53 protein-coding genes, 1 tRNA gene and 1 pseudogene (1 of these 55 cut by a window edge) are annotated in these 55744 nt (G+C 68.4%); 24 read left to right on the top strand and 31 right to left on the bottom strand.

The genetic code is table 11. The annotated features are described in order from the left end of the window. From B5X90_RS09200 to B5X90_RS09190, 3 genes are all read left to right on the top strand, one after another. Positions 1-788 carry the 3' end of a PTS fructose transporter subunit IIABC gene (locus B5X90_RS09200; protein WP_079552204.1) on the top strand. The gene continues 1291 nt to the left of window position 1, outside the view, so the window shows 788 of its 2079 coding nt (coding positions 1292-2079); the start codon falls outside the window, past its left edge; its stop codon occupies positions 786-788. A 68-nt stretch (positions 789-856) separates the two neighbouring features. After that, on the top strand, positions 857-1138 hold the full coding sequence (locus B5X90_RS09195; protein ID WP_018774864.1) for an HPr family phosphocarrier protein: 282 nt from the start codon (positions 857-859) through the stop codon (positions 1136-1138). A 304-nt stretch (positions 1139-1442) separates the two neighbouring features. Continuing rightward, positions 1443-1730, top strand: coding sequence for a DUF7218 family protein (locus B5X90_RS09190; RefSeq protein WP_079552202.1), 288 nt, complete (start codon positions 1443-1445; stop codon positions 1728-1730). Between the two features lie 34 nt (positions 1731-1764). Here the strand turns inward: B5X90_RS09190 and B5X90_RS09185 are convergent, their stop codons facing one another. Continuing rightward, positions 1765-2778 (bottom strand): non-homologous end joining protein Ku, encoded by a 1014-nt coding sequence (locus B5X90_RS09185; protein ID WP_079552200.1) that lies wholly within the window; start codon positions 2776-2778, stop codon positions 1765-1767. A gap of 109 nt (positions 2779-2887) precedes the next feature. On the opposite strand from B5X90_RS09185, the gene B5X90_RS09180 reads away from it, so the two are divergent. Then, positions 2888-5458: an ATP-dependent DNA ligase gene (locus B5X90_RS09180; RefSeq protein ID WP_372702883.1), complete on the top strand. Its 2571-nt coding sequence runs from the start codon at positions 2888-2890 to the stop codon at positions 5456-5458. A gap of 25 nt (positions 5459-5483) precedes the next feature. On the opposite strand, the gene B5X90_RS09175 is transcribed toward B5X90_RS09180, so the two are convergent. Then, positions 5484-5741 carry a hypothetical protein gene (locus B5X90_RS09175; RefSeq protein ID WP_079552196.1) on the bottom strand — a complete coding sequence of 86 codons (258 nt, stop codon included), beginning with the start codon at positions 5739-5741 and terminating at the stop codon, positions 5484-5486. 370 nt (positions 5742-6111) lie between these two features. Between B5X90_RS09175 and B5X90_RS09170 the strand changes: the two genes are divergently transcribed. Together B5X90_RS09170 and B5X90_RS09165 are read left to right on the top strand one after the other, a co-directional pair. Next, the gene (locus tag B5X90_RS09170; protein WP_079552194.1) at positions 6112-7713 is read left to right on the top strand and encodes an MFS transporter; all 1602 of its coding nucleotides are present in this window, start codon (positions 6112-6114) and stop codon (positions 7711-7713) included. Between the two features lie 207 nt (positions 7714-7920). Then, positions 7921-8973, top strand: coding sequence for an FUSC family protein (locus tag B5X90_RS09165; RefSeq protein WP_079552191.1), 1053 nt, complete (start codon positions 7921-7923; stop codon positions 8971-8973). A 12-nt stretch (positions 8974-8985) separates the two neighbouring features. Here B5X90_RS09165 and B5X90_RS09160 read toward each other — a convergent pair whose 3' ends face one another. From B5X90_RS09160 to B5X90_RS09125, 8 genes are all read right to left on the bottom strand, one after another. After that, positions 8986-9768 carry an SDR family NAD(P)-dependent oxidoreductase gene (locus B5X90_RS09160; protein WP_079552189.1) on the bottom strand — a complete coding sequence of 261 codons (783 nt, stop codon included), beginning with the start codon at positions 9766-9768 and terminating at the stop codon, positions 8986-8988. 25 nt (positions 9769-9793) lie between these two features. After that, positions 9794-10558, bottom strand: a complete 765-nt coding sequence (locus B5X90_RS09155; protein WP_079552187.1) for a hypothetical protein — start codon at positions 10556-10558, stop codon at positions 9794-9796. Between the two features lie 123 nt (positions 10559-10681). Continuing rightward, positions 10682-11026: a GNAT family N-acetyltransferase gene (locus tag B5X90_RS09150; protein ID WP_028276599.1), complete on the bottom strand. Its 345-nt coding sequence runs from the start codon at positions 11024-11026 to the stop codon at positions 10682-10684. Next, on the bottom strand, positions 11023-12363 hold the full coding sequence (locus tag B5X90_RS09145) for an acyltransferase family protein (RefSeq protein ID WP_079552184.1): 1341 nt from the start codon (positions 12361-12363) through the stop codon (positions 11023-11025). The genes B5X90_RS09150 and B5X90_RS09145 overlap by 4 nt, the downstream gene beginning before the upstream one ends. Positions 12364-12473: 110 nt before the next feature. Continuing rightward, complete coding sequence (locus B5X90_RS09140) at positions 12474-13358, bottom strand: class II fructose-bisphosphate aldolase (protein ID WP_079552182.1); 885 nt, start codon at positions 13356-13358, stop codon at positions 12474-12476. Next, positions 13358-14824, bottom strand: coding sequence for a GntP family transporter (locus B5X90_RS09135; protein ID WP_079552180.1), 1467 nt, complete (start codon positions 14822-14824; stop codon positions 13358-13360). The genes B5X90_RS09140 and B5X90_RS09135 overlap by 1 nt, the downstream gene beginning before the upstream one ends. Positions 14825-14953: 129 nt before the next feature. Then, positions 14954-15856, bottom strand: coding sequence for an NAD(P)-dependent oxidoreductase (locus tag B5X90_RS09130; protein ID WP_079552478.1), 903 nt, complete (start codon positions 15854-15856; stop codon positions 14954-14956). A 91-nt stretch (positions 15857-15947) separates the two neighbouring features. Then, complete coding sequence (locus B5X90_RS09125) at positions 15948-17435, bottom strand: four-carbon acid sugar kinase family protein (RefSeq protein ID WP_079552178.1); 1488 nt, start codon at positions 17433-17435, stop codon at positions 15948-15950. A gap of 190 nt (positions 17436-17625) precedes the next feature. On the opposite strand from B5X90_RS09125, the gene B5X90_RS09120 reads away from it, so the two are divergent. Continuing rightward, positions 17626-18336: a FadR/GntR family transcriptional regulator gene (locus B5X90_RS09120; protein WP_079552176.1), complete on the top strand. Its 711-nt coding sequence runs from the start codon at positions 17626-17628 to the stop codon at positions 18334-18336. Positions 18337-18367: 31 nt separating this feature from the next. On the opposite strand, the gene B5X90_RS09115 is transcribed toward B5X90_RS09120, so the two are convergent. Further along, a complete protein-coding gene (locus tag B5X90_RS09115) occupies positions 18368-18625 on the bottom strand; it encodes a metal-sensitive transcriptional regulator (protein ID WP_018774886.1) in 258 nt (85 codons plus the stop codon). A 134-nt stretch (positions 18626-18759) separates the two neighbouring features. On the opposite strand from B5X90_RS09115, the gene B5X90_RS09110 reads away from it, so the two are divergent. The 5 genes from B5X90_RS09110 (at position 18760) to B5X90_RS09090 (ending at position 22066) form a co-directional block, all read left to right on the top strand. Then, the gene (locus B5X90_RS09110) at positions 18760-19722 is read left to right on the top strand and encodes an SGNH/GDSL hydrolase family protein (protein ID WP_256860140.1); all 963 of its coding nucleotides are present in this window, start codon (positions 18760-18762) and stop codon (positions 19720-19722) included. 52 nt (positions 19723-19774) lie between these two features. After that, positions 19775-19984: a dodecin gene (locus tag B5X90_RS09105; protein ID WP_011690139.1), complete on the top strand. Its 210-nt coding sequence runs from the start codon at positions 19775-19777 to the stop codon at positions 19982-19984. Positions 19985-20080: 96 nt separating this feature from the next. Beyond that, on the top strand, positions 20081-21052 hold the full coding sequence (locus tag B5X90_RS09100) for an aldo/keto reductase (protein WP_079552174.1): 972 nt from the start codon (positions 20081-20083) through the stop codon (positions 21050-21052). A gap of 149 nt (positions 21053-21201) precedes the next feature. After that, positions 21202-21465 carry a GlsB/YeaQ/YmgE family stress response membrane protein gene (locus B5X90_RS09095; RefSeq protein ID WP_018774889.1) on the top strand — a complete coding sequence of 88 codons (264 nt, stop codon included), beginning with the start codon at positions 21202-21204 and terminating at the stop codon, positions 21463-21465. 169 nt (positions 21466-21634) lie between these two features. Then, positions 21635-22066, top strand: a complete 432-nt coding sequence (locus B5X90_RS09090) for a hypothetical protein (protein WP_079552172.1) — start codon at positions 21635-21637, stop codon at positions 22064-22066. Between the two features lie 37 nt (positions 22067-22103). Here the strand turns inward: B5X90_RS09090 and B5X90_RS09085 are convergent, their stop codons facing one another. Further along, a complete protein-coding gene (locus tag B5X90_RS09085) occupies positions 22104-22934 on the bottom strand; it encodes a putative protein N(5)-glutamine methyltransferase (protein WP_079552169.1) in 831 nt (276 codons plus the stop codon). Between the two features lie 284 nt (positions 22935-23218). Here B5X90_RS09085 and B5X90_RS09080 point away from each other — a divergent pair, with 284 nt between their 5' ends. Further along, on the top strand, positions 23219-24313 hold the full coding sequence (locus B5X90_RS09080; protein ID WP_079552167.1) for a lactonase family protein: 1095 nt from the start codon (positions 23219-23221) through the stop codon (positions 24311-24313). A gap of 67 nt (positions 24314-24380) precedes the next feature. Here B5X90_RS09080 and B5X90_RS09075 read toward each other — a convergent pair whose 3' ends face one another. The 3 genes from B5X90_RS09075 to B5X90_RS09065 form a co-directional block, all read right to left on the bottom strand. Next, positions 24381-24728 (bottom strand): hypothetical protein, encoded by a 348-nt coding sequence (locus B5X90_RS09075; protein ID WP_143264696.1) that lies wholly within the window; start codon positions 24726-24728, stop codon positions 24381-24383. 64 nt (positions 24729-24792) lie between these two features. Beyond that, positions 24793-25287, bottom strand: coding sequence for a MarR family winged helix-turn-helix transcriptional regulator (locus tag B5X90_RS09070; RefSeq protein ID WP_079552163.1), 495 nt, complete (start codon positions 25285-25287; stop codon positions 24793-24795). 183 nt (positions 25288-25470) lie between these two features. Then, positions 25471-25543 (bottom strand) — tRNA-Lys (locus B5X90_RS09065). Positions 25544-25745: 202 nt separating this feature from the next. Here B5X90_RS09065 and B5X90_RS09060 point away from each other — a divergent pair. The 3 genes from B5X90_RS09060 to B5X90_RS09050 all read left to right on the top strand — a co-directional run bounded on the left by B5X90_RS09060 (position 25746) and on the right by B5X90_RS09050 (position 28418). Beyond that, the gene (locus B5X90_RS09060; protein WP_018774895.1) at positions 25746-26399 is read left to right on the top strand and encodes a hypothetical protein; all 654 of its coding nucleotides are present in this window, start codon (positions 25746-25748) and stop codon (positions 26397-26399) included. Positions 26400-26782: 383 nt separating this feature from the next. Beyond that, complete coding sequence (locus tag B5X90_RS09055) at positions 26783-27400, top strand: DUF47 domain-containing protein (RefSeq protein WP_028276610.1); 618 nt, start codon at positions 26783-26785, stop codon at positions 27398-27400. A 1-nt stretch (position 27401) separates the two neighbouring features. After that, the gene (locus tag B5X90_RS09050; RefSeq protein WP_079552161.1) at positions 27402-28418 is read left to right on the top strand and encodes an inorganic phosphate transporter; all 1017 of its coding nucleotides are present in this window, start codon (positions 27402-27404) and stop codon (positions 28416-28418) included. 76 nt (positions 28419-28494) lie between these two features. Here B5X90_RS09050 and pstB read toward each other — a convergent pair whose 3' ends face one another. From pstB to pstS, 4 genes are all read right to left on the bottom strand, one after another. Next, on the bottom strand, positions 28495-29274 hold the full coding sequence (gene pstB, locus B5X90_RS09045; protein WP_079552158.1) for a phosphate ABC transporter ATP-binding protein PstB: 780 nt from the start codon (positions 29272-29274) through the stop codon (positions 28495-28497). Between the two features lie 45 nt (positions 29275-29319). After that, positions 29320-30429, bottom strand: coding sequence for a phosphate ABC transporter permease PstA (pstA, locus tag B5X90_RS09040; protein ID WP_079552156.1), 1110 nt, complete (start codon positions 30427-30429; stop codon positions 29320-29322). After that, positions 30430-31362 (bottom strand): phosphate ABC transporter permease subunit PstC, encoded by a 933-nt coding sequence (pstC, locus tag B5X90_RS09035; protein ID WP_079552473.1) that lies wholly within the window; start codon positions 31360-31362, stop codon positions 30430-30432. Positions 31363-31573: 211 nt separating this feature from the next. Then, on the bottom strand, positions 31574-32695 hold the full coding sequence (gene pstS / locus B5X90_RS09030; RefSeq protein WP_079552154.1) for a phosphate ABC transporter substrate-binding protein PstS: 1122 nt from the start codon (positions 32693-32695) through the stop codon (positions 31574-31576). Between the two features lie 260 nt (positions 32696-32955). Here pstS and B5X90_RS09025 point away from each other — a divergent pair, with 260 nt between their 5' ends. The 4 genes from B5X90_RS09025 to B5X90_RS09010 all read left to right on the top strand — a co-directional run bounded on the left by B5X90_RS09025 (position 32956) and on the right by B5X90_RS09010 (position 38488). Further along, complete coding sequence (locus B5X90_RS09025) at positions 32956-34083, top strand: FUSC family protein (protein ID WP_079552151.1); 1128 nt, start codon at positions 32956-32958, stop codon at positions 34081-34083. A gap of 80 nt (positions 34084-34163) precedes the next feature. After that, positions 34164-35537, top strand: a complete 1374-nt coding sequence (radA, locus tag B5X90_RS09020; protein ID WP_079552149.1) for a DNA repair protein RadA — start codon at positions 34164-34166, stop codon at positions 35535-35537. Positions 35538-35694: 157 nt separating this feature from the next. Further along, positions 35695-37836, top strand: coding sequence for a heavy metal translocating P-type ATPase (locus tag B5X90_RS09015; protein WP_079552147.1), 2142 nt, complete (start codon positions 35695-35697; stop codon positions 37834-37836). A gap of 16 nt (positions 37837-37852) precedes the next feature. Then, positions 37853-38488: a class I SAM-dependent methyltransferase gene (locus tag B5X90_RS09010; RefSeq protein WP_079552144.1), complete on the top strand. Its 636-nt coding sequence runs from the start codon at positions 37853-37855 to the stop codon at positions 38486-38488. Between the two features lie 89 nt (positions 38489-38577). On the opposite strand, the gene B5X90_RS09005 is transcribed toward B5X90_RS09010, so the two are convergent. Together B5X90_RS09005 and B5X90_RS09000 are read right to left on the bottom strand one after the other, a co-directional pair. Beyond that, positions 38578-39789: a fatty acid desaturase family protein gene (locus B5X90_RS09005; RefSeq protein ID WP_079552141.1), complete on the bottom strand. Its 1212-nt coding sequence runs from the start codon at positions 39787-39789 to the stop codon at positions 38578-38580. Positions 39790-39802: 13 nt separating this feature from the next. Then, entirely contained in the window at positions 39803-40882 is a 1080-nt protein-coding gene (locus tag B5X90_RS09000; RefSeq protein ID WP_028276907.1) for a ferredoxin reductase, read from the bottom strand. Positions 40883-40979: 97 nt separating this feature from the next. On the opposite strand from B5X90_RS09000, the gene B5X90_RS08995 reads away from it, so the two are divergent. Next, positions 40980-42188: a PucR family transcriptional regulator gene (locus tag B5X90_RS08995; RefSeq protein WP_079552139.1), complete on the top strand. Its 1209-nt coding sequence runs from the start codon at positions 40980-40982 to the stop codon at positions 42186-42188. Positions 42189-42213: 25 nt separating this feature from the next. On the opposite strand, the gene B5X90_RS08990 is transcribed toward B5X90_RS08995, so the two are convergent. Further along, complete coding sequence (locus B5X90_RS08990; protein WP_079552137.1) at positions 42214-43572, bottom strand: protein kinase domain-containing protein; 1359 nt, start codon at positions 43570-43572, stop codon at positions 42214-42216. A gap of 173 nt (positions 43573-43745) precedes the next feature. Beyond that, positions 43746-45359, bottom strand: a complete 1614-nt coding sequence (locus B5X90_RS08985; RefSeq protein ID WP_079552135.1) for a peptide chain release factor 3 — start codon at positions 45357-45359, stop codon at positions 43746-43748. A gap of 376 nt (positions 45360-45735) precedes the next feature. On the opposite strand from B5X90_RS08985, the gene disA reads away from it, so the two are divergent. Next, a complete protein-coding gene (gene disA, locus B5X90_RS08980) occupies positions 45736-46812 on the top strand; it encodes a DNA integrity scanning diadenylate cyclase DisA (protein ID WP_018774911.1) in 1077 nt (358 codons plus the stop codon). 202 nt (positions 46813-47014) lie between these two features. Here disA and B5X90_RS08975 read toward each other — a convergent pair whose 3' ends face one another. Continuing rightward, the gene (locus B5X90_RS08975) at positions 47015-47731 is read right to left on the bottom strand and encodes a hypothetical protein (protein ID WP_079552132.1); all 717 of its coding nucleotides are present in this window, start codon (positions 47729-47731) and stop codon (positions 47015-47017) included. A 293-nt stretch (positions 47732-48024) separates the two neighbouring features. Here B5X90_RS08975 and B5X90_RS08970 point away from each other — a divergent pair, with 293 nt between their 5' ends. Next, positions 48025-48843, top strand: a complete 819-nt coding sequence (locus B5X90_RS08970; RefSeq protein ID WP_306292824.1) for an A/G-specific adenine glycosylase — start codon at positions 48025-48027, stop codon at positions 48841-48843. Between the two features lie 16 nt (positions 48844-48859). After that, on the top strand, positions 48860-49357 hold the full coding sequence (locus B5X90_RS08965; RefSeq protein WP_079552128.1) for a hypothetical protein: 498 nt from the start codon (positions 48860-48862) through the stop codon (positions 49355-49357). A gap of 3 nt (positions 49358-49360) precedes the next feature. On the opposite strand, the gene dhaM is transcribed toward B5X90_RS08965, so the two are convergent. From dhaM to B5X90_RS08930, 7 genes and pseudogenes are all read right to left on the bottom strand, one after another. Beyond that, positions 49361-50032: a dihydroxyacetone kinase phosphoryl donor subunit DhaM gene (gene dhaM, locus B5X90_RS08960; protein ID WP_079552125.1), complete on the bottom strand. Its 672-nt coding sequence runs from the start codon at positions 50030-50032 to the stop codon at positions 49361-49363. Next, positions 50029-50661 (bottom strand): dihydroxyacetone kinase subunit DhaL, encoded by a 633-nt coding sequence (dhaL, locus tag B5X90_RS08955; RefSeq protein WP_079552123.1) that lies wholly within the window; start codon positions 50659-50661, stop codon positions 50029-50031. Before dhaL ends, dhaM begins: the two co-directional genes overlap by 4 nt. A 2-nt stretch (positions 50662-50663) precedes the next feature. Further along, positions 50664-51665, bottom strand: a complete 1002-nt coding sequence (gene dhaK, locus B5X90_RS08950; RefSeq protein WP_018774917.1) for a dihydroxyacetone kinase subunit DhaK — start codon at positions 51663-51665, stop codon at positions 50664-50666. A gap of 157 nt (positions 51666-51822) precedes the next feature. Beyond that, on the bottom strand, positions 51823-52104 hold the full coding sequence (locus B5X90_RS08945; protein ID WP_143264695.1) for a hypothetical protein: 282 nt from the start codon (positions 52102-52104) through the stop codon (positions 51823-51825). Between the two features lie 198 nt (positions 52105-52302). Then, complete coding sequence (locus B5X90_RS08940; RefSeq protein ID WP_179129094.1) at positions 52303-52836, bottom strand: amino-acid N-acetyltransferase; 534 nt, start codon at positions 52834-52836, stop codon at positions 52303-52305. Positions 52837-52897: 61 nt separating this feature from the next. Then, on the bottom strand, positions 52898-55021 hold the full coding sequence (locus tag B5X90_RS08935; RefSeq protein WP_179129093.1) for a S9 family peptidase: 2124 nt from the start codon (positions 55019-55021) through the stop codon (positions 52898-52900). Between the two features lie 243 nt (positions 55022-55264). Then, positions 55265-55744: pseudogene (locus tag B5X90_RS08930) on the bottom strand (ATP-dependent Clp protease ATP-binding subunit); the annotation flags it as partial.

Genomic DNA, 55744 nt, shown 5'->3' with positions numbered 1-55744 from the left:
TGGGTGCAGGCTTCATCGGCGGCATCGTTGGCGGCCTGATCGCCGGTTACGTGGCACATTCGATCAGCAAGCTCAAGGTGGCCCGCTGGCTGCGCGGCCTGATGCCGGTGGTGGTTATCCCGCTCGTGGCGTCGCTCGCGGCGTCGGGCCTGTTGTTCGTGTTCCTGGGCGCCTACATCGCCCGGGTCACTGTCGGACTCAACGAATTCCTGTCCGGCCTCACCGGCGCCAGCGCCATCGCCCTCGGTATCATCCTGGGCCTGATGATGTGCTTCGACCTCGGCGGTCCCGTCAACAAGGTTGCTTACTCCTTCGCAGTCGCCGGCCTGGGCACGGCCTCCATCACCAACCAGGCCCCGTGGCAGATCATGGCGGCTGTCATGGCCGCCGGCATGGTCCCGCCGCTGGCCATGGCACTGGCCGCGACCGTGCTGAACAAGAGGCTCTTCAGCCTTGCGGAACAGGAAAACGGCAAGGCCGCCTGGCTGCTGGGAGCCTCCTTCATCACTGAAGGCGCCATCCCCTTCGCGGCCGCGGACCCGCTCCGCGTCATCCCCGCCAGCATGCTCGGCGGCGCCGTAACGGGAGCCATCTCAATGGCGGCGGGCGTGGGCTCGAAGGCCCCCCACGGCGGAATCTTCGTCTTCTTCGCGATCGATTCGTTCCTGTGGTTCTGCATCGCCATTGCGGCCGGTACCGTTGTCGGCGCCTTCGCCGTGATTGGGCTCAAGCGCTGGGCAGTCAAGAAGCCGGTTGATACGGTGGAAACTGTTCCCGTAGCCGCCTGAACCAGGACGCTTTTTCCAAGCAAATACTCACAGCTGACCAACACCCAAGCTGACTTCAAGGAGCAGAAATGACCGAACGTAACGCCACCATTGCCAGCCGGGTCGGGCTGCATGCCCGTCCGGCCGCCATTTTCGCCGAGGCTGCAGGCGAGTTTGACAACCTCGAGATCACGATTGCCCGGCTGGGCGAACCCGAGGACGAGGCGATGGACGCCGCCAGCATCCTGTCGCTGATGAGCCTCGGCGCATCGCACGGCGAAGTTGTGGTGTTGCGTGCCGAAGGTGAGGGCGCCGACGCCGCCCTTGACCGCCTCGTGCAGATCCTCGAGACGGATCACGACGCCGAATAGCCTCATCTTCCGGCCCCGCACCGGAACACCGGCAGCTTCAGTTGGCCCGGCCGCCCCCGATCAGGGGCCGGCCGGGCCTTCGCGTTGCCGGGCCAGCCCTGTCGCCAGCGCTGTGGCTGCGCCGGCTCGAACTGGCTTGCACTGGCTGGATTGGCGGGGGCTGGCCGCGCGGGAAAAGGTGGCTTTGTCAGTGACCTTAGTAAATGCTTGTCACGGCCCCGCGGCGCGGCTAGTTTGGAATCCCCGGCGGCACCGGCCGCGGGTCGCTGCCTGGTTCCCGGCCGAAGGAGATGATCGCGCAGCCATGCCAACGAAGAAAGGCGAGCCCCAAGGCTCAGAGAGCCCCAGCATCAAGGACCCCGAGCTCTACGAGAAGTTGCTCGAGGACGGCGCCTCCAAGCAAAAAGCCGCCAGGATCTCCAATGCCGCCGCCAAGCGGGGCCGTTCCTCGGTAGGCCGCAAGGGCGGCAAGGCCGGCGACTACGAGGACTGGACCGTGCCGGAATTGAAGGCACGCGCCAAGGAGATCGGCCTCAAAGGCTACTCGGCCAAGAAGAAGAGCGAGCTCATCTCCGCCCTGCGGAACTCCTGATAACGTGCACGACGGCGCCAGCCGGCATCCGGGCTCAGGCACCCCTTCGCGCCGTTTTCGACGCCGTCGCTTTGGGCGCCGCTTCAGCCTTGGAAGCCGCCGCAGTCTTGGAACCAGTCCGGGGTGCCGTCGTCTTGGTGGCTGTGGATTTAGCGCCTGTGGATTTAGTGGCTGTGGACTTGGCTGCCGCCGTCTTGGCGGGGGTCCTCGGGGCGGTCTTGGCAGCAGAACCGGAGCCCCCGGCAGGAGTCTCCGCAGGCCCACCACCGCGCTTCTTCTCGATGCTGCGCTTGAGCGCTTCCATCAGGTCGATAACTTCGCCCTCGCCGGCCTCGGCGGGGGCGCCGAAGGTCTCCTCCGTGTCCAGCGACTCCCCCTTGTCCAGCTTCGCCTCAATCAGCTGGCGCAACTGCTCCTGGTAATCGTCCGTGAACTGGTCCGGCTCAAAGTCGGAGGCCATCGAGTCAACCAGGGCCGCGGACATCTCGCGTTCCTGCGCCGAGATCCGGATGGAGGTCTCGAGTGCGGGGAAGCTGGCCTCGCGGACCTCGTCGGCCCACAGCAGCGACTGCAGCACCAGGACCTCGTCGCGAATCCTCAGCGCGCCAAGCCGGGTCTTGTCCCGGAGCGCGAACTGCACAATTGCCACCCGGTCCGTGTCCTCGAGGGCGCGCCGCAGCAGCACATAGGCCTTGGGCGACTTGGAGTCGGGTTCAAGGTAGTAGCTCTTTTCAAACATCATCGGATCGAGCTGGTCGACCGGAACGAACTGGACCACTTCGATTTCGTGGCTGTTTTCCGCCGGGATGGACTTGAGCTCGTCGCGCGTCAGGACCACCGTGCGGCCGTCGTCCTCGTAGGCCTTGTCGATGTCCTCGTAGTCGATGATCTTGCTGCAGACCTCGCAACGGCGCTGGTAGCGGATCCGGCCGCCGTCGGCGTTGTGGACCTGGTGGAGGCTGATGTCGTGGTCCTCGGTGGCGCTGTAGACCTTGACCGGCACATTGACCAGCCCGAACGCTATTGCGCCTTTCCAGATGGCTCTCATGGATCAAGTGAACATCACAGTTGCGCGGAGGTGAAGGGTTTTGCCCAACGGTAAGGAACGCGTCCGCGTGGACGGACGCGAACTGGTGCTCACCAACCTGGAAAAAATCATGTACCCGGAGACGGGCACCACCAAGGCCGACGTCCTGGCCTATTACGCCGCCGTCGCGCCGGTGCTGATCCCCGCCGCCCGCAACCGGCCGGCCACCCGCAAGCGCTGGGTCCACGGCGTCGGGACCCCAGATGCCCCGGGAGAGATGTTCTTCCAGAAGAACCTGGACCATTCAACGCCCGGCTGGGTGCCCCGTGCCGCCATCACGCACAAGGACCGGACCATCCAATACCCCCTGGTCAATGATCCCGCCACGCTCACCTGGCTGGCCCAGATCGCCGCCCTGGAGATCCACGTCCCGCAGTGGCGGGTTGACTCCCACGGCAACGCGATGCCGCCCGACCGGCTGGTGCTGGACCTGGACCCCGGCGAGGGCGCGGGACTGGCGGAGTGCGTGGAGGTGGCCAGTCTGGCCCGCACGATCCTGCAGGACGTCGGTCTCGACCCCGTACCGGTGACGAGCGGCAGCAAGGGCATCCACCTCTACGCGGCCCTGGACGGGTCCCAGAGCTCGGACCAGATTTCCGACTTCGCCCGCGAACTGGCCCGCTCGCTCGAAGCAGACCACCCGGATCTCGCCGTCAGCGACATGAAGAAGACCCTGCGCACGGGCAAGGTGCTGGTGGACTGGAGCCAGAACAACGCCGCCAAGACCACGATCGTGCCGTACTCGCTGCGCGGCCGGCTCCGGCCGACGGTGGCCGCCCCGCGCACATGGCGGGAACTCAGCTCCGCGTCGCTGCACCAGCTGGACTTCCAGGAGGTGATGAAACGCGTCGCAGCCGGCAAGGATCCGTTCGCCCCGGTTTCCGGCGGCCGGCACGGCGCCGGAGCCCCGACAGCACACGCGCCGGACCACCCGGCGGACCACCAGCCCAGCGGACGGGCCGAAATCTCTCCCGAGCAGGCTGGCGACGGCGGCGACACCGATCCGCGGCTGGAAAAGTACCGCACCAAACGGGACAGGGCGGCCACTCCCGAGCCCTTCACCGCGGACCGGCACAACGCCGCGGACGACGGCGGGACACTCCGGGAGAAGTTCGTCATCCAGGAGCACCACGCCAGCCGGCTCCACTACGACTTCCGGCTGGAACGCGACGGCGTGCTGGTGTCCTGGGCACTGCCCAAGGGCGTCCCGACCAGCAAAACCAAGAACCACCTCGCGGTCCAGACCGAGGACCACCCGCTGGACTACGCCGACTTCGAAGGCGACATCCCCAAGGGCCAGTACGGGGCCGGGACGGTCAGCATCTGGGACCACGGACACTACGAATGCGAAAAATGGATCGCGGGCAAGGAGGTCATTGCCACACTGACCGGCGCGGAGGGCGGCGGCCTCGGCGGACCGCGCAGGTTTGCCCTGATCCACACCGGCCGGGCCGATGACCAGTGGCTGATCCACCTGATGGACCCGGCGGGACTGCAAGGCCGTCCCGGCCCGCGGCGCCCGGCCGGCACAGCGGATAATACAGCGGACAACACGGAGAAAGCTGCCGACGAAGCAGCGGACGACGGCGGCGAGGACGGCTCAGCGGACGGCCGCGGCCACCGCGCGGACGGCGCGGAAACCGGCACGGCCGCCGGCCCCGGACGTGCCCCCGACGCCTCCGGGTTCAGCCCGATGCTGGCCACATCCGGGACCTTGGCGGACCTTCCGGACCTGGACTGGCAGATCGAGCTCAAGTGGGACGGGGTGCGGGCCCTGGTGATCGGCGACGCAAAGGCGGTCCGGCTCATCAGCCGCAACGGCATCGACATGTCAGCGAGTTATCCCGAACTGACGGACCGGTCCTGCTGGCCGGAGCAGGGCTTCGTCGCCGACGGCGAGATCATCGCCGTCGGCCGCTCCGGCCGGCCCGACTTCGGGCTGCTGCAGGGCCGCATGAAACTGAGCAGGGCCGCCGACGTCGCCCGGGCGCAGGAGTCGACGCCCGTGCGGCTGATGCTGTTCGATCTGCTCTTCGACGCCGGCGAGGACCTGCGTCGCCAGCCGCTGAGTGAGCGGCGCCGCCGGCTGGAGCGGTTCTTCCGCCCTTCCGCCGCCCCTGTCGAGCTTTCCGGCGTGATCGACGGCGACGTCGCGCACATCCTGGAAAGCGCCGCCGAGCTCGGGCTCGAGGGGGTCATGGCCAAGCGCACGGACGGGCGCTACGTCGGCCAGCGCAGCCGGTCCTGGCTCAAGCTCAAGGTTGAACGGACCCAGGAAGTGGTGGTGGGCGGCTGGCGGCCCGGGAAAGGGGGGCGCCGGGAATCCGTGGGCTCGCTGCTGCTGGGGATTCCGGACGGCTCGAAACTACGCTATGTGGGCCGGGTGGGCAGCGGCTTCAGCGACCGGGAACTCAAGGAACTCAGGCAACAACTCGACGCCCTGCCACGGAAGACCTCCCCGTTCCTGGAGGTGCCGGACGCTGACGCAGCAGACGCCAACTGGGTGAGCGCAAAACTCGTCGGCGAGGTCACCTTCGGGGAATGGACCGGCAGCGGGAAGCTCCGGCACCCGGTGTGGCGCGGCTGGCGCCTGGATAAGGCGCCAGCCGACGTCGTGGCCGACCCTGCCGCGGGCCCCTAGCCGTGTGGGGCCAGCGGTGATGGGGCTAGTCGTGGTGGGGCAGCTGCGGACGGCTTTGCCGGTGCATGGCGCCGGCGGTCACCTGCTGGCCCTGCCGCCCGCGGGCGGTGTCGCGGTCCTTGGGGTGCCGCTGCTTGCCGCTGCCGTCCGGCCATTGCTGCCCTTGGCCTTGCCCGGGGGGCGCGTGGTGCAGGGCCTCGGGTCCGGGGGCTTCATCCATGGACTGCGCCAGATGGCTCGCGACCTCGGGCTCGATTCCTTCTCCGAACTGATGATCCGCCATTGATCTTCCTTTCCGCTGTAATTAACCGCTGTGAAATGAAGTGTCCATCAATCGTAGGACTGCCCCGGGGAGATGTCTGTAGCGCCCGCAGGAGGACTTTCCGTCGGCCGGAATCCCGCCTGGTACCCCCACAATCGAGGGCTGGCGCGGAAAATTTTGGGCGCGGCGCCGCGGGGATGGCCGGTTCCCAGTATCCGCGCGGCGAAAGCGGGCAAAAGAAAATGGTGAATTGCCCCCAATTTGCACCCGAAATGGGCGATCATACGGCACACAACTCGGAAACTCCAGAGAGTTCCCGTAAAATTGAAAGCCTGCCCAGAGCGGGGCAGCTACAAGTCGCAAGCAAATGATCTCCCTAGGAGCTTCCCAAATGCCCACAGACCGAAGCACGACCGACTCTTCAGCGGGCGTCATCGACGCCAGCAGAACCAACCAAGGCGCACCCAAGGGTGTGAAGAAACCGAAGCTACGTCGCCGTCGACTCCGCGAGTCCGACGTCAACGTTGTCGACCAGCCGATGCTCAAGAAGGCACTCGGCGGCACCATCGTGGGTAACACCATGGAGTGGTACGACGTCGGCGTGTTCGGCTACCTGATCACCACCATGGGACCGGTGTTCCTGCCGGAGGCGGACAAGTCCGTCCAGACCTTGTTCCTGCTCGGAACCTTCGCCGCCACCTTCATCGCCCGCCCCCTCGGCGGAGTCGTATTCGGCTGGCTTGGCGACAAGATCGGCCGCCAGAAGGTCCTCGCCGCGACCCTGATGATCATGGCCGCCAGCACCTTCGCCGTCGGTCTCCTGCCCGGCTACGCACAGATCGGCATCTGGGCTGCGGTCCTGCTGGTCCTGTTCAAAGTTATCCAGGGCTTCTCCACCGGCGGTGAATACGCCGGCGCCACGACCTTTGTGAGCGAGTACGCCCCTGACAAGCGCCGCGGATTCTTCGCCAGCTTCCTGGACATGGGCAGCTACCTCGGTTTCGCCCTTGGCGCGGCCCTCGTTTCGGTGCTGCAGCTGACCCTCGGCCAGGACACCATGGAGCAGTGGGGCTGGCGCATCCCGTTCCTCGTCGCCGGCCCGCTCGGCCTGATCGCCGTGTACTTCCGGAGCAAGATCGAGGAATCCCCGCAGTTCCAGGCAACCCTGGATGCCCAGGAGAACCTCGCCAAGGACGCAACCGCCTCCGACGCCGCAGCCTCCAAGGGCCCGGTGGGCATCGTGAAGGCGTACTGGCGCTCCCTCATCGTCGCTATGGTCCTGGTCGCGGCGGCAAACACCGCCGGCTACGCGCTGACCTCCTACATGCCGACGTACCTGACGGAGTCCAAGGGCTACGACGAGCTGCACGGCACGCTGCTGACCATCCCCGTGCTGGTCATCATGAGCCTCTGCATCCCGCTGACCGGCAAGCTTTCTGACCGGATCGGCCGCCGCCCGGTGCTGTGGATCGGCGCCATCAGCACCGTCGTCCTCGCCACCCCGGCCTTCCTGCTGATCGGCATCGGTGAAATCTGGTCCACGCTGGCCGGCCTTTCCCTGATTGCCTTCCCCGTGACGTTCTACGTGGCCAACCTTGCGTCCGCCCTGCCGGCCCAGTTCCCGACGGCCAGCCGCTACGGCGCCATGGGCATCGCGTACAACTTCTCGGTGGCCATCTTCGGCGGGACCACGCCGTTCATCGTTGCCGCCCTGATCAGCGCAACCGGCAACGACATGATGCCGGCCTACTACCTGATGGCCACCTCGGCGATCGGCGCAGTAGCGATCTACTTCCTCAAGGAGTCCGCCCAGATGCCGCTGCCCGGCTCCATGCCGAGCGTGGACACCCAGGCTGAGGCCCGCGAGCTGGTCGCGACGCAGGACGAGAACCCGCTGATCGACCTCGAGCACATGGACATGCCCATGGTCGCACCGGCCGTCGATTCCACCGCAGGGCGCGGGGAAGCCGAGAAAGTCCCGGCCCCAGCCTGAGCCTGCCAGTCCCACCGGACCGGCAGCAGTAGTCCAGGCTACGTAGCTGACAGCCCCGCCCTTTGAGGCCTGTTCCGGATGCTTACCCGTTGGGGGACGCATCCGGGCAGGCCTTAGGCGTGTCCGAACCACTATCAGCACCCGCGCCCCGGAAAACCCGGGAACCGGGGAGCCACTGAAACCACAGGAACCGGAGAGGCAGTTGTGATGTCCCTGCTGCACCACATCCGTTCGCTGCACAGCCTGGCCCCGGCCAACAGGGACCACGTGTCGGCCTGGCGGGTGGCGATCAGCGTGGCCGTTCCGTCCCTGGCGCTTCTGGCGGCCGGTCGCCCCGAACTGGCCGGCTACGCCGTTTTCGGCGCGCTGACCGGCATGTACGGCCGCACCGAGCCTCACCAGCTCCGGCTCCGCCATCAAGGCCAGGCCGCTGTCCTTCTGGTTGCCGGCGTAGGAGCCGGCGTCTTCCTCTCGGCCCACCACATTCATTCGTGGGCCCTGGTGATCGTTGAGGCCGCGTTCGCCGGCGTGGGCTCGCTGTTCACGGACAAGACGGCCCTGAAACCCGCCGGCCCCTTCTTCGGGATCCTGGCCCTGGGCGCGTGCGCCTCCGTTCCGGCCGCCGTCCCTTGGCACACGGGCGTTCTCATCGCCGCGGCCTCGGCCGCGTTCTCCATCGTGGTCGGCTTTGGCGGCTGGTTTGTCGGCCGCACCTGGCAGCGCGGGAGGCGGCGGGACGTCACAGTACTGCGCGGGGCGGGGCGCCGGGCGGCGTGGCTGCACGCCGCCCGCTACGTCACCGCCGTCGGCGGCGCCGGGACCCTGGGGGTCCTCAGTGGCAGCGGCCACCCGCACTGGGCCATGGCCGCGGCCGCAGTGCCGCTTGCCGGGGCGGACCTGCCCAGCAGCGTTTACCGCGGCATCCACCGCATTGTCGGTACACTGGGCGGCCTCGTCGTGGTCGCGGCGGTCCTGTTCCCCTGGCCGGGGTCACCGCTGCTGGCCTTCCCCGGACAACAGGCCGCCGTCCTGGTCTGCCTGGTGATCGTGTTGCAGTTCAGCACCGAGCTGTTCATGACCCGGCACTACGGCCTCGCCATGGTCTCCTTCACCCCGGTGATCCTGCTGGTCGGACAGCTTGCCGCGCCGGCCGATCCCGCCGTGCTGGTGACCGAACGGGCCGTCGAGACACTGGTGGGCGCCGCCGTCGGGATCGCCGTCGTCGTGCTGATCCGCCGACGGCGCCTCGCCGTCCGCTGATGTACCCGGCGGCTACTTGGCGCGCCGCGCCGGCCCGGCGACGAGCTTTGAGGGCAGCACCCGAGCGACCGAGGTCAGGACTTTGTAGCGCTTGGTGGGGATCGAGACGGCCCTGCCCTTGGCGTTGTCCGCCAGTCCCTCGCTGACCACTTGCCGGGCCTCAAGCCACATCCAGCGCGGCGTCGCCGTCTTGTCCATCCCCATCCGGTCGTGGAACTCGGTGTGGGTGAAGCCGGGGCACACGGCGGTGACCTTCACCCCGCGCGCCGCATAGGCCATGTTGGCCGAGCGCGAGAAACTCAGCAGCCAGGCCTTCGCTGCGGAGTACGTGCCGCGGGGCAGGAAGGCCGCCACGCTGGCGACGTTGATGATCCTGCCGGACTGGCGCCCGAGCATGCCTTGCAGGGCGGCATGGCTGAGCTCCATGGCGGTTTCGACATGGAGCTTCAGGTGTTTCTTCTCCTCGGCAATGTCGTTGTCCTCGAAGGGCCGCAGCAGGCCGATTCCCGCGTTGTTGACCAGGATCTCCACCGGCCGCGCGGGGTCGCTGAGGCGCGCGACGACGGCGGCGATCCCGGCGTCGTCGGTCAGGTCCGCGGCGATCGTCTCCGCCGCGGTCCCGTAGCTGTTCTCCAGCTCCGCCGCGGTGGCCGCGAGGCGGCCGGCGTCGCGGGCCACGAGCACCACGCGGTGGCCCTGCTCGGCGAGCTGGCGGGCGAATTCGGCGCCAAGGCCTGCCGTCGCGCCCGTGACCAGGGCGGTGCTGCCGGATGTAGGGGCTGTTTGAGGGTTCATAGCGACAGCCTAGTCCCGTCCCGGCTCAGGCCAGGGCCGTGTCCTGCGCCAGTTCGTCCCCGGCCGGGTCACCGTCATCGAGCAGGTGGCGGTTCTGAAGCTCTTCAGCCGCAAGCTCGTACCAGGTATGCGCGCCGAAAGACGGGCTGCTGGTATCGAGGTGGCGGTAGAGAGCGTCCGCGAGCCGGCACAGCGCCGTGTCGGACAGCGCCCGGACCGTGGCCACAGGATCCAGTGTTCCCTCGAAGTACTCCGAAAGCGCCAGGCCGTCGATGGAGCCAAGGTCGTTGGTGCCGCCGTATTCCACGGCCAGCGTGCTGTTGGCCTCCCCCGGCCCGGCATCGGATCCGGAGCCCGGCCCGACGTCGAGCAGTCCGGCGGCCTCGCTGTCTCCGTTCCCGGCGACAGCGACGGGGGCCTGGCGGTAGTCGGTGTCGAGCCCGGCGAGGACTTCGGCCTCGGCGCCGACGTGCACGAGGCAGATGGGCAGCACGGCCGGTTCGTCGAGGGTGAAACGAAGCGGCACGGCCTCTGCGGAGTCCCCGGCGTCGGTAGCGGGCAGGTGTCCGGCATCAGCGAGACGCCGGAGGTCCAGCAGGACTTCCGGGTCCAGGTGGGAGGCGCCGTGAAGGTCGATGACCACGGCGGCGCCCGGTTCGAGGCGGCAGGCGCGGCGCACGATGTGCAGGAGGGCTGCTGAATCAGATTGGGTAACGCAGCCGGTAATTTCGAGGGTGACCTGTGCGGGATCGACGTCCACCCGGACAAGCACACGCAGTTTATGGTTCATGGGGTACTCCAAAGTCACCTGTCCAAGAGCCAACTGCATAACTCTGGTCAAACTTTACGAGGTTGGTCCGCTGCCCACAAGCGGGCAGGCCGATGACGCCGTTCCGGCCCCCGGGCCAGGCGCTCAGGCTCCCTCGGGGACCCGCTCCGGCCAGTCCACATACTGGTGGTACGACTCGTGTTTGCGCAGGTAGCGGTACATGAACGGGCAATTCGGGATGATCCGCTTGCCGGAGGCAACCACGTCATCGAGGGCGAAGTGCGCCAGCACTTTGGCGAGCCCTTGGCCCTGGAACTGCTCCGCGGTATCCGTGTGGATGAAGTCGATATGGCCCGGCCTGTCGATGAAGCGCACCTGGACGGCCAGTTTGTCGCCGACACGGAGTTCGTAACGGTGCAGCTCGTCGTTCCGGGTGGTGGAGACGTCCGGGGTGAAGGTGTCTTCCGTGGTTGCCGAGTTCTCCGTCATGGTTCGACATTGGCACTTAATGGCGGGCGTGGCAATGGCGGTTCCGATCCGTCCTGCCGGCCAGGTGGCGTCGTGAGCCGAACCGGAATCCGGCCCAGGAGCACGACGGCGAGCGCGAAGCAGGCGGCGCCCCCGCCGAGGAGCCCGGGGGTGAGCCCGGTGAGCGCGGCGTTGACTGCCGGGACAAAAACGGCGACGGCGGCGAGCAGCACGGCGGCTGCCGGCCGGCTCGGCGACGGGCCGGCCGCCGTCGGCCGCTCCTCCAGCCTGCCAAACAATGCCACCACCGGCAGCAGCAGTGCGATGACGCCCAACAGCACCAGGGGCCGCCCCCACCACCAGGCCGCACTCCCTCCGGCGGGCTGCGGGAAATCCGTCAGCAGCAGCACACCGGACATCGCCGCCAGCAGGGGCAGATGCCACAGATAAACAGTCATGGACCGCCGGCCGGCCAGGCCCATCATCCGGCGCACCCCGGCCACGGACGCGATCCGGGACAGCCCCGGCCGGAAGAGCTGAAGGGCGGCGGCCTGCGAGATGCCCAGGAGCAGCAGCGTCACATTGGGCGGATTGAGGTTCACCAGCATGTTCCCGGAATACAGCCCCAGCAGGACTATCACCCCCAGCAGCATGTTGCTGGCAACCATGATGCCCAGGTGCGCCGGCCGGCCCGGCAGCAGCCGGGGGCCATCTGCCACGATGAATCCGAGCTGCTGCACGGCGCACCACAGGAACAGCATGTTCAGGTATGCCAACAGCGGCAGCACTCCCCGCAGGCAATCGACGGTCACTACCAGGGCGGTGAGGCCGGCGAAGGTCAGCCATGGCGCGCGGGCGTGGAGGGCCGCCAGCCAGGGAAGATTGAGTTGCGCGGCGAGGTACGCGGCCAGGAACCACAGCGGCATGCCGGCTCCGCTGGTGAGCAGCTCGATGACCTGAGGGTCAACCCCTGCGAGGCGGGCCGCCGACAGGCCAACGAACATGACCGCCAGCAGGACCGCGGCCGGACGGATCAGGCGCAGCAGCCGGCCCTGCATGAAATCGAAGGCGTTGCCGCCCCTGGCCCGGAGCCGGCGCCAGGACTGCAGCCCGGTGATGCCTCCGGCCACAAAGAACAGCGGCATGATCTGGAAGACCCACACCACCGGTTCAAACCAGTGCTGATCGCCCAGGGTGTTCTCGGACGTCACGGTGCCGTCCGGGTGCAGCACGGGACTGACCATCATGGTGTGCGCTACCACCACCAGTGCCAGGCAAAAGAACCGGACAAGGTCGATCACCGGGTCTCGGTCCGGCATCGGCGCCGGGCCGCCGGCTGGCCGCTGCTGCGCAAGCATGGCACCCCTCGGGAAGGCAGGCTGTGTTGCCATCATTGTCGTGCGAGGGGCGCCTGACTGCCAGAGCAGAATGGCCCGGATGCGCGCCGGCTGCAGGCCAGCGCAGGGCTTTAGCGCGAGAGTGTGGCCAGGGCGGTGGCCGCGAAGGTCCTGGCCGAGGCATTCCACAGGCCCAGCAGTGCCTGGAGGTTCTCGCCGTCGGCCCGGTGCGCTGTGGTCTGTTCCTCAAGGACCGCCAGGACGCCCGTGCGCAGCTCGGTGTTGAAGTTGACCTTGCCCACGTTCATCGCCGCGGCCTTGACCAGTTCCTCGGCCGGAATGCCGGAGGCGCCGTGCAGGACCAGCGGGATCCGGGTACGCACGGCGATGTCCTGCAGCACGTCCCAGCGCAGCCGGGGCTCGCCTTTGTACTTGCCATGGACGTTACCCACGGCCACGGCGAGCAGCTGGGACCCCGTGCGGGCCACGAAGTCCTCCACCTGGGCGGAGTCGGTGAGCCCGTCGGGGGCGTCCGCCACGGTGCTGCCGGCGCTATCCGCGGCGTCGGTCCCGAAGGCCCGGTCCTCGTCGCCGGCGAGTCCGCCCAGTTCGGCTTCAATGACGACGTCGGCCCGGCCCTGCGCTGCCAAGGCCGCCCGGACGTTCCGGACCAGGGCGATGTTGTCCTCGTATGGCAGCGAGGACCCGTCGACCAGCACCGAGTCGGCCCCGGCACTGACGGCGTCGGCGATCACCGGCGGGTCGGTGGCATGATCCAGCTGCACCGCAATCGGCACGGAAGCTGCGTCGGCAAGCCCGCGCAGGGCGGCGATCAGCCGCAGCCCGTTGGGCGCTGCCGCGGTCTTCGGCGCGACCAGCAGGATGGCGCCCCGGCCGGATTCCTCGGCCGCCCCCACCACGGCGAGCGCGGTGGTGAAGTCGTAACAGGTGAACGCCGGAACGGCAGAGCCTTGCTGCAGGGCCCCGGTCACCAGGGTGTCCAGTTGGGTACGCATCAGGCGCTCAGTCCCCCCACCAGCATCCAGGCGACGAATGTCAGGGCGAAGCCTGCCAGTCCCAGCACGGTGGTGAGCACGGTCCAGGTCCTGAGGCCGTCGGCGACGGTCAGCCCGTAGTAGCGCACAACCACCCAGAAACCGGCGTCGGTCACGTGGGAGAGGCCGAGGGCGCCGAATCCGATGGCGATCACGATCACGGCGGTCTGCGCCGGCGTGTAGCCGCCGCCGGCAACGGCGGAGGAGAGCAGGCCGGCCGTGGTGACGATCGCGACCGTGGCCGAGCCCTGGGCTGCGCGGAGGGCGAGGGAGATGATGAAGCCAAGCAGCAGCAGCGGAACGCCGAGCGTGTCGAGGGATTCGGAGAGAGCCTTGCCGATTCCGCTCACCTGCAGGACGCTGCCGAACACGCCGCCTGCCGCTACAACCATCAGGATGGACGCGATCGGAGGCAGGGCGCCTTCGAAGATTTCGCCGGTTTCCGTCAGCGACCACTGCCGGCGGACGGCCAGGAGGAAGAAGCAGAGCGCAACGGCCACCAGCAGGGCGAAGACGGGGTTGCCCACGAACGCCGCGACGCCGTACCAGAAGTCGTTCTTCTCGATCACCAGGGTGCCGACGGTGCCGAGGAGGATCAGCACGATCGGGGTGGCGATGAGGACGATGATCAGTCCCGGACGGGGCGGGGCAATGGCCTTGCTGCCCGGGCCCTCGTGGCCAACGCGGACCATGGAGGCGGAGCCGAACTCGTCCACCTGGGTTTTGACGGCCGGCAGCAGCTCGTAGGTCTTGCGGTTCATGATGGACGCGACCCAGTAGGACAGGAAGCCAAGCGGCACGCAGATCGTCAGCGAGATCAGGGCGATCAGTCCGATGTCGGCGCCGAGCACGCCGGCACCGGCAACAATCCCCGGGTGCGGTGGCACAGCCACGTGGATGGCCAGCATGATGCCGGCCATGGGCAGGCCGAACTTCACCGGGTGGACGTTGGCGATTTTGGCGAACGCGTAGACGACCGGCACCAGGACAATGATGCCGACCTCGAAGAACACCGGGATCGCGACCAGGAAGCCGACTGCGGTGAGGGCCACGGCCACCCGCCGGGCGCCGAGCTTGGCGGTGAAGTGGTCGGCGAGGGACTGGACGCCGCCGGAGACCTCGATCATCCGCCCCAGGATCGCGCCGAGCGCAATCAGGAGGGCGACCTTGCCCATGGTGCCTCCCACCCCGGCGGCCACCACGGTGAACACGTCCTTGAGCGGGATCTGCGCGGCCACGGCCACCAGGATGCTGACGGTCAGCAGGGACACGAAGGCCTGGATCTTGAAGCGGATGATCATCACCAGCAGCAGGGCGACGCCGGCAGCCGCGATTGTCAGCAGCAGCGGTGTTCCCAGCTCCACGGCCGGCTTGATGACGGGCGCGTCGGCGGCGCGCACCATCAGGGAATTGAGCAGGGGGGTCATGAAGAGGTGTCTCCTTTGACAGGAAGGTCGCCCAACGATTCAACCGTCGGGTAAAAGTGGCGGAACAGTGGGGTGGGGACCCGGCGACGGCGGAGGGGGGACCGCCGTCGTCGGGCGTGGAACGGCTGGTTATTGGGCGGTGCGCTTGGTGGGCGCGACGACCTTGATGACGGCGGAGTCATCGGCTGCGGCGAGGCCCTGGGCCTGGCCGAGGAGGTAGAGCTGCTCGGCGGCGGCGGCCACCGGGGCGGCGAGGCCAGCTGCGCGGGTGGCCTTGCCGACGATCCCCATGTCCTTGACGAAGATGTCCAGCCGGCTGAGGACTTCGGCGCCGTCCTCGGTGTAGGCCTCCAGGATGCGCGGGCCGCGGTTGGAGAGCATGAAGGAACCCGCCGCGCCGGCTTCGAGGGCGGCGAGGGTCTTGGCCTGGTCCAGGCCCAGGGCGTCGGCCAGGGCCATCGCCTCGGCGGCGGCGGCGATGTGGATGCCGCAGAGCAGCTGGTTGACGGTTTTGAGGGCCTGGCCGTCGCCGGGCTTGTCGCCGACCACGGTCAGCGTGGAGGCCAGCAGCTCAAGGGCCGGGCGGGCCTTTTCCTGGGCCTCGGGCGAGGCGCCCACCACGATCAGGAGGTCGCCCTCGCCGGCACGCTTGGGGCCGCCGGACAGCGGGGCATCAACCAGTTCGACGCCGTATTCGGCCAGGCGGTCGACGGCGGCCGGGATGGCCTCGGTGCCCACGGTGCTGCCCAGGATCACGACGGCGCCCGGCTTGAGCACGGAGGCCACGCCGTTCTCGCCGAAGAGGACATCGCCCAGCTGTTCACCGTTGCGCACTGCCAGCAGCAGCGCGTCGGCGCCTTCCGAGGCTTCCCGTGCGGACGCGAACGTGCGGATGCCGGCCTCTTGAGCCAGCTTCAGGCGCGGTTCGGCGATGTCGAAGCCGTGGACGGTGAGCTCGCTTGCCAGGCGCGTGGCCATGGGCAGGCCCATGGCGCCAAGGCCAAGGACGGTGATGGTGTAGTTGCTGGTCATGGTGTTCTCCATCGAAATGACGTGTGTGGTGTTGGGCCTACTCCGGCGAGGGGCCCTGCCTGAGGTTGTGAAGGCTGGGAGCCGGTGGGGACTAGAAGGTGTTGCTGAGCTTGCGCGTGACATCGGCGAGGGACTGGTCGTCGCCCACGTTGCCGGCGAAGACGATGTACGGGATGCCCTTGGCCGGTCCGTCCACCGGTTCCCACAGGCTGACGATGCCCGGCAGCATGGGCCCGCGGACGATCGCGTGCCGGATTTCCAGGCCGTGTGCGGCCACGTCCGAGGACGTGATGCCGCCCTTGGCGATCACGAAGCGGGGCGGGAAGGTCTTCAGCGTGCGGTTCACGACCGCGACGACGGCGGCGGAGACGGTGCGGGCGATCCGCAGGCTTTCGGCGGCGTCAGAGGTCTTGATCAGGAGCCGGCTCGTGTGCACGATCACGTCGCCGCCGCGGAGGGCAGCGACCACCGTGTCCACGGTTTCATCCAGGTACTCCCCTGCGTTGTCGCCGAGGAGCTTCTCGACGTCGATCTCCACGATCCGGGCCGCGCTGTGCTGCTCGGTGAGGGCGTTGAGCTGGCGGGTGGTGACTCCGACGTGCGAGCCGACCACGATCAGGCCGCCGGCTTCCGAGGGGGTGTTGCCCGCATAGGCTTCCTGTCCGCTGAGTTCGGTGCGGATTTCCTGGCCGATCCGTGCCCGGACAAACGGCGGGCCCACGCGGTAGAGCAGCTTCTTGCCGCGGCTTTCCGCTTCTTCCAGGCCCAGGGCCAGTGCCCTCAGGTCGTTTTCGGTGACGATGTCCGCCACGATCGGAGTCGAATCCGTGGCGGCGTCGATGGCATCGGCAATGGCCTTGGCGGAGATCACCGGATCGGCGGACGCCCGGATGATGTCCAGATCCAGCACGATCACCGAATCCGCGGGGAACCGGCCGTTCGACTTCTCCTCGACGTATTTGGCCATCTCCGAGTTGGCGAAGCCGAAGCTGGCGTCCCGGGCGAATTCGGTCTCGGCCACGGGAGTGAGCTGCCCGGCGTCCTTGCCTGTGCCGCGGGTGAAGTGCACGCCGCCGACCGTCACGCGGCCGGCGTCGGGAAACGCGGGAACGATCACGACGCCGTCCGTCTTCTCGCCGTTGACGGCGGTGACCGTGGCCGCGATGACGTCCGGTTCGAGCGGGTAGTGGCCGCGGAGGGTGGAGTCGCTCCGGCTGACAAAGCTGAGCCGCAGCGCCGGTTCAGCGGATGCCGCGGCCGCGAGGGCGTTGCGGACGATCTCCTCGTTGCGGGCAGCCGCCTCGGCAGGGTCAAGGCTGCGGGTGTTGGTCAGCACGTAGACCGCGCGCTGGCGCTTGCCGTCGACTTCGTAGGCGAACGCCCAGGCAAAGTCCGCTACGTCCCAGCGGGTGAGGACCGGCAGGTTCGCCACGGACTGCGTGCCGGTGGGGTCGTCGTCGAGTACGACCAGGACACGGGGGGATGCCTCGGAGGAGGCGGCCACGCTGTCTGCCACCAGCCGGGCGGGGATCTGTACTTCCGCGGGGAAAGCGGCCAGCACGTCTGCTTCGAGGGGCACTATGCACTCCATTGTGTGTGGATCTGTCAGTGGAAAACTGCGCTTCTCCGCGAGCCGCAGCAGGAACAAAATGTAAGATGTCAGACATCTTGCATATGAATGCTAGTGTGGCATATGGCACAACGACGCGCAAGTAGACTTGGCCATCAGGGAGCACGCCATCAGGCAATAAGTCGCTGGACGGGGAGAATTGGCTAGGAAATCGCTGGTCGGCGTTGTGGCCGACGAACTGCTGGACCGGATTATTGGCGGCGAGTTCCCGCCCGGCGCGAGCGTCCCCGGCGAACTGGAGCTCAGCTCCCGGCATGAAGTCAGCCGCATGACCGTGCGCGAGGCCATGAAAACCCTTGAAGCCCAGCGGATCCTCAGTGTGGAACGCGGCCGGGGCACGTTCGTGAACCCGGTGAACCGCTGGGGCTCACTGGACGCCGTGCTGCGGGCAGCCTCGGAGGGCACAAACGACGCCTCGGCCGCCATCCAGCTCATCGAGCTGCGGCGGATGCTGGAGACGGGCGCCTGCGAGCTGGCTGCCGGACGGATGTCGGACACGGACATCCAGGCCCTCCGCGCGCACGTGGACAGGATGCGGCTGGCCCACGAGAGGAATGATCTCGCGGCGTTCGTGGAGGAAGACCTCGCTTTCCACGACCTCATCCTGCAGGCCTCGGAAAACGTCTTCGTCGCCGTATTGTTCGAACCCCTGCACCGTGTGCTGGAAAAACGGCGGACGGAAACTTCGAAGGTGCCGGAGATCCAGGAGCACGCGATCGGGCACCATCAGAACATCGCCGACGCCCTGGCCTCCCGCGACCCGCACCGCGCCCGCGACGCCATGGACGCCCACATGCGGCAGACCCTTGACGATCTGAAGACCTTCGTGCTGGCCGGCGGCCCGGCCTGACACGGACCCGCGCTTTGCCCGGATGAAGAGTTCAGGCGAGCGAGAGGAAGAGCTTCTCGAGTTCGGCGCGGTCCAGGCTGGGGTCTTCCTGCTGCATGCATTGCTGCAGGCCCGTGGCAATGATGGAGAATCCCGCCTTGTCCAGGGCGCTGGACACGGCCGCCAGCTGGGTCACGACGCTCTTGCAGTCACGGCCCTCCTCGATCATCCTGGTGACGGCCGCGAGCTGGCCCTGGGCGCGGCGAAGCCGGTTGATGACAGGCTTCATGTCGGTGGGATCGAGTTCCATTGGTTCCTCCGGTTCGATGCGTCAGGCTCCCCATTATACCCCCCTGAGTATTTCGCCTCCCGGGTGGCGAACGGCCAGGGGTGGCCGCCGGGGACTCATGCCGCCCCGCTAGGGGCATAAGTACCTAGCGAGGCATGGAAGATCGGCGTATTGCTGGTGATGTGAACGCCGCCAGGTTCCTAGAACCGGACGCCGGCGGTACCGGCGTCAACCTCCCCGCCGCGGGGCCGTGGCATCCAGGGGATCAGAGCTCCGCACGCGGGCGTGCCGGTGACCTGCATTCCCGGCCCTGGAGCCGGTATGTCGCCTTGGGCGACTCGTTTACGGCAGGCGTCGGCGACCCGGAACCGCTGAGCCCCGGGGGCATCCGGGGGTGGGCGGACCGCATCGCCGAGGAACTCGGCGAGGGCCGCCGCGAGTTCGGGTACGCAAACCTTGCTATCAGCGGCCTGGTCCTGCGCGAGATCCTCGACCAGCAGCTCGGACCGGCCCTGAACCTGAAGCCTGACCTCGTCTCGCTCTCCGCCGGCGGGAACGATCTCGTGTTCCATCGCGGCGATCCGGACCGGATGGCCGCGGCCCTGGACGACGCCGTGGCAGCCCTCTCTGCCACCGGGGCCACGGTGGTCGTGTTCACCGGGCCGGACTGGGGCGAGACCGCCGTGTTCGGACACATCCGGGGCAAGGTTGCGGTATTCAACGAGAACATCCGTGTCATCGCCGCCCGGCATGATGCCGTCATCGCTGATTTGTGGGCCCTGCGGCAACTGAGCGATCCGCGGATGTGGGATCCGGACCGCCTGCATTTCTCGCCGCTGGGACACCACACCATTGCGGCCATGGTCCTGGACACGCTCAGCGTGCCACACCGCCTGCGGCCGCTGGAGCCCAAGCCGATGCCGCCGGGCAACTGGCGGGAGGCCCGGGCCGGTGACCTGGCCTGGATGGCGCACTACATGCTGCCCTGGATGGTGAGCCGGATCAGGCCGCGCCCAGACGCCCCGCCGCGGCAGGCCAAACGCCCGCTGCCCGGACCGCCTCCCGGGGTCCCGGACTCCGGGCACAAACCCCTAGTCCGGCCGGGTTCGGTCGGCTAGTCTGCAGGAACGGCCCACAGCCGGGCATCGATGGCGATCACGAGGAGCGAAGTTGTCTAATCACACTTACAGCATTTCTGAAATTGTCGGAACCTCGAACGAGGGCGTCGATGCGGCCGTCCGGAACGGCATCGCCGAGGCCGCCAAGACCCTGCGGAACCTTGACTGGTTCGAAGTCAAGGAGATCCGCGGCCACCTCGAAAACGGGCAGGTCGCCGACTGGCAGGTCACCATCAAGCTGGGGTTCCGCCTGGAGCGTTGACGCCAGACTCCGGAGCGGGCCGGCACGCACCGCCCCGCTCCGGAGAAACCCGCAACCCGTCAGGGCAGAGGAGGCCAGGGCGGAGAGGAAAACTTCATGCGCTATACGCATCTGGGCCGCTCCGGCCTGACAGTCTCGCGCCTTTGCCTGGGCACCATGAACTTTGGCCCGCAGACCGAGGAGACGCAGGCCTTCGCCATCCTGGACACCGCGCAGGCCGCCGGCATCAACTTCGTCGACACGGCCAATGTGTATGGCGGGTCCAGCCACCGCGGCTGGACGGAGGAAATACTCGGCCGCTGGTTCGCCCAAGGGGGCGAGCGCCGCGAGCGCACGGTGCTTGCCACCAAGTTGTTCGGCACCATGACCGACCGGCCCAACGAGTCCAAACTCTCGGCACTGCACATCCGCCGGGCACTCGACGCCAGCCTGAAACGGCTGCAGACGGACTACATCGATCTGTACCAGTTCCATCACGTGGACCGGAACACGCCCTGGGATGAGATCTGGCAGGCTATCGAGGTCGCCGTCCAGCAGGGCAAGATCCTGTACTCGGGCAGCAGCAACTTCGCCGGCTGGCACATCGCCCTGGCCCAGGAAAGCGCCGGCCGCCGCAACTACAACGGGCTGGTCAGCGAACAGTCGATTTACAACCTGCTGACCCGGGACGTGGAACTGGAGGTCATCCCGGCCGCCCAGCAGTATGGCCTGGGGATCCTGCCATGGTCGCCGTTGCACGGCGGCCTGCTCGGCGGAGTGCTGAAGAAGGAGAACGACGGCGTCCGGCGCGTCGCGGGCCGGGCCCTCGATGCGCTCAAATCGCACCAGAAACAGATCCGGCGATACGAGGAGTTCGCCGCCGAACTGGGTCAGGAACCCGCGGACGTGGCACTCGCGTGGCTGCTCCACCAGCCGGCAGTCACCGCCCCGATCATCGGCCCGCGTACCCTTGAGCAGCTCGAAGCCTCCGTCAGGGCGCACAAATTGAAGCTCGACACCGATGCGCTCAAGCGCCTCGACGAGATCTTCCCGGGCCACAGGACGGCCCCCGAAGACTACGCCTGGTAGGGCGCAGGCGGCTGTTTTCGCACCCCGCCCGCCGAACCCACGGGTGTCGGGTGGCTCTTTGATACTAAGCATGATTAGTATTAGGGCAGAAGGATGTAGCGCACCCGGCGATCCGGGTGCCTCCTCTATGAAAGAAGAAGGAACGAAAAATGGGTTTTCTCGCATTTCTGATTCTGGGCCTCATCGCCGGAGCAATCGCTAAGGCTATCCTCCCGGGACGTCAGGGCGGTGGCATCATCATCACTCTGATCCTGGGCGTCGTCGGCGCCCTGCTCGGCGGATTCATTGGCAGCGCACTGTTCGGCGTGGGCATCAACGAGTTCTTCTCGCTGTCGACCTGGCTGCTGGCCATCGGCGGTGCGATCATCGTCCTGCTCGTTTACGGCATGATCAGCAAGCGCTCAGCCCGCTAACACGGAAGCTGACCGGAAACCGGCCCTGGGTTATTCCCGGGGCCGGTTTTTTGCACTATTTTGGCAGCAAGGCGGCCTGCCGGCCGCACGAGCCGGCACCGCAACCCACTGTCCAGGAACTGTTCAAGACCGTCTACTTTTCACCTACGTCAGGGAGCAGGAGCACAGCATGAAGGGCAAATTTCTTTTCGCCACCGGACTGGCAGCAGGATACGTCCTGGGATCGCGGTCCGGCCGCGCAGCGTATGACAAGCTCAAGGCCAGGTCGGCAGAGCTCTGGCACAGCAAGCCGGTCCAGGACAAAGTGGCCGCGGCAGCAGAAACGGTCAAAGACAAAGCCCCCGAGGTCTCCGAACAGCTCGGCGAAGCCGCCCGCCGCGCCGGTACCGTCATAAGCTCCGCTGTCCACCGCGATGCCGGCCACGGCAGCACCTCCGCGGCCACGCAGGGAGCAGCCACGCCCGGAACGCCGGCACCCGCGGCCCGCGATGTCCAAACCGACCCGGCGCTCACCGACCAGACCGGCCAGGACTGGTCGGATGAGGGCGGCGCCACCCCGGCAGGCCCCGCCACCAACGTGGACGAGGACAAACTGCCCTAGGGGTTCTTTGAGGGGCCACCGTCGCCGCCTCTGCCGGCTACCGCCCGCCGAAGGGCGGCAGCGCGCCGGCCACCACGGTGGCCCCCAGTTCCTCCGAGCGCAGCACCCGGGCCGCCAGTCCGTGCCGGCGGAGGATTCCGGCCGTCTGCGCGGACTGCCGGCGGCTGGTCTCTATCAGCACGTGGCCGCCGGGCGCCAGCCACTGCCGTGCGCCGGCGGCGACCCGCCGCTGCACCTGAAGCCCGTCGGCGCCGCCGTCGAGGCAGGCCCGCGGCTCGTGGACACGCGCTTCCTGCGGCATGGTTTCGATGTCTGCCGAGGGAACGTAGGGGGCGTTGACGGCCAGCAGCCGGACCCGGCCCCGGAGGCCCGCCGGGAGCGGAGCATAGAGATCACCCTCGTGGACCTGCCCGCCCAGGGGCACGACGTTGGTGCGTGCACAGGACACGGCCGCGGGGTCGATATCGGCGCAGTGGAGTTCGGCGGGGCCGGCGAGGGCCGCGAGCGCCGCACCGACAGCGCCGGACCCGCAGCAGAGATCGACGACGACCGGTGCCGGGGAGTCGCCCCGCGCCACGCGGCTTGCGTCCAGCAGCGCAGCGGCCTGGCGGACGAGGAATTCGGTCCGGCGGCGGGGCACGAAGACTCCGGTGTCGACCGCGATGCGGAGTCCGCAGAATTCCGCCCAACCGAGAATGTGTTCAAGGGGAAGGCCGGCGACCCTCCGGCCGGCCATCCGTTCGAGCGCCTCCGGGGTCGGGGCCGCGTCGATCAGCAGGCGGGCCTCGTCTTCGGCAAACACGCAGCCCGCTGAACGGAGCCTGGCCGTGAGTATCTCGTGCGGGGAGAGATGGCGGATTACTGGCATGGGAGCGCCTTTCGGTCGGGTGTCAGACGCCCTCACCGTGAGCTGGCCGCGGCCGGCACTGCTGGGCGGGCGTCCTTTCTGGACTTGCGTGAACGGGACCCACCTCCTTTTGCTGCAGTTGCTCGAATTCCCCATGCTACCGAAGCCGCCCGCGGCCAGCCGTGATTGGTCTGCTGTGATTAACCAGCCGTGATTAACCAACTGTGATTGGGCCGCTGTTTGCGGCGGCGGATTGTGACGCCCGTTTGGGATGCCTTGGCGGCGGCGGCTGGCAGGATGGCAGCATGGCCTCCCTCCCTGCACACGATCTCATCTGGACCGGCTCCTACACGGCAGATTCCGGCGGCCGCGGCACGGGGATCGGCGCGGTTGCCGCGGCGGCGGACGGCACATTGCGGTGGTTGGGTGTTGCGGCGGCGGCCGACTCGCCGTCCTTCCTGGCGGTCCACCCTTCCCTCCCTGTGGTCTATGCCGTGGCCGAGCAGGCCAGGACCGTCCGGGCCTACCGCCGGGCCGGCGCGTTTGGCCTGGAGCCCGCGGGCCCGGCGTGGCCGGCCGGTGACGCCGCCTGCCACGTCGCCGTCGAGCCTTCCGGCCGTTTCCTCGTTGTCTGCTGCTGGGGCGACGGCCAGGTGCTGTTCTATGGGCTCGACGCCGACGGCGGCATCGTGGGCCGGGCGGCTGGCGTCGAATCGCGCGACCCGTACGGTGAGGCTCCCGGCGGCGGCCCCAGCGAACGGGACAGGCGGCCGAGCCGCGCCCATGCGGCTCTTATGCTGGCCGACGGCAGGGTGATGACCACCGACCTCGGCCACGACCTGCTGCGGATCTGGAATGTCGGCTCCGGGCAGGGGCCGGCCTTGGGACCGGTCCTGGACCATGAGGTGGTCCTGCCGCGGGGCAGCGGCCCCAGGCACCTGGTCCAGCACCCGGGCGGCCACGTCTTTGTAGTGACCGAGTATTCAATCGAGGTGGCCGTGGCCGGATTGTCGCCGGACTCCGGGGACTTCAGGCTCGGATTCGTCGGGCCGGCCACCGCCGGCGGGGCGCAGCCGGATGATTCGGCGGCAGAGATCGCGTTGGCGGCCGACGGCAGGTATGCGTATGTGGGCGTCCGCGGTTCGAACCGGGTCTGCGTGCTGGAGGTGGAGGCCGGTGCCGCGGCGCTGCGTCCGGTAGCCGACGTCCCCAGCGGCGGGAACTGGCCCCGGCACCACCTGGTTCGCGACGGCTTGCTGCATGTCGCCCACGAACGCTCCGGCGACGTCGTAACGTTTCCCCTGGACGCGGTATCAGGGTTGCCAGGTATCCCCGCGTTCCGGCTGCAGGTGGCCTCCCCCACCGCCCTGGTGGCGGCCCGGCTGGTGCCCCGGGGGTGAGGAGCCGGCGCCGGACCGGCGCGGTGCCGCGGTGCCGCGCAGGCTTGGTGCCGAGCCGCCAGCCGGGTCAGCTGGCCGTGGCAAGCCCCGGAGCAGCCTGGTCGACGCCCTGTTCGCCACCGTCCAGCTGGATCCCGGCCAACCGGAACCCGCCCTCCGGCTGGAGCCCGCGCTCCACTTGGAAACCGTCGGCGAACTGGAGTTCGTCCCCCAGCTGGATACCGCCGTCGAGCTGGAAGCCACAGGGACAGCGCCACAGGGCCGGGAGATCGAGGGACGGGTCCGCGGGCCCGAACGAGTAGTAGGGCATCGCCGGCTCCGGCGAGGTCCACTGCATGGGGGCGCCGCAGTGCAGCGGGGCGCCGGGCGGGAGCACTGTCGCAGGGTCCCCGGTCAGGGTTGCGGATTCAGCCACGGCGCCTACTCTCGTTGAGATCTGAAAAACAAGTAGTAAGCATACATATAAGTAGTTAAACGAGCTAGTTGTGCCGCTCGGCGCCGATGGCCGCGCTCATCCGGCGGAGGAACGTGATGACCACGCGGGCGTCCTCCGCGCTCATGGACTCGGCCACCTCCATCATGCGCCTGTGCATGTGTCCAAGCGTGGCGCGGACTTCGGAATCCGTCGCCACCGTTGGCACGATCACAAGTGAGCGCCGGTCCGTCGGGTGCGGCTCACGCCGGACATGCCCGCTGGCCACCAGCCGGTCGATCAGTGACGTTGTGGAAGCGGTGGTAATTCCCAGGACGCGGCTGAGATCCTTCGGGCCAACCCTTTCGTCTGTCGCCTTGGCCCGCAGCAGGTAGCGCAAAGCCAGCAGGTCCGTCTCACCCATCCCCATCGAATCCCGGGTGGACCGCCTGGTCGCCACCTCCGAGATCCGATAGTCGCGGAGGGCCTGCAGGATCGCCGCCGGAGGATCCAGGCTGTCGTCGGGGCCATACCAGTATCCGGAGGCGCCGTGGGAGTCCATTCGCCAAGCCTAGCGGAACTGGTAACTAGTCAGCCGTACAATCCGGGCGGCTGCAGCCACAGGGCCAACGCAGCACCGGGGGCTGGGTCCGGGCCGGGGAGCCAGGACGCCTGTGGCGGGCACAAAAAACCCCGGCTGCCTGTTGCCAGGAAACCGGGGTTTTTCCACTCTTCGCTAAAAGAGTGGGCCCTGTGGGGATCGAACCCACGACCCACGGATTAAAAGTCCGATGCTCTACCAACTGAGCTAAAGGCCCCAGCCGACAGCCCCGAACCAGTGGATAAATCCGCCGGTGCAGCGCGTTTCGGCCCAGTCCATTTCTGGACGTTAACACTGTACCCCAGACCCGGGCCGGCTTTTTTCATGTTGCGCGCACCGGCGGCGTCGGCCTCCGGTGTCTCCGGCAGCAGCGCGCACCGATCCTCGATTCCCTTGCGGCACTGGAGTAGCGTGGGGGCATGAGCGAGCAAGCAGGATCAAGCGCCCCCGGCCCGCGGCACCACAAGCCGAAACCCTTCGCACCGATCGACTTTGAGCCCTTCGCCGGAGGGGCCGATCCTGCCCGCGTCTCGGAGGCGGCCCATCTGGCCGCGCAGGCCCTTGTGCGCCGCGGCCGGGACAGCGACGACCCCAAAGTCACCAAACGGCTCGTCAAACTCGCCGATGAGCAGGGCCTGGAAGCGATCGCCGAAATGTGGGCCGAAAGCCCCGCCCGGTCCCTCCCCGGCGCGCTGTGGCGTCTCTACGCCCTGCGGGCTGCCACCATCCAGGATCCCGAGCGGATCTCCGTCTACTTCAAGGCGGGCAAGGACACGGCCCAGGTTTCGCACGTGGTCGCCGGCGCGGCCGAACCGCCCGGCGCCGATGAGATGAAATCCATGGCGGACGCCATCCTCTCCGGGGCGTTCGACGGCGAATTCGACGTCGCCCTGGAACGCTCCGCGGCGTTCTGCCGCGTGGTGGCCCTGGGCCAGGCAACGCTTGCGGACAACGCCGAGCACAGCAACGAAAACCACGCCAGCAAACTCACCCGCAACTCGCATCTGCTCGTCAAGACGGCCGAGGATCTCGAACACGCCGCCAACGCGTGGCGTCTGGGCGAACTGGACTAAGAGGCCAGCCGGGCCGGGCGGCAGGCGCCCGGATGACGGGCCCGCAGTACCTCGGACACGCACGACGCGGGCAAGCTGTCAATGTTGACTTGCATGAACCTACGTAGAAAACTAAAAGCGGTGCCGAACCGCGAAACCCCCGGGCTTCAACATTTAGCCGCCTAGAGCGGCCTACCGCCGAGAGGCGTATCCGGTTCGGCACCATTTTCATGCCTTCTTACCCTGACGTTCGCCCGGTTTTCACCTGCGCGGTCACATGCCGCGTCGGGCCGGGCCGGACCCGTCGCGGACGGTAAAGTGATGCGTATGCACTGGTCACCGTCAAGTCACACGGCCGGCCGGTTCCACCCGCGAACCTCCTCCCGGAAGACCGGTGACACCACGTGAAGCTGCGCCTGTTCCCCCAGGAGTCCGCCGGACTCAACCTGCTATCCCAAATGGCGCGCCAGATCGTGCTGGGGACAGGAACACTCTCGGAGATCCTCGGCGCCCCGGCCAGCGAGCATGCCCGGCTGGTGGAGGACATGCACAATCACGAGGCCAAGTCCGCGGAGCTGCACTTTGCCCTCCTGACCCACATGCGCACCAGCTTCGTGAACCCGCTGCCGCGCGAGGACATGTACACGCTGTCCCGGTTCCTCAACGAGGCCATGGAGAAGCTCGACGCCGCCGCCGAGCTCGTCTCCCTCTACAAGCTCGAACGGCTGCCCAGGCGGGCCGCCGACCAGCTGGAAATCATCAGCCGCCAGGCCGAACTCACGGTCGATGCGATGCGGCGGCTGAACAATCTGGACGACCTCGAGGACTACTGGATCGAGATCCTGCGCCTGGCCAAGCGTGCCGAGCGCACGCACCGGGTCTGGGTCGCGGACATGCTCCACGAGATGAAGGCCATGCAGTACGCGCGCAACCGCGACGTCGCGAACCAGCTCGTGGAAGTCACGAAGGACATGCGCCGGATCGCCACCCAGGTGGGCAGCATCATCGTCAAGGAATCCTGACGTGGTGCTCTTCTTCCTTGCCCTGGTGCTGCTCTGCGCCGGGGCCTTTGCATTCCTCAACGGGTTCAGGGACGCGTCCTCGTCGGTGGCGCTGGCCGTGCGGACGCGGGCGCTGACCCCAACAGTGGCGGTAATTCTGGCCAGCCTGTTCAACTTCATCGGTGCCGTGCTGAGCGCCGCCCTGGCCCTGGCCCTCAGCCAGGCATGGCTGTCGCTGCCGCCGGGCACGAACGGCCTGACGATACTGCTGGCCGCGCTGCTGAGCGCCATCCTCTGGGGCGTCTACATGTGGTGGCGCGGCATCCCCTCATCCTCCACCCATGCCCTGGTCGGCGGGCTCGCAGGGGCGGGGGTCGCGAGCGTCGCCGTCGGCGGAAACCCCGTCATGGGCGTTGACGCCTCGCTCCTGTCCCAGGTGGTGCTCCCGCTGCTGATCTCACCGGTGATCGCCTACGCGGGGTCGTTCCTGCTGGTCTGGCCTGCGGGCTGGGCGGCCCGGTACACGCCGCCCAATGTCGTCAACACCCGCTCCCGGCGGGCCCAGGCCATTGCCGCCGGCGCCGTCGCCTTCGGGCACGGGCTGCAGGACGGCCAGCGCACCAGCGCGGTGGTGATCCTGGCGCTGCTGGCGGCCGGGCTCTCCGACGGCGGTTCGGTGCCGGTGTGGGTGGCCCTGCTGACGGCCGTCCTGCTGTCGGCGGGAACCCTGGCGGGCGGGTGGCGGATTTCCTACACCATCGGCTACCGGCTGACCCGGGTCGATCCCCTGCGCGGATTCGTGGCGCAGATGTACAGCGCGGTGATGCTGCTGGTAGGCGCGATCGGGCTGCACTGGCCCGTCTCCACCACCCACACAGTGACGGCGGCAACCCTTGGCGCCGGCGCCAACCAGTGCTTTCCCGGCACCGACCGGCGGCTGGTGATCCGCATCCTGGTGTTCTGGGTGGTGACTCCGGTTGTCACCGCCGCCGCCGCATTCGTCCTGCAGCTGGCACTCTCGACGGTGGCCGGCCTGTAGGACGCGTCGATTGCTCCGCAGGTGCCCTTTTGAGGGGTCAAAACGGCACCTGCGGAGCAATCGACGAGCAGGCTGGCTATCCGAAGCGGCCGGAGACGTAGTCCTCAGTGGCCTTCTCGGTCGGGTTGCTGAAGATCGTGGGGGTGTCGCCGAACTCGATCAGCTTGCCCGGCTTGCCGGTGCCGGCGATGTTGAAGAAGGCCGTCTTGTCCGACACGCGGGCCGCCTGCTGCATGTTGTGCGTCACGATCACCACGGTGTACTGGTCCTTGAGCTCGTTGATGAGGTCCTCAATGGCCAGCGTCGAGATCGGGTCCAAGGCGGAGCAGGGCTCGTCCATGAGGATCACCTGGGGTTCAACGGCAATCGCGCGCGCAATGCACAGGCGCTGCTGCTGGCCGCCGGACAGCCCGGAGCCGGGCTTGGACAGACGGTCCTTGACCTCGTTCCACAGGTTGGCCCCCTGCAGGGACCGCTCCACCAGGACATCGGCCTCGCCCTTGGAGATCTTCGTGTTGTTCAGCTTCACGCCGGCCAGCACGTTGTCCCGGATAGACATGGTGGGGAACGGGTTGGGGCGCTGGAACACCATCCCGATCTGGGACCGGACCGTGACCGGGTCGACGCCGGGGCCGTACAGGTTGTCCCCGTCCAGCAGCACTTCGCCCTCAACCCTCGCGCCGGGGATGACCTCGTGCATGCGGTTCAGGGTGCGCAGGAAGGTGGACTTGCCGCAACCCGAGGGGCCGATGAAGGCCGTGACGGACTTGGCGTCGATGTTGATGTTGACGCCTTCGACGGCCAGGAATTTGCTGTAGTAGACGTTCAGGTCCTTGACGTCGATGCGCTTAGACATGGTGTTCCTTCACTTGCTGGAGGTAGGGGCGGCGGGCGCGGTGGCCTAGCGGCCTGTCTTGGGGGCGAAGATTCGGGCAATCAGGCGGGCGCCGAGGTTGAGCAGCATCACCAGGATGATGAGCACCAGGGCCGCGCCCCAGGCCCGCTCGGAGGACGGATCCGGGTTCGACGGGGAGGTGGGGTTCAGGATCTGGGTGTAGATGAAGGTCGGCAGCGAGGCCATCCAGCCGCTGAACACGTTGGTGTTGATGGTGGTAGCGAATCCGGCGGTGACCAGAATCGGCGCGGTTTCGCCGATCACGCGGGCGATCGCCAGGGTGATGCCGGACGCGATGCCGGAGATCGCCGTCGGGAGGACCACCTTGAGGATGGTCCGCCACTTGCGGACGCCGAGGGCGTAGGCGGCCTCGCGGAGTTCGTTGGGCACGATCTTGAGCATTTCCTCGCTGGAGCGGACCACCACCGGGATCATCAGCACGGACAGTGCGACGGCGGCGACGGCGCCGGTCTTGGTGCCCGGGCCGACAACCGCGAAGAACGCGGCGGCGGCGAACAAGCCGGCGACAATCGAGGGGATGCCGGTCATGACGTCCACAAAGAAGGTGATGGCCCGGGCCAGAGCGCGGTCCTCGCCGTATTCCACGAGGTAGATCGCGGTCAGCAGGCCAACGGGGACCGAGATGAGGGTGGCGAGCACCGTGATCAGCAACGTGCCCATGAGCGCGTGGTAGATGCCGCCCAGCAGGGGGGCGCCGTCTTCGACAGTCTTGTTGTCGAAGGCGCCGGTGACCCCGTTCATGGAGGTGGTGAGGAAGCCGGGATCCAGGAGCCCGGGGAGCCCATTGATCAGCACGGTCCAGATCACGGAGAACAGGGGCAGCAGGGCAATCAGGAAGGCCCCCACAACCAGGCAGGTGGCCAGCTTGTCCTTGGCTTTGCGGGCGCCTTCCACAACAAGGCTCCAGCCCACCAGGCCGGCGGCGAAGAGGATGGCGGAGACGAGTCCCCAGCCGAAGGCATTGAAGCCGATCAATGCGAGGATCGCCGCGCCGAGGATCAAGGCAACGGCCACGACGATGTACGGCGCGGCCTTGGGCAGCTGGCCCTTGGTCAGCGCCGAGCGCTTGCGTACCGGAGTCAGGGTGGAGGTCATTTAGTTGGCTCCCGAGAATTCTTTGTGCCGGGTGATGATTCCCCGGGCAATCATGTTCACGCCGAGGGTGATGACGAACAGCACCAGGCCCGCGGCGATCAGCGTGCTGACCTTGAGCCCGCTGGCCTCGGGGAAGTTCAGGGCGATTTCGGCGGCGATGGTCTGGTTGCCGGTCTGGATCAGGCTGGCGGTCAGGGCTCCGGATGACAGCACCAGAGCGACGGCCATGGTCTCGCCGAGGGCCCGGCCCAGTCCCAGCATCACGGCGCTGATGATCCCGGGCCGGCCGAACGGCAGCACGGTCATCCGGATCATCTCCCAGCGGGTGGCCCCGAGCGCCAGCGCGGCCTCTTCGTGCAGCTTGGGGGTCTGCAGGAAGATTTCGCGGGTCAGGGAGGTGATGATCGGCAGGACCATGACGGCGAGCACGATTCCGGCCGTCAGGATGGTCTTGCCGGTGGCGGAGGCGGGGCCCTGGAAGATCGGCAGCCAGCCCAGGTTCCCGGCCAGCCAGTTGTACGACGGCGAGATTTCCTTGGCCAGGAATGCGACGCCCCAGGCGCCGTAGACCACGGACGGGATCGCGGCGAGGAGGTCAATCACGTAGCCCAGGCCGGAAGCGAGCTTGCGCGGCGCGAAGTGCGAAATGAACAGCGCGACGCCGATCGCGATCGGCGTCGCGATCACGAGAGCGATCACCGAGGCGATGAGGGTGCCGATGACGAGCGGCCAGATGTAGGTGAAGAATCCTTCGCCGCCCTGGATCTTGTCCGCCGGAGCCACGAGGGCGGGGAGCGCCTGGATCACGAGAAACAGTGCCACGCCGAAGAGCACGACGAGGATCAAACACCCTGCTGCCAAGGTGGCTGCGGAAAAGACTTTGTCACCGGCGTGGCCTGCGCCCCGGGACTTGGTCAGGGAGGTGGTGGTCACTTCACGGTCCTTCGGTTTGGATGGGATCCGGGCGCCGGGTGCGGAGGCCTCCGCGGCCGGTGCCCGGCAAATCTTGATGTATGGAACAAATGCGTCAGTTCCCTGCGCCATGGCGGCCGCCGGTGACGGCCGCCATGACGCAGGGAACCTTTGATCAGGCCTGTGTTTCCACTATGCCTTTTTCCACTTCGCCTCGCGGCGCAGCGTATTCCTAGGCCTTGGCCTTGACGGAGTCGACGGCGGCCATTGCCTTGTCCTGGAGGGTCTTGGACAGCGGCGCCGACTTGGCGGCGTCGGCGGCGGCCTGCTGGCCCGCGTCGGAGGCGGCGTACTTCACGAAGGCCTTGACCAGGTCAGCGGTGGCCTGCGTGTCGTAGGTGGTGCAGACGATGTGGTACGACACCAGGACGATCGGGTAGGCGCCCGCGGCCGTGGTGGTGCGGTCCAGCTTGATGGCGAGGTCGTTGGCGTTGCGGCCCTCGACCGGCTTGCCCTGGTCAACTGCCTTGGAAGCTGCCTCGGCGGAGATCTTCGTGAAGGTGTCGCCGACCTTGATCTGCGCGGTGCCGAGCTTGCCGCTGACAGCTGAGTCGTCGGCGTAGGTCACGGCGCCGGGGGTGTCGGTGACCGTCTTGACGACGCCGGAGGTGCCCTTGGCGTTCTCGCCCTTCAGGCTGGCGGGCCAGACGCCGGCTGCCTTGTCGGTCCAAACCTCGGGAGCGACGGCGGACAGGTAGTCCGTGAAGTTGGTGGTGGTGCCGGAGTCATCCGAGCGGTTCACCGGGGTGACCTTGAGGTCCGGAAGCGTGACGCCCGGGTTCATGGCCGCGATGGCGGGGTCGTTCCAGTTGGCGACCTCGCCGCGGAAGATCTTTGCGACGGTGGGGGCGTCGAGCTTCAGGTCCGTGATGCCAGGGACGTTGAAGGCGACGGCGATCGGCGAAATGTAGACCGGGATGTCAATGGCTCCGTCGGGACCACACTTTTCCTTGGAGCTGGCGAGCTCGTCATCCTTGAGGTAGGCATCGGAGCCGGCGAACTGGGCCGAGCCGTCGAGGATCGCCTTGCGTCCGGCGCCGGAACCGTCCGGGGAGTACTGCACATTGGCACCCGGGTTGGCGGAAGCAAAGTTGGTCTTCCAGACATCCATGGCTGCGCCCTGGGCGGAAGAACCGATGCCGGTCAGGGTGCCGGTGACCGCGGGACCCGAGGCCGACGGCGCCGCGGTCTGGGCCGTGTTGGTTGCGTTGTCCGAACCGCAGGCGGTCAGCGCGAGTGCGCCGACGGCGATGACAGCGATAGCCGCGTTGCGGCCGAAGCGGAGTGCCTTCACTGAGTTGTACCCCTTCCAGGGCTGTGAGTGCCGGGCCCGGAGAAGGCCCGCAGGGATGCGTACGGGTTTGTACCTTTACCGACCGTAAGTGGCCCAGGTGAAGAGAATTGCGGACCAAAGTGAACGGCCGGTGAACGACGCGGGGCTATTGGCTTACATATGCCGGGTGGCCATTGTGTTCTGTGCGTCACAGTCGTATCAGCGGCACAGTGCCCGCGGCCCGTGCCGACGGCCCCGGGGCAGCAAATAGACTGGTGCGCATGGCCTCCGCGACTGGACTCTCCGCAAGCGCACGATTCCTGCGCGGCCGGGTCCGCACCGGCTTTGTCCGGAGCCGGAACTCCCTGGTCCCGGCCATCCAGATGACAGCCTGCGCAGTGGGTGCCTACGCTTTCGCAGAATACGTCCTGGGCCATACCGCTCCGCTGTTTGCGGCCACCTCAGCACTGATTGCGCTCGGGTTTTCCCGCGACCCCCGGCTGCGCCGCGTCATCGAGGTGGGCATGGGCTGCACGATCGGGATTGTCGTCGGGGACCTGCTGCTGCACTGGTTGGGCTCCGGAATCTGGCAGGCCGCCGTCGTGCTCCTTTTCTCCATCCTGCTGGCCAGGTTCCTGGACAGCGGGACGATCTTCACCACCCAGCTGGGCCTGCAGTCGGTGCTCGTGGTGCTCCTGCCCGCGCCGATCGGGGGCCCGTTCACCCGCAGCATCGACGCCGTGGTGGGCGGGGTCTTCGCGCTCCTGGTGACCATCCTCGTTCCCAAAGACCCCCGGCGTGAACCCCGCAGTGACGTCAAGAAACTCCTGCACGAGCTCGCCGAGGTGCTGCGGGAATGCGCGTCTGCTCTGACTTACAGTGACTCCACCCAGGCCTGGCATGCCCTGATCCGGGGCCGGAACTGCCAGCCGCTCGTCGATGCCATGCGCCAGTCGCTGCGTGCCTCAGGCGAAGTGGCAACCCTGGCCCCCGCCTACCGGCGGCACCGGGACGAACTGGACCAGATGGAGCAGTCGCTGGACTACATCGATCTCGCGCTCCGCAACAGCCGGGTCTTTGCGCGCCGCCTGACTAGTGCCATCAACCATGCGGCGCTCTCGGACGAGGCCACCCAGAACATCGCCGAGGTCCTGCAGGAGACGGCCGCCGCCGTCGACGAACTCTCGCTCGGCCTGGCGGAAATTCACGACGGCGCCCGGCGCGCCCACCTGCGCACCGCCCGGTCCGAGCTGAGGGAGATCGCCGTCCGCCTGCATCCGCGGATGCTGGATGTCCAGCTGCTCGAGGGCGAAACGGTGGTCATGCTGTTCCGCCCTCTCATGGTGGACCTGCTCGAGGCCGCCGGGCTGGATTCCAAGGAAGCCCGGGACATCCTGCCCCCGCTGTAGCTGCTGCAGCTGGCGCACGGGCCCTGCTGACCCCGCGGCCTGCGCCCTTGGTTGTCGCTGGTCCCCGATAGTGTGGACCAATGGCTACGAAGACTTCCCGGGGGCCGAAGGCGCCCGGCTATAAATGCGCCGAATGCGGCTGGACAACGGCCAAGTGGGTGGGCCGCTGCGGCGAGTGCCAGGCATGGGGCAGCGTGGAGGAGACCGGCACCGCCGTGGCCCGGACGACGGCGGCCACGACGGTCCTGGAACCGGCCCGCCGGATCGCCGACGTCGACGCCACTACCGCCGCGTTCCTGCCCACCGGTGTGGCTGAACTCGACCGTGTGCTCGGCGGCGGGCTGGTGCCAGGCGCCGTGATCCTGCTGGCGGGAGAGCCCGGGGTGGGCAAGTCGACGCTGCTGCTGGACGTTGCGGCCAAGTTCGCCCGCACGGCGCAGGACGTCCTCTACATCACCGGCGAGGAATCCGCGGCCCAGGTCAAGCTCCGCGCGGACCGGATCGACGCCGTGGCCGAATCCCTGTACCTGTCCGCCGAAACTGACCTGGGGCAGGCCCTGGGGCAAGTGGAGAAGCTGGAGCCGCGTCTGCTGGTGGTGGACTCCGTGCAGACCCTCAGCAGCGCCGACGTCGAGGGCAGCGCCGGCGGGGTGTCCCAGGTGCGCGAGGTGGCGGCGTCCCTGATCGCCGCGGCCAAGCGCCGCAGCATGACCACGCTGCTGGTCGGGCACGTGACCAAGGACGGCTCCATCGCCGGGCCCCGGCTGCTGGAACACCTCGTGGACGTCGTCTGCCAGTTCGAAGGCGAACGGCACTCGCGGCTGCGGCTGCTGCGCGCGGTTAAGAACCGCTACGGACCCACCGACGACGTCGGCTGCTTCGACCTGAACGAGGACGGCATCGAGGGCCTCGCCGATCCCAGCGGGCTGTTCGTCTCCCGGACCAAGGAGCCCGTTTCGGGAACCTGCATCACGGTCACGCTGGAGGGCCGCCGGCCCCTGCTGGCCGAGGTGCAGGCGCTGCTCGCCGAGAGCGCCAGCTCCCAGCCCCGCCGCGCCACCAGCGGGCTCGACAGCTCGCGCGTCGCGATGCTGCTGGCCGTCCTGCAGCAGCGCGCCGGCTGCCTGCTGAACAAGGACGACTCGTACGTGGCAACGGTCGGCGGCGTCAAGCTCAGCGAACCCGCCACGGACCTCGCCGTGGCCCTGGCGGTGGCTTCGGCCAAGGCCAGGAAGCCGCTCCCCCAGCGCCTGATTGCCTTCGGCGAGGTGGGCCTGGCGGGCGAAGTCCGCCCGGTGCCCGGCATCAACCAGCGGATCCAGGAGGCGCACCGGCTCGGCTTCACCCATGCCGTGGTGCCGGCCAGCCCCAACGGGCACGGACCGGTTCCGGCGGGTTTCTCGGTCCGCGAGGTCGGCCACCTGGCCGAGGCCCTGGGACTGCTGATCAGCTGACGCCGCGGAAGCCGGGTTGCCGGGTGCTCTGGGACAGCAAGACGATGGGCGTTATCGAGGTCCGCTGAGGCTGAAAATGCCCTCTTGCCAAGGATACCCCCCCGGGGTATGTTGGGCGTAGCCGCAGATAAGGGAGCATCCGTCAGGAGTACGCACCATGGAACACCGGCACAGCAGCCCCGGCACGGACCAGGGCACCCAGAACCAGAGCCCGGGCGGGACGCCGCACGGCAACCATGCCGTGGAATCCGCTGCGGACGACCACACGGTACACAGCCACGGCCAGCATGCCGGGCACAGCGTCGCGATGTTCAGGGAGCGGTTCTGGCTGACACTGGCCCTGGCCGTGCCGGTGGTCTTCTTCAGCCCCATGTTCGCGGAGCTCCTGGGTTACGAGCCTCCCGCCTTCCCCGGCTCTGGGTGGATCCCGCCGGTGTTCGGCACGGCGATCTACCTTTACGGCGGCCGCCCGTTCCTCAAGGGCGGGCTCAATGAACTGAAGACGCGGAAACCGGGGATGATGCTGCTGATTGCCATGGCCATCAGCGTCGCCTTCATCGCCTCCTGGGTGACCAGCCTCGGCATCGGCGGTTTCGATCTCGACTTCTGGTGGGAGCTGGCGCTGCTGGTCCCCATCATGCTGCTGGGCCACTGGATCGAGATGCGCGCCCTCGGCTCGGCGCAGGGTGCGCTGGATGCCCTGGCGGCGCTGCTGCCCGACGAGGCGGAACGCGTCACGGCCGCCGGCACGGAGACCGTCAGCCTCGCCGAACTCCGCGCCGGGGACATCATCCTGGTCCGCTCCGGCGGCCGGATGCCGGCCGACGGCACCGTCAGCGGCGGGCAGGCCGAATTCGACGAATCCATGATCACGGGCGAATCAAAAACCGTCCTGCGGGCCCCGGGGGATCCCGTGGTGGCCGGCACCATCGCCACTGACAACTCCGTGCGGGTCCGGGTGTCGGCCATCGGCGAGGACACGGCCCTCGCTGGGATCCGGCGCCTCGTGGCCGAGGCGCAGGCGTCCTCCTCACGGGGCCAGGCCCTGGCCGACCGGGCTGCGGCGTTCCTCTTCTACTTCGCGGCCGGCACCGGCGTCCTGACGTTCATCTTCTGGACCCTGATGGGCAGCATAGGAGACGCGGTCACCCGCACCGTGACGGTCCTGGTGATCGCCTGCCCCCACGCCCTCGGCCTTGCCATCCCGCTCGTCATCGCCATTTCCACCGAACGCGCCGCCCGGGCGGGCGTCCTGATCAAGAACCGGATGGCGCTGGAGCGCATGCGGACAGTCGACGTCGTGCTGTTCGACAAGACCGGAACCCTGACCAGGGGCGAACCGGAACTCAAGGAAATCGCCGCCGCCGCGGCCGCCGGCACGAACACCGCCACAACCGGCCAGGGCGCTGCGCAGAATACGGTGCTGGCCCTCGCGGCCGCCGTGGAGGCTGACAGCGAACATCCCCTGGCCCGCTCAATCGTTGCCGCCGCCCGGGAACGGGGACTGAAGCTTCCGACGGCGGACGGGTTCACGTCGCTGACTGGCCGCGGAGTCCGCGCCACTGTCGATGGCCGCACGGTCCAGGTGGGCGGCCCGGCCCTGCTCCGGGAGCTGGGTTTGCAGGAACCGCCGGAGTTGGCCGCCACCACCGGGGCCTGGCTGAAGCGGGGCGCGGCGGTGCTTCATGTCGTGGACGGCGGCAGGGTCCTGGGTGCTGTCAGCCTCGAGGATGCCGTGCGGCCCGAGTCCCGCCAGGCCGTCCGGGCCCTGCAGGCACGCGGCATCAAGGTGGCCATGGTCACCGGCGACGCCCGGCAGGTGGCGCACGCCGTCGCCGCCGAACTCGGCATCGACGAAGTGTTCGCCGAGGTGCTCCCCGCCGACAAGGACAAGAAAGTGGCGGAGCTCCAGGGCCGCGGGCTGAAGGTGGCCATGGTGGGCGACGGCGTCAACGACTCCCCCGCGCTGGCACGGGCGGAGGTGGGGATCGCGATTGGCGGCGGCACGGATGTGGCCGTGGAATCCGCCGGTGTGGTCCTGGCCGGCAACGATCCGCGGGCTGTGCTGTCAATGCTCGATCTGTCCAGGGCGAGCTACCGGAAGATGTGGCAAAACCTCGTCTGGGCCACCGGATACAACATCATCTCGGTGCCCCTGGCGGCCGGTGTCCTCGCCTTCGCCGGAATTGTCCTGTCCCCCGCCGCGGGCGCCGTGATGATGTCGGCGTCGACCATTGTGGTTGCCCTGAACGCCCAGTTGCTGCGCGGGCTCACGCTCAACCCGGCCGCGGTGAGCTGACCTGTTGGAGGCCCCCATGCCGGAAACCACCCGCCGTGAGTCATCATTCGGGAGATCCTATGCCCGGCTGGGTCCGCGGATGGACGCCCGCGGCGCAGCAGAGCACCGCCGCCGGCTCGTGGCGCCCGCGCACGGCTTCGTCATCGAAATCGGGGCGGGCTACGGGGCCACCTTCCCGTTCTACCCTTCCACGGTGTCCGGTGTGCTGGCCCTCGAACCGGACCCCACGCTCCGTGCGCTGGCCCTCGCCGCCGCCGGCAGGGCGCCGGTGCCCGTCACGGTGAGGGACGGCGTGGCGGAAGCGCTGCCGGCGGCGGATGCCTCGGCCGACGTCGTCGTTTCCAGTTTGGTGCTGTGCAGCGTGGCGGACCCGGCCCTCGCCCTGGCGGAGGTGGTCCGGGTCCTGCGCCCCGGCGGCCTGTTGCTGTTCTACGAACATGTCCGCTCAGCGCACCGCCTGCTGGGGGCCGCCGAAGACCTGCTCACACCGCTGTGGGCCCGGCTGGCAGGCGGATGCCACCCGAACCGTGACACCGCGGCCGTGATCGCCGCGGCAGGCCTGGGCGTGCAGGGCATCGAGCGCTTCGGTTTTTCGGTGCTTGCCGGCAATCCGCGGCTGGCCCACATCCTGGGTGCGGCGGCCAAGTCTTGACCCCGTCCCGGCACAACGAAGAGGGGCGCCTGCCGTGATGGCAGACGCCCCTCTCATGGTTTCGCTCCGGCTGAGCCGGCGTGGATTTGCTAGGCCTTCTTGGGCGGCAGGGCCAGCTTGAAGATCTTCGCCCACGTGGAGCCGACCTGCTTCAGCAGCGGACCCGTGGTGTACGGCAGTCCGTAGCGCTTGCAGATCTCCTGCACCTTCGGCTGCACCTCCGCGTAGCGGTTCGAGGGCAGGTCCGGGAACAGGTGGTGCTCAATCTGGTGCGAGAGGTTGCCGGTCATGAGGTGCATGAACTTGGAGCCGGAGATATTGGCCGAGCCAATCATCTGCCGCACGTACCAGTCGCCGCGGGTCTCGCCCTCCACCATTTCCTCGGTGAAGGTGTCTGTGCCTTCGGGGAAGTGGCCGCAGAAGATCACCGCGTGCGCCCACACGTTGCGCACGGCGTTGGCGGTCAGCGTGCCGTAGAGCGCCTGCTTGCCGGAACCGGTCAGCATTGCGACGGCGGGAGTGGCGGCGTAGTCCTTGGTGAACTGCTTCAGCGCCTTACGGCCGAGGGCCTTCAGGTCCTTGGTCAGGGATTCCTTGGACTTCCGGCCCTCCTTGTAGTCCACCAGTTCGAGGTCGTAGATCGCGATGCCCCACTCGAAGACCGGTGCCAGCAGCGCGTTGTACAGCGGGTTGCCCAGGTTGAAGGGCTTCCATTCCTGGTCCGGATCCATCCGCAGCAGGTTGTATCCGATGTCGTTGTCCTTGCCGACCACATTTGTCCAGCGGTGGTGGAGATCGTTGTGGGTGTGCTGCCAGGAGCGTGCGGGGGTGACGAAGTCCCATTCCCACGTGGTGGAGTGGATATCCGGGTCCCGCATCCAGTCCCACTGCCCGTGCAGGATGTTGTGCCCAAGTTCCATGTTTTCCAGGATCTTGGCGAAGCTCAGCAGCGCGGTGCCAGCGACCCAGGCGGGCTTCTTCTTGCTGACCAGGAGCAGGGCGCGGCCGGAGAGCTCCAGGCCGCGCTGGATCTTGATCATGCGTCGGATGTAGGCGGCATCGGCGGACCCGCGCTTGGCGAGGATGTCATCCTTGATGGCATCGAGTTCGCGCCCCAGCTCCGCCACCTGCTCGTCGGAGAGGTGGGCGGCCGCGGGCGGACGCAGCAATGGGCTGCCGGTCTCGGCGAGGGCGCCGGGCCGCGTCTTCGCGACCGTGACGACCTTTGCTGTGTCGGCTGCACCGCTGGTGGCGGGGGTGTCGGCGTCGGAAAGGTCCGGTTTGTTGGAAACAATCGTCATGCGGTGATACTCCTCAGAGGTCGAGGTTAACGGGGCCGGCGGCTGCCGACACGCACGTCTGGATTAGTTGGCCGGGCTCGCCGTGCACTTCGTTGGTGCGCAGGTCACGGACGTGGCCGGCCCGCAGCGGGATGAGGCAGCTGTGGCAGATGCCCATCCGGCAGCCGCTGGGCATCAGGATGCCGGCGTCCTCGCCGACATCGAGCAGCGGGGTGTCGCCATCGGCCTCGACTTCACGGTCGGAGGCCTCGAAGGTGACCAGGCCGCCGTCGTGCCCGGCGCCGCCGGCGAGGCTGGTGCTGAAGCGTTCGATGGTCAGGGTGCCCGAGCTGGCCGCGGCCTGCTGGGCGTCTTCCGCTTCGGCCTCCCACAGCGCCTCGGCGTCGTTGAGGAACCCTTCCGGACCGCACGCGTAAGCGGCGCGCTGGCGCCAGTCCGGGCAGAGCCGGTCCAGGTCGGCGGCCGAGGTGAAGTCCAGCCGTCCGCTCTCACCGGTGAACCAGTGCGTGACGCGCAGGTTGGGAAACTGGTCGGCGAGCTCGGCGAGTTCTTCACGGAAGATGGTGTCCGCTGCGGTGCGGGCGGTGTGGATCAGGACGACGTCCGAATCCGGGCGGTGCGGAACGAGCGTGCGGATCATCGACATCACCGGGGTGATCCCGCTGCCGGCCGTGAGCATGAGCAGCGGCCGCGGGTGCTCGGGAAGGACGAAGTCGCCCTGCGGGGGCGCCAGGAACAGGACGTCGCCGGGCTTGGTGCCGCGTACGAGGGCCCCGGAGACTGCGCCCATGTCGGTGACGGTGATTGCCGGGTCCTGTCCGGCGGGGGCACTGAGCGAGTAGGACCGCCAGTGGCGGACACCGTCGAGCTCGACGCCAATACGGGCCCACTGGCCGGCAAGATGTGCTTGCCAGCCGCGGCCGGGACGGAAGAAAATGGTGGCGGAATCGGCCGTTTCTGGAACCACCCTAGTGACCACGCCGCGCAATTGGCGGGCAGAAAACACAGGATTGAACAGCGACAGAATGTCTTCTGGAGCTAGTGGGGTGGTCAGTAGAGATGCGGCGCGCGCCAGCTTACGGAGCCGGATCATTCATCAAGCTTATGTCAGATTGCGCCATACTTCTTCACCCAAGGCATACGATCGACGTGAGAAAACTATCCCGCCGCAACAACTCATCGGACCGTCTATGAACACATCCCCTGCCCGGGAGCCTGTCGGCCCCGCCCCCGCCTACGATCCTCCCTGGCTGGCCCTGCCGCGGGAGGTCAGCGACATGCTGCGCCCGCGGATGCCCGGCATTGTCGAGGCCATCATCGAGGCCGTCCCGCAGCTCGTCCCAGCTTACGCCCGGCCGATCGAGGGGCGCTTTGGCAGGGGGCTGCGCAGGGGCGTGGCCGCGGCACTGGACCGCTTCCTGCAGCTGCCCGGGACCCGGCTGCCGGCGCTGTCCGAGGAGAGCCGGGAGCTGGTGGCCGGGCTGGGCAGCGGCGAGTTCCGGCAGGGACGGAGCATGGACGCGCTTCTGAGCGCCTACCGGATGGGCGCCCGCGTGACGTTCCGGGAAATGTCCAAAGTCTCAGTGGAACACCACCTGGGCCAGGGCGTCGTGGTGGATCTGGGCGAATCGATCCTCGCGTACATCGATGAGCTGTCGGCGGTCAGCGCCGAGGCCTACGCCTTTGAGCAGTCCGAACGGGCCGGAGCAGTGGACCGGCGGCGCACCGAACTGCTGGACCTGCTCCTGCTCGGCCAGGCCGACGAGGCGGCCCTGCGCCAGACGGCGGCGATGGCGGACTGGTCCCTGCCCCAGCGCATGGCGGTGGTGACGCTGCCGCTGGACCGGGCGGCCGGGCTGCGGCTGCGCCTGGGCCCGGGCACCCTGGTGATTGAGCGCGAGACTGATGTTGTCGCCCTGGTGCCGGCGCGGATTTCGCGCTCCGCCCGGGACGACCTGGACCGTGCCCTGAAGGGGCGCGGCGCTTCCGTGGGACCCTCCGGAGGCTGGGAGAGGGTTCCGGACTCGCTGCGGCTCGCCGTGCTGGCGGCCGCGGCGCTGCCTCCACGGGAGGGACCGGATGATCCCCCGATCTGGGCCGACGAGCACCTGGCGCAGGTAATTCTCGGCGCGGAACCCTCGGCGATCACTGAACTCGCCAACCGCCGGCTCGCGCCGCTGGAAGGACTCCGGCCCGCCCAGCGCGACCGGCTCGCTGAAACCCTGCTCTCCTGGTTGCGCCACTGGGGCCAGCGGGCGCCCGTGGCCGCCGAGCTCGGGATCCACCCGCAGACCGTGGGCTACCGGGCAGCCCAGCTGCGCGAGCTCTTCGGCGACGCCCTCGAGGATCCAACGGCGCGCTTCGAACTCGAACTGGCTCTGCACGCCGGCCGGCGGTAGGCCAGCCCGTCAGGCCGACCTCAGGCTACCCGGCGAGCGCCTGCCGGCTGTGGAGCCGCAGCTCCAGGTCGTGCATCACGAGCGCCGCCAGGTCCTCCAGCGCGGCTGTGTCCTCATCGCTGAACTCGCGGGGCTCACGGTCCAGGATGCAGAAGGTGCCCAGGTTGTAGCCGTCCGGCGTGCGCAGCGGCACCCCGGCATAGAACTGCAGGCCGAACTCGCCTGCCACGAGGGGGTTGGCCAGCGTCCGGGGATCGTTGACGGCGTCCCGGACAATCCAGGCATCGCCCTGCAGGACGGCGGAGGCGCACAATCCGGGGTCCCGGCCGATTTCCGTGACATCCGTGCCGTGGTGGGACTTGAACCAGATGCGGTCATGGTCCACAACACTGACAATCGCCACGGGCACCGAGAACATGCGTGCGGCCAGCGCCGCGATCCGGTCAAAGGCGCCGTCTGCGGGAGTGTCCAGGATCCGGTACCGCTCGACCGCCTGCATGCGCCCTTCTTCGTCGGTCAACAGCGCGGCCGGGTCCCGGCGGCGGCGTCCCGTGCCGTTGATGACTTCCTGGCGCAGGGCCAGGGACACTTCGCGGGCCGGCGGGCGGCCGGCCGGATCCCTGTCCAGCATGGAGGTCAGCAGGGCCGCCCACATGGGCGCGATGTCTTCGGGGACGTCCGGGTCGTGGAGCAGCCGGGCCAGGGCGGACTGTACCGGGGCGCCGGGATAGGCCATTTTCCCGGTCAGGCCTTCCAGCAGGACCAGCCCCAGCGAATAGACGTCGCTGGCGGGGCCCGCCGGTTCGCCGGCAGCCTGTTCTGGGCTGAGGTAGGCCGGAGTGCCGGAGCTGTCATCCGGGTCGCCGTGGTGGCCTTCGCGGATGGTGATGGCCACGCCGAAGTCGCTGAGTTTGGCGCGGGAGCGCCGGTCCTCGACGCTGTAGTCCACCAGCAGGATGTTGGCCGGCTTGACGTCCCGATGGATGATGCCGTGGTGGTGGATGTGCGCAAGACCGTCGGCGACATCGTGTCCGATCAGCGCCATGTGGGCCGCTGACAGCGGGCCCTCGGCCGAGCGGCGGCGCAGGTCGGGGCCGCGGACGAGTTCCATCACCAGATAACTGAGCCGGCGGGTCGGGTCACTGAGGTCCGTGCCGGCGTCGAACAGTGTCACGAGGGCGTGGTGGGCCATCCCCGCCAGGATCCGCACTTCATCGGCTTGCCTGCGGGTCCGCTCTTCGTCCACTGTCCCGTCGCGGAAGAGTTTGACTGCCACTTCACGCCCCAGGACCTCGTCCGTGGCGCGGTACACGCTCGATTGGCTGCCCCGGCCAATGAGTTCTTCGATCCGGTAGCGCCCGCTGAGCAGGAAACCGGGGTCCATGGTTGTCAAAGGTCTACGTGGTCCCTCTAATGGGGCCGCCGCTGGAAGCGGGCGGATCAGTCCAAAGCCGGGCAACAAATCCCGGCACCCGCATCGTAAGCAAGCTTACTTATCATAACGTGGAAACCGGATTCCGGAAGACTTCCCGGGAGTCTTTCGGTCCGCCCCTTGGGCTATTTTGCGGGGTTGTGGGTCCCGATCGGCACCAGGGTGAGGTCAGGGTGGTTCTTTTCGATCCGGCGCAGGGCCCAGACGTCGTTGAACAGGGCCAGGTATTCCCCGTCGGAGCGCAACAGGACTTCGGCGCCGGGGACGTTGGCCAGCGCCGGCATGGCGTCGGCGGTCGAGATCCGGGCCATGGAATACGGGAGCCGCTCCAGCCGCATCGGGGCGCTGAAGTCGTGCGCCATGCGGTCCTCGACCACTTCGAACTGCATGGGCCCGACGGCGGCAAGAACGGGCGCCTGGTCACCGCGGATGTCGGAGCGGAGCACCTGGATGACGCCCTCGTGCTCGAGTTGTTCGATGCCGCGGCGGAACTGCTTGAACCGGCTCGGGTCCTTGGAACGCGCCACCTGGAAGTGCTCCGGGGCGAACAACGGGATCGCCGGGAATTCCACGGGCTGGTCCAGGAACAGGCTGTCCCCCACCCGGAGGGAGGAGGCGTTCACGAGGCCCACCACGTCGCCCGGGAAGGCCTCGTCGATCACCTCGCGTTCGCGGCCGAAGACCTGCTGGGCGTACTTGGTGGCGAAGGATTTCCCCGTCCGGGCCTGGGTGACCACCATGCCGCGCTCGAACATGCCGGAGCAGACACGAATGAAGGCAACGTGGTCGCGGTGGGCCTTGTTCATGCCGGCCTGGACCTTGAAGACGAACCCGGCGAACGGGGCATCCACGGGGCGGGGGTCGCCGTCGACGTCGGGCCGCGGTGCAGCGGGCGGGGCGAAGTCGACGAGGGCGTCGAGGATTTCCTTGACGCCGAAGTTCAGCGCGGCCGAGCTGAAGAGGATCGGCGTCGCCTTGCCGGCGTGGAAGGCCGCGACGTCGAACGCCAGGTTGGACTCGATGACCAGCCCGGCCTCGTCCACGGCGTTGGACCAGTCATCGCCCTGGCTGGCGGCGGCCTCGTCGGGGGTGAAGTATTCGGTGAGGGCGATGTTGGCGCCCGCGTTGTTGCGCTTGAACTGCGCGAAGCGGTCGTTGCGCAGGTCCCAGACGCCGCGGAAGTCGCCGGAGATGCCAACGGCCCAGGTCAGCGGCATCGGCTGCAGGCCGGTGCGTTCGGTGATCTCGTCCATGAGCGCCAGGGCGTCCAGGCCGGGCCGGTCCCACTTGTTGATGACAGTGATGATGGGCAGGTTGCGCTGCTTGCAGACCTCGAAGAGCTTCATGGTCTGGGTTTCCAGGCCCTTCGCGGCGTCGACCAGCATCACAGCGCAGTCCACGGCGGCGAGCACGCGGTAGGTGTCCTCGGAGAAGTCGGCGTGGCCCGGGGTGTCCAGGAGGTTGATGACGGTGTCCCGGTAGGCGAACTGCAGGGCCGCGGAGCTGATCGAGATGCCGCGGTCCTTTTCCATCTGCATCCAGTCCGAGACCGTCTCCTTGCGGTTGGCCTTTCCGCTGGACGCGCCGGCCGTGCCGATCACCTTTGCGTGCAGCGCCAGGGCCTCGGTCAGGGTGGATTTGCCGGCGTCGGGGTGCGAAATGACCGCGAAAGTCCGGCGCCGGGCCGCCTGCTTGTGAATCTCCTGGACTCGGGCGGGGCTGAGGACTTCTTGAGACACGATGCTACTTTCGCTGCGGCAGTGGACGGGTCACGGCGCGGAGAGCCCGCGGTACACCCAAGGATCCAAGTTTATCGCAGGCCGCGGACCGCGGACGAAGCTGCGGCCGGACCGCGCATGAAGCTGCGCGGGGCCCGGGCACGAAGCTGCGGCCTTGCGGCGCCAAAATGCCGTCACGGACGGCGCCCGGGGCGGCCCTTCAGGAGGCCCTCGGCGGCACGCCGCAATGGACCACTTTAAGGCTTGCCTGTGCGGAAGTGCCGTTGCTTTACCCCTATCATGGGGAGAGCGGGGAACTGAGTACTTTGATCCTGCCGGGAGACCCTGGAATCCGGCGCACTTGCAGGCTCGTCCCTGCACCTTTGAAGGGAAATCTATGGCGCGGAGCCCTGAAGATGCGCTCAAGGCGACCCTGGCCAGGGTGGCACCGGGCACAGCCCTCCGCGACGGCCTGGAACGCATCCTCCGCGGCCGGACCGGCGCGCTGATCGTGCTGGGCATCGACCGGACCATCGAGTCCATCTGTTCGGGCGGCTTCGAGATCGGCATCGACTTCTCCCCCACCCGGCTGCGGGAACTGGCGAAGATGGACGGCGCCATCGTCTGCGACAAGGATGCCAGCAACATCCTGCGCGCAGCGGTCCAGCTCGTCCCGGACTCGAGCATCGAAACGCAGGAATCGGGCACCCGGCACCGGACCGCGGAACGCGTGGCCATCCAGACCGGCGTCCCGGTCATTTCGGTCAGCCAGTCAATGCAGATCATCGCGCTGTACGTGCACGGGCTGCGCCACGTGCTGGAGGGCTCAGAGAAGGTCCTGGCCCGCGCCAACCAGGCCCTGGCAACCCTGGAACGCTACCGCTCGCGCCTGGACCAGGTCACCAGCTCGCTCTCCGCCCTGGAAATCGAGGCCATGGTGACGGTCCGTGACGTCGCGGTCACCCTGCAGCGCCAGGAAATGGTGCGCAGGATCTCAGAGGAAATCTCCCAGTACGTCCTGGAACTGGGCGAGGACGGCCGCCTGCTCTCGCTGCAGCTGGACGAGCTCACCGTCGGCCGCGGGCCGGGCAGCGACGTCATCATCCGCGACTACTCCGGGCCGGCCGCAACAGCGGAGGACATCGACAAAGCGGTCAAGGCCCTCGTCAGCCTGGGCCCAACCGAGCTGATCGACCTGGGCAAGATCGCCGGAATCGTCGGCTTCGCCGGCGGCGAGGCCAACCTCGACGCCGTCGTGCAGCCGCGCGGCTACCGCCTGCTCTCCGGGCTCAAGGCCGTGCCGAAGGCCGTCGCCGACCGGCTCGTCGACCACTTCGGCGGCCTGCAGTTCCTGATGGCGGCAACAATCGATGACCTCATGACCGTCGACGGGATCGGTGACCAGCGTGCCAGGACCGTCAGGGAGGGCCTGAGCCGGATGGCCGAGGCCAGCCTGCTGGACCGTTTCCTCTAACCCCTCCAAAAACCTGTCGATTGCTCCGTAGGTGCCCTTGCCTCCCTCGCCTGGCAAGCTCGGCCAGGGCACCCTCCTGTCGATTGCTCCGTAGGTGCCCTTTTGGGCGCTCAAAACGGCACCTACGGAGCAATCGACGGGGTTACCGGGCCGGACTTGCGAGGCGAGGGCGCCTACGGAGCAATGGACGGGGGTTACCGGGTCAGCTGAGCTGGAACACGGCCTTGGGGCTGTTCTTGTTCGCCAGCCGGGCGGTGAAGACGTAGTAGGCGCCGCCGGCGCCGGGCGTGGCCTCGACGGGCTCGCAGCCCTGCACCGTGCGGTTGCGCTGCCACGGGAAGTTCGCCGTCTCGCTCTTGCCCGGAGCAATGGTCTTCATCAGGTCCGCGCTCTCCGCCTGGCAGTCCCTGGAGGAGAAGATCCGGTCCGAACCGCTGGTGATCATGTACTCCATCTGCGACGTCCCGATGTTGACCTCGCACGGGACCTTGTTGTTGTTGGTCACCGTGAGACTCAGCAGCGGCTTCTCACCGGCGGCGTAAGCCTGTTTGTCGGTGGCAGCCGTAACGGTGATCAGGTTCTGCTCGCAGCCCTCCCCCGAGGTGGCCGTGGGTGAGGCCGAAGCCTCCCCGGACGCCGTCGGGCCCGCCGACGCAGAGTCAGTAGGGCTGGCCGCCGGCGATGCTCCTGCCCCGGACGGCTGGGCGCCGGCAGGCTGGGCCCCGCCCAAGGCATTCGAGACCGCCACAAAGCCGCCGAAGGCCACGGCGATGACGAGCAGCAGGACCACCCCTGCAAACAGCCGGCGGCGGCGGTAGACGGGGCGCAGCGGGGGCCGTCCGGATTTGCGCCCGGATTGCCCCGGGGCCGAACCTTTCGTCCGCGAACCGCCCGTACGTGAAGTGCCTTGCCTGACCATTCTTCTAGCCTAGAGAACCGCGCGGGCTATGGCGCCCGACCACGCCGCGGGACCGGGCGCCGTCCCGATCCGTTACCCCGATCTATTACGCTGAATGGATCGAAACTCTAACCCCAACGCCCCCCGCCTCCGCCGCGGCACCGCGGGAACCCCTGCCCGCCGGGGCGCCCGCCCGCGCCGACAATCTCCCAGCCCTCCATGCGGCCCTGGATGACTGGTTCGCGTCCAACGCCAGGGACCTGCCGTGGCGGGCCGCGGACTGCACGCCCTGGGGTGTTCTGGTCAGCGAGGTGATGCTCCAGCAGACGCCGGTGGTCCGGGTCCTGCCGGTCTGGGAGGAGTGGCTGCGCCGCTGGCCGGAACCGGCCGGCCTGGCCGGCGAACCCGCCGGGGAGGCCGTCCGGTCCTGGGGCCGGCTGGGGTATCCCCGGCGCGCCCTGCGCCTGCATGCTGCCGCCGTCGCCATCAGGGACAGTCACGGCGGGGCCGTCCCCGGCACCTACACCGAGCTCCTGGATCTGCCCGGCGTGGGCAGCTACACGGCCGCAGCCGTCGCCGCGTTCGCCTACGGACGCCGCGAAACGGTGGTGGACACCAACATCCGCCGGGTCCACGCGCGGCTGGTCACCGGCTCTGCCCTGCCGGCGCAGGCCCTGACCGCCGCCGAAATGCGGCTGGCGGCATCTCTGCTCCCGGAGCGCCCCGGTGCCTCGGTGCGCTGGAACGCCGCCGTCATGGAACTCGGCGCCCTGGTCTGCACGGCGCGGACCCCCAAGTGCGGCCAGTGCCCTGTCCGGGAGTCCTGCGCCTGGCTGGCGGCCGGCGAGCCGGCGCCGACGTACACGCCCAAGGGACAGGCCTGGCACGGCACGGACCGGCAGGTGCGCGGCGCCGTGATGGCCGTCCTGCGGGCTGCCGAGGAGCCCGTGGCGCCGGTCCTGTTCCACCAGGCCCCCGCGGACCTGGGCTTCGAACCGCAGGGCATCGGCATCCCACTCGCGGCCCTGCACCGGCTCAACGCGGCCCCCGAGCAGCTGGAACGGGCTCTGGCAGGGCTGCTCGGCGACGGCCTCGCCGAACTGCACGAGGGCGGCTTCCGGCTCCCGGGCTGAGGATCTACGCTGGAGCATGCGCAAGCTGGCGGCCGCGGCCGCGCTGGTCCTCACCGCAGTCCTGGCTGTCTCATGCCGGCCGGAGGCCGCCTGCCCGGCGATCGCCCAGGCGCCCGTTGTGTCGCTCACGGTGGACCGGGCGTACGCCCCGTCAGTGCGGAGCATCCACTTGGCCGCCTGCCAGGACGGCCGCTGCAAGGAGGCGGACCTCGAACTGGTTCCCGGCAGCACGGCCGTGGACCAAGGCTGCGAGCCGGGACCCTACGGCGGCGACGGCGTCTGCTCGGCCACTTCTTCGCCCGACGGCACCCTGACCGGAATGCTGATGATGGAGACGCTGAGCGCCAGCCGGATCGAGGTGACGGCCACGGGCACGGACACCGCCGGGAACCCGCTGCCGGCCCGGACCGCGGCGTTCACGCCCCGGGCGGCACACCCGTTTGGTGAGCAGTGCGGAACCTTCATCACCGCCAGCGTCGTGCTCGACGCGACCGGCCTCCGCCAGGCACCCTAGCGCTTACGGTTCTCCGAACCCCGAGCCAACCAGGCGTTCCAGGTAGTCGACCGCCTTGGCGGCGTCCGGGCCGCTGGCCTCCACGTGCAGGACGGTTCCCTTGCCGGCGGCCAGCATCATGAGCTCGGTCATGGAGGCACCATCGGCGCCGTTCACGGTCACCTCGGCGTCCATGCCGGACAGGCCGCCGGCGATCTTCGCTGCCGGACGGGCATGCATGCCGGCCTGGTTGACGAGCTCGAAGTCCCCGGTGGCGTCCGGCGGCTGCTGGTGCACATGCCCCGCCTCCGCGGGATGGGCCGGGGGCCGATAGACGGCCTCGGCCGCGTCCTTCACCGCCGCCGCTTCGGCCCCTGCCTGGGCAGCCACCGCGGCCGCGACGAGTCCTTCGACGATGGGCGCGTCAGCAATCAGCACCGAGCCCGGGTCAGCTGCAAACTCCACAGCTGACTCGGCCGTCATCACCGCGGAGCCGAGGTCGGCGAGTACCACCACACCGTCACCGGCAGCCTGCTCCAGGGCCGCCATGACCTTGTCCAGGCTCGTGCCGATCCGGCCGTCGTCGGTGCCGCCGGCCGGGAGGATCAGGACGTCGGGAGCCATCTGTGCGGCGAGTTCGACGGCGCCGTCGGCGATCTTGGAGCTGTGCGAGACGACCACCAGCCGGACTGTCATTCGGCCGCTCCGGCCGCGGCGCGCAGAATCAGCGCGCTGGAGACCGCTCCGGGGTCGCGGTGGCCGATGCTGCGCTCCCCCAGGTAGCTGGCACGGCCCTTGCGGGCGAGCATCGGATCCGTGGATACGGCGCCGGCTTCGGCCGCTTCCGCCGCGGCCAGCAGCACCTTTCGGACGTCGCCGTCGCCGTCGCCAGCCGCTGCGGCGGCCGCCTCGATCGCGGGCGTCCAGGCGTCCACCATGGTCTTGTCGCCGGATTCGGCCTTGCCGCGGGCGACGATCCCGTCGCGGGCGGCCTGCAGCGCGGCAGCGAGGGTGGCGGCGTCGACGTCGGAGCTCTCACCCAGGGCCGTGGCGGCCCGCAGGAACGCCGTGCCGTACAGCGGGCCGGCCGCCCCGCCGACCTTGGACATCAGCGTCATGGCCGTCAGTTTCAGGGCCGCGGCCGGGGTTTCCGGCGGCGCCTCGGCAAGTTTGTCCATCACGGCCTTGAAGCCGCGGTCCATGTTCTCGCCGTGGTCCGAGTCCCCGATGGGCCGGTCCAGCTCGATCAGTTCCACCCGGTGCTCCGCCATGGCCTGCGCCGAAAGCGTCAGCCACCGCACCGCCCAGCCGACGTCCAGGCCCACGGTCAGACGCCCCAGCGAAGGGCCGGAGTGTGCACGGGAGCGTCCCAGAGTGTTGTCATCTCGTCATCGAGGCGCAGGACAGTGATGGAGCAGCCCTGCATTTCGAGGGACGTGATGAAGTTGCCCACCAGGGAGCGGGCCACGGTGACGCCCTGCTCGGCCAGTTTCTGCGCGGCCCTGCGGTAGACGATGTACAGCTCGCTTTGCGGGGTGCCGCCCATGCCGTTGACGAACAGGAGCACCTGGTCCCCGGAAGCAAGGCCGAGGTCGCTGACCACCGGGTCCAGGAGCCGGTCGGTGATGCCGTCGGCGTTTTCCATCGGGATGCGGTGCCGTCCCGGTTCGCCGTGGATGCCGATGCCGATCTCGATCTCGTTTTCCTCGAGTTCGAAACTGGGCACCCCGGCATGCGGAACGGTGCAGGCGGACAACGCCACGCCCATGCTGCGCACGTTCTGGTTGACGCGGTCACCGATGGCGGCGACGGCGTCCAGGTTGTCACCGCGCTCGGCGGCCGCACCGGCGATTTTCTCGACGAGGACGGTGCCTCCGACGCCACGGCGACCTGCCGTGTACAGCGAGTCCTGCACGGCGACGTCGTCGTTGACGAGCACGGTGCGGATCTCGACGCCTTCGGCCTGCGCGAGTTCGGCGGCGGTTTCGAAGTTCAGGACGTCACCGGTGTAGTTCTTCACGATGTGCACGACGCCGGCGCCGGAGCTTACGGCCAGGGTGGCCGGCAGGATCTGGTCCGGAGTGGGAGAGGTGAAAACGGCGCCCGGGACGGCGGCGTCGAGCATGCCCATGCCCACGTACCCGCCGTGCAGCGGCTCGTGTCCGCTGCCGCCGCCGGAGACGAGCCCGACTTTCCCTGCCACGGGCGCGTCCTTGCGCACGATGTATTTCGGGTCCGGAAAGACGGTCACGAGGTCGGCGTGAGCAAGCCCGAACCCTTCCACTGACTCGTCGACCACGGCTTTGGGATCATTGATGAGTTTCTTCATGGCGGTGCTCCCTGGATGGTGTCCTGGCTGCTTGCTTAGACCCTACTACCGGGGCACGGCCGGCGGTAGGCTCCCGGTTCCTCCGGCCCGGGCTCCCTGGCGGGCTGTGAATCCCGGGGCGGCGGGCTTGTGGCCGTGCGGTCCGTACTCCCGCGCTTCAGGCTTGCTGGTCTGCCCACGCCGGGGAATGCGGCCAGGCGTCGACGCCCAGCCATGAGAACGGCGGCGCGGCGAGCCGGCCCTTGCGGGCGCGGGACGTGGCCGGCGGTCCTGACGTCGCAGATACCACCCCGGCAGTTTGCCCCGTCACGGGGGCGCCGGTGCCGGGCGAGGAGTGGTTGGCGGGTTCGGGCGCCAGCGCTTCCAGCGGCTGGTCCGGCGGCCCTGCCGGGGCGCTGGCGATCGACCTGTGGATTGCGGAGAGATCGGGAAAAATCACGGCTTCGTGCAATTTTTTGCCTCCGGAAGTATGGCGGCCCACCCCCTGGGCCGGCATCAGTTTATCCACCAAATTTATTGAAGGGAAGCCCTGCGCGGACGTCGAGTTCCCGGCGGCCGCCGGCGCCGGTCCGGGCGTCGCTTCCGCCGGGGGCGGCGCCGCCTTCGCTGGCCGGGTCGCAGGCGCAACCCGGCGGGGCTACAGCTCCTTGATCATCCGGGTGTTGCCCAGCGTGTTCGGCTTGACCCGCGCCAGGTCCAGGAACTCGGCCACGCCTTCATCGTGCGAGCGCAGGAGCTCGGAATACACCACGGGGTCGACGGCGGTCTGGTCAGCCATGACTTCAAAGCCATGCTTCTTGAAGAACTCCACTTCGAACGTCAGGCAAAAGACCCGGGAGACCCCCAGGGCGCGGGCATCCTCCAGCAGGCGCTCCACCAGCGCGTGGCCCACGCCCTTGCCGCGCCAGGCGTCCGAGGCCGCGAGGGTGCGTACCTCGGCAAGGTCCTCCCACATGACGTGCAGGGCCCCGCAGCCGATCACCTCGCCGTCTTCGGATTCGGCGATGCGGAACTCCTGCAGGCTTTCGTAATAGGCCACGGTTTCCTTGGCCATGAGGATCCGCTGGTCGGCCAGCGGTGCCACGAGGGTCTTGATGGCGCCAACGTCGTCGGTGCGGGCGGGGCGGATGCGGATCGTCTCAGTCGCGGTCTTAGTCACGGTCTCAGTCACAGCCCAATCTTACGGGTGCCCCAGGCCCGGCCGGCTCCCCGCCGGCGCGGGCCCCGGTGCGTCAGAGACCGAGTTCGTCGGGGACGGGAACGTCCTTGTCCAGCAGGTTCCTGGCCAGGAAGTGCTCCACGACGCCGTACCAGACCTTGGCGTGCTGCGGCTGCAGGATCCAGTGGTTCTCGTCCGGGAAGTACAGGAAACGGTGGTCTGTTTCGCCGTTCTCATCCGCCGCCAGCTGGGACTTGGCGAGCAGTTCGTACCAGAGCCGGAGCCCCTCGCCGATCGGCACACGGTAGTCCTTGTCGCCATGGATGACCAGCATGGGAGTGCGGATGTTCTCCACGTGCAGGTGCGGGGAGTTCTCCAGCGCCATCTCTGCCGTCATTTCCTTGAGCCAGTACTGCGCGGCGTCGGTGGTCGGGCCGAACTGGTCCAGGGCCCAGAGGCTGGCGTGCGTGACGATTGCCTTGAAGCGGTCCGTCTGCCCGGCCACCCAGTTGGCCATGTACCCGCCGAACGAGCCGCCCATGGCGGCCGTGCGCGTCTCGTCGATGTCCGGGCGCTGCACGACGGAGTCGGTGATGGCCATCAGGTCGGTGAACGGAGCCTTGCCCCATTCCCCCCAGCCGCGCTGGATGTGGTCCTGGCCGTAGCCGGTGGAGAGGGCAGGGTCCGGGAGCAGCACCGCGTAGCCGCGCGCCACCAGCAGCCACGGGTTCCAGCGCCAGGTCCAGGCGTTCCAGGATCCCAGCGGGCCGCCATGGATCCAGAGCAGCAGCGGGGCCGGGTCCGCGGCGGACGCTCCCTCGGGCAAGGCCAGGTACGCGGGCACACGGGCGCCGTCGGCCGCCGTCGTCTCCACTCGTTCCAGCGTGCCCTTGAAGCGGGGGCGTTCCGCGGGCGCGGGCAGGCGGACGACGTCACCGGAGGCAAGATCGATCCGTACAGGTTCCGCCGGGAATGCGTAGGAGCTGCGCAGGGCGTAGGCGCTGCGTCCGTCCGGTGCGACGACGACGTCGGTGTACGCCGCGGCGTCGGCCGTCAGGCGGAGCACCTGGGCCGCCCCGCCCGGGTCTCCGGCCACACCGATCCGGAATACCGGCGATGCGCCGTCCTCGTCGGCGGTGACCAGCAGAGCCGATCCGTCCGGCAGCCATGCGGCGGGGCGGGCCCAGCGGTCCCAGTCATGGGCGAGCGGCGTCAGGGCACCGCCCCCTGCCGCCGGGCCGGCGACGTCGAGGAGGTGCAGCTTGACCTGCGGGGCCGCCAGTGGCGTGGTGTCGCTTTCGCTGACCACCGCCAGGCTCCGGCCGTTCGGACTGACCGGGCCCGGGAAGTAGCTCAGGCCTTCCGTGTCCAGCAGGACCGTGCGGGTGCCGGTGGCGACGTCGATGGCGACCAGCACGGAACGTGAATCGGCGTTGACGAGGGGCTTGGCGAAGCTGCTGTAAATCGTCGTGCCGTCCGGGCTGAGCACCGATTCGGCGTCCCTGAGCCGCGTGCCGGCGTCGGGCGTCAGGTTGCGCAGCTTCAGCGGCGGCGCGGCGTCGACGGTGACCGGCTTTCCGGCCTCCAACGGGTCTCCGGGTTCCACGGCGAAGAGCCGCGGCTGCGCCGGGCCCAGGTCCGCGTCCCAATAGCGGACAGGGTAGCCGCTGTGCAGGATGGCCGCGACCTTGTTGTCCTTGCGCGCTTTCCGGCGTTCCTCGTCATTGTCCTCGTCCGTGGAGCCGGCCAGGACCGAGGCCGCGACCACCACGGTGTCGGCGTCCTCGGCGGCGTGGACCCCGCCGATTCCGCCGGCCCGGGACAAGGCCACCCGGGCTTCGCCGCCGTCGGACGGCAGAATCCAGAGGGCGTTGACCGGGTCCGCCTCGGGGCTCTCCGGATCGGGACGGGCCGAGGTGAAGTACAGGTCGCCGTTGGCGGCAAACACCGCACCGGCCTCCCCCTTGGCGCTGCGCGTGATCCGGCGGGCCTGTTTGACCCCGCCCGGATCGACCTCCCACAGCGCGGTGCAGTATTCGGTGCCCTTCGCGCCGAGAGTTGCCACGGTGGTCACCAGCCGGGCGCCGTCCGGGCTCAGCGTCAAACCGCTCACTCTGGGGATCGCGAGGTAGTGGTCCAGATCATGGAAGGGGGTCTCGGGTTGTTCGCTCAGGGTCTCTGAGTCCTTAGCAGCCATGCACCGATTCAACACCGTATGTGGCATTGATCACAAAACGTTCACTAAGAGTGAAACGTTGCTTTCAGATGCGGTCCCCGAATCAGCGGGACGGGCCTGGCGCTTCAGCACGGCCAGCGTTCGCCGAAGATGGCCGCTAAGCCAGGTCCCATACGGGCCATCTCCGGCAAATGGTTCACGGCGGCGGGCAACGCAAAGGCCCCGCCGTCCCTTTCGGGGCAGCGGGGCCGTTGCTCTTGGTGCTTAGACGCTCGGCGCGATCTCGGGGATGCGCGGCTTGGCGTTGCCGGCGAAGGTGAACTTCGCGTCGTCGCCTTCGCCTTCCACGTCCACCACCACGATGTCGCCGGAGTGCAGTTCGCCGAAGAGGATCTTTTCGGAGAGCTGGTCCTCGATCTCGCGCTGGATGGTGCGGCGCAGCGGCCGGGCACCCATGGCGGGGTCGTAGCCGCGGGTCGCCAGGAGCACCTTGGCCGCGGACGTGAGCTCGATGCCCATGTCCTTGTCCTTGAGGCGCTTCTCCAGGCGGGCGACGAACATGTCCACGATCTCGGTGATCTCGTCCTGGGTCAGCTGCGGGAAGACCACAACATCGTCAACACGGTTCAGGAACTCGGGGCGGAAGTGCTGCTTGAGCTCCTCAGTGACCCGGGCCCGCATCCGGTTGTAGCCGGTCTGCGTGTCCGTGCCGGACTGGAAGCCGGTGGCAACGCTCTTGGAGAT

This window comes from Arthrobacter sp. 49Tsu3.1M3 (assembly GCF_900168135.1).
In the GTDB taxonomy this organism is placed as follows: Bacteria; Actinomycetota; Actinomycetes; order Actinomycetales; family Micrococcaceae; genus Arthrobacter.
The sequence above is the reverse complement of the archived record's forward strand: the minus strand, read 5'-3'. Positions and strand labels throughout refer to the sequence as shown.

What these genes read in the sequence shown, in the direction of transcription:
- B5X90_RS09195 (WP_018774864.1), top strand. Translation starts at nt 857, where the DNA reads ATGACCGAACGTAACGCCACCATTGCCAGCCGGGTCGGGCTGCATGCC.
- B5X90_RS09190 (WP_079552202.1), top strand. Translation starts at nt 1,443, where the DNA reads ATGCCAACGAAGAAAGGCGAGCCCCAAGGCTCAGAGAGCCCCAGCATC.
- B5X90_RS09185 (WP_079552200.1), bottom strand. Translation starts at nt 2,778, where the DNA reads ATGAGAGCCATCTGGAAAGGCGCAATAGCGTTCGGGCTGGTCAATGTG.
- B5X90_RS09180 (WP_372702883.1), top strand. Translation starts at nt 2,888, where the DNA reads ATGTACCCGGAGACGGGCACCACCAAGGCCGACGTCCTGGCCTATTAC.
- B5X90_RS09175 (WP_079552196.1), bottom strand. Translation starts at nt 5,741, where the DNA reads ATGGCGGATCATCAGTTCGGAGAAGGAATCGAGCCCGAGGTCGCGAGC.
- B5X90_RS09170 (WP_079552194.1), top strand. Translation starts at nt 6,112, where the DNA reads ATGCCCACAGACCGAAGCACGACCGACTCTTCAGCGGGCGTCATCGAC.
- B5X90_RS09165 (WP_079552191.1), top strand. Translation starts at nt 7,921, where the DNA reads ATGTCCCTGCTGCACCACATCCGTTCGCTGCACAGCCTGGCCCCGGCC.
- B5X90_RS09160 (WP_079552189.1), bottom strand. Translation starts at nt 9,768, where the DNA reads ATGAACCCTCAAACAGCCCCTACATCCGGCAGCACCGCCCTGGTCACG.
- B5X90_RS09155 (WP_079552187.1), bottom strand. Translation starts at nt 10,558, where the DNA reads ATGAACCATAAACTGCGTGTGCTTGTCCGGGTGGACGTCGATCCCGCA.
- B5X90_RS09150 (WP_028276599.1), bottom strand. Translation starts at nt 11,026, where the DNA reads ATGACGGAGAACTCGGCAACCACGGAAGACACCTTCACCCCGGACGTC.
- B5X90_RS09145 (WP_079552184.1), bottom strand. Translation starts at nt 12,363, where the DNA reads ATGCTTGCGCAGCAGCGGCCAGCCGGCGGCCCGGCGCCGATGCCGGAC.
- B5X90_RS09140 (WP_079552182.1), bottom strand. Translation starts at nt 13,358, where the DNA reads ATGCGTACCCAACTGGACACCCTGGTGACCGGGGCCCTGCAGCAAGGC.
- B5X90_RS09135 (WP_079552180.1), bottom strand. Translation starts at nt 14,824, where the DNA reads ATGACCCCCCTGCTCAATTCCCTGATGGTGCGCGCCGCCGACGCGCCC.
- B5X90_RS09130 (WP_079552478.1), bottom strand. Translation starts at nt 15,856, where the DNA reads ATGACCAGCAACTACACCATCACCGTCCTTGGCCTTGGCGCCATGGGC.
- B5X90_RS09115 (WP_018774886.1), bottom strand. Translation starts at nt 18,625, where the DNA reads ATGGAACTCGATCCCACCGACATGAAGCCTGTCATCAACCGGCTTCGC.
- B5X90_RS09110 (WP_256860140.1), top strand. Translation starts at nt 18,760, where the DNA reads ATGGAAGATCGGCGTATTGCTGGTGATGTGAACGCCGCCAGGTTCCTA.
- B5X90_RS09100 (WP_079552174.1), top strand. Translation starts at nt 20,081, where the DNA reads ATGCGCTATACGCATCTGGGCCGCTCCGGCCTGACAGTCTCGCGCCTT.
- B5X90_RS09095 (WP_018774889.1), top strand. Translation starts at nt 21,202, where the DNA reads ATGGGTTTTCTCGCATTTCTGATTCTGGGCCTCATCGCCGGAGCAATC.
- B5X90_RS09090 (WP_079552172.1), top strand. Translation starts at nt 21,635, where the DNA reads ATGAAGGGCAAATTTCTTTTCGCCACCGGACTGGCAGCAGGATACGTC.
- B5X90_RS09085 (WP_079552169.1), bottom strand. Translation starts at nt 22,934, where the DNA reads ATGCCAGTAATCCGCCATCTCTCCCCGCACGAGATACTCACGGCCAGG.
- B5X90_RS09080 (WP_079552167.1), top strand. Translation starts at nt 23,219, where the DNA reads ATGGCCTCCCTCCCTGCACACGATCTCATCTGGACCGGCTCCTACACG.
- B5X90_RS09070 (WP_079552163.1), bottom strand. Translation starts at nt 25,287, where the DNA reads ATGGACTCCCACGGCGCCTCCGGATACTGGTATGGCCCCGACGACAGC.
- B5X90_RS09060 (WP_018774895.1), top strand. Translation starts at nt 25,746, where the DNA reads ATGAGCGAGCAAGCAGGATCAAGCGCCCCCGGCCCGCGGCACCACAAG.
- pstB (WP_079552158.1), bottom strand. Translation starts at nt 29,274, where the DNA reads ATGTCTAAGCGCATCGACGTCAAGGACCTGAACGTCTACTACAGCAAA.
- pstA (WP_079552156.1), bottom strand. Translation starts at nt 30,429, where the DNA reads ATGACCTCCACCCTGACTCCGGTACGCAAGCGCTCGGCGCTGACCAAG.
- B5X90_RS09025 (WP_079552151.1), top strand. Translation starts at nt 32,956, where the DNA reads ATGGCCTCCGCGACTGGACTCTCCGCAAGCGCACGATTCCTGCGCGGC.
- radA (WP_079552149.1), top strand. Translation starts at nt 34,164, where the DNA reads ATGGCTACGAAGACTTCCCGGGGGCCGAAGGCGCCCGGCTATAAATGC.
- B5X90_RS09015 (WP_079552147.1), top strand. Translation starts at nt 35,695, where the DNA reads ATGGAACACCGGCACAGCAGCCCCGGCACGGACCAGGGCACCCAGAAC.
- B5X90_RS09010 (WP_079552144.1), top strand. Translation starts at nt 37,853, where the DNA reads ATGCCGGAAACCACCCGCCGTGAGTCATCATTCGGGAGATCCTATGCC.
- B5X90_RS09005 (WP_079552141.1), bottom strand. Translation starts at nt 39,789, where the DNA reads ATGACGATTGTTTCCAACAAACCGGACCTTTCCGACGCCGACACCCCC.
- B5X90_RS09000 (WP_028276907.1), bottom strand. Translation starts at nt 40,882, where the DNA reads ATGATCCGGCTCCGTAAGCTGGCGCGCGCCGCATCTCTACTGACCACC.
- B5X90_RS08995 (WP_079552139.1), top strand. Translation starts at nt 40,980, where the DNA reads ATGAACACATCCCCTGCCCGGGAGCCTGTCGGCCCCGCCCCCGCCTAC.
- B5X90_RS08990 (WP_079552137.1), bottom strand. Translation starts at nt 43,572, where the DNA reads ATGGACCCCGGTTTCCTGCTCAGCGGGCGCTACCGGATCGAAGAACTC.
- disA (WP_018774911.1), top strand. Translation starts at nt 45,736, where the DNA reads ATGGCGCGGAGCCCTGAAGATGCGCTCAAGGCGACCCTGGCCAGGGTG.
- B5X90_RS08975 (WP_079552132.1), bottom strand. Translation starts at nt 47,731, where the DNA reads ATGGTCAGGCAAGGCACTTCACGTACGGGCGGTTCGCGGACGAAAGGT.
- B5X90_RS08970 (WP_306292824.1), top strand. Translation starts at nt 48,025, where the DNA reads ATGCTCCAGCAGACGCCGGTGGTCCGGGTCCTGCCGGTCTGGGAGGAG.
- B5X90_RS08965 (WP_079552128.1), top strand. Translation starts at nt 48,860, where the DNA reads ATGCGCAAGCTGGCGGCCGCGGCCGCGCTGGTCCTCACCGCAGTCCTG.
- dhaM (WP_079552125.1), bottom strand. Translation starts at nt 50,032, where the DNA reads ATGACAGTCCGGCTGGTGGTCGTCTCGCACAGCTCCAAGATCGCCGAC.
- dhaK (WP_018774917.1), bottom strand. Translation starts at nt 51,665, where the DNA reads ATGAAGAAACTCATCAATGATCCCAAAGCCGTGGTCGACGAGTCAGTG.
- B5X90_RS08935 (WP_179129093.1), bottom strand. Translation starts at nt 55,021, where the DNA reads ATGGCTGCTAAGGACTCAGAGACCCTGAGCGAACAACCCGAGACCCCC.